This is a genomic window from Plantibacter sp. (assembly GCF_059073635.1).
Genome location: NZ_JCACOF010000008.1, coordinates 1 through 55975 on the forward strand (window position 1 = coordinate 1; position 55975 = coordinate 55975).

A 55975-nucleotide genomic window follows, 5' to 3' on the forward strand; every position below is an offset into this window, starting at 1 on the left:
TACATCCCCGGCGCCATGTCGGCGAAGCGGCGAGAAGTGGCCGTGGAAGCCGACGGTGATCGTGCGCGTCGGTCCGTTACGGTGCTTGGCGATGATGAGGTCGGCCTCGCCGGCTCGCGGGCTGTCCTTCTCGTAGGCGGACTCGCGGTGCAGGAGCACCACCATGTCGGCGTCCTGCTCGATCGAGCCCGACTCACGGAGGTCGGACAGCGCCGGCATCTTGTCGGCACGCTGCTCAGCACCACGGTTCAGCTGCGACAGCGCGATGACGGGGACCTGGAGCTCCTTCGCCATGAGCTTCAGCGCACGGGAGAACTCCGAGACCTCCTGCTGACGGCTCTCGACACGCTTACCGGACGTCAGCAGCTGCAGGTAGTCGATGACGACCATCTTCAGGCCCACGCGCTGCTTGAGTCGACGGCACTTCGCGCGGATCTCGACGAGCGTCATGTTCGGGCTGTCGTCGATGTAGAGCGGAGCGTCGTTGATGCGGCCGCGCACCTGCGCGATCTTCGTCCAGTCCTGCGAGTCGACGGTTCCCTTACGCATGAGCTGCAGCGGCACGGACGCCTCAGCGCTCATGAGACGCATCGCGATCTCGCTGCGCCCCATCTCGAGCGAGAAGAAGATCGACGGCTGGTTGTAGTGGACCGAAGCGGCACGGGCGAAGTCGAGCGCGAGCGTGGACTTACCGATAGCGGGTCGGGCGGCGACGATGATGAGCTGACCCGGGTGCAGACCGTTCGTCAGTTCGTCGAGCTCGCGGAAGCCCGTCGGCACGCCGGTCATGGAACCGTCGGTGTGCTTGGCGGCCTCGATCTCGTCGATCGCCGCGCTCACCGCGTCGGTCAGCGGGACGTAGTCCTCGACCTCCTGGTTACCGGAGACGGCGTAGATCTCGGCCTGAGCGGAGTTGACGAGCTCGACGGCCTCACCCTCGGCCGCGTACCCCATCTGCACGATGCGGGTGCCGGCCTCGACGAGACGACGCAGCAGCGCGCGCTCCGCGACGATGCGGGCGTAGTAGCCGGCGTTCGCCGCCGTCGGCACGAGGCTCGTGAGCGTGTGGAGGTAGTCCGCGCCACCGGCGCGCGACAGCTCGCCCGTCTTGACGAGCTCGTCGGTGACGGTGATGACGTCGGTGGGCTCACCGTGCGAGTACAGCGTCAGGAGGGCGTCGTAGATGACCTCGTGCTTGGGGATGTAGAAGTCCACGCCACGGAGCGTCTCGACCACGTCGGCGACCGCGTCCTTCGACAGCAGCATGCCGCCGAGTGCACTCTGCTCCGCGAGGAGGTCGTGCGGAGGGACCCGCTCGTTGCCGCGCGGCTCGTCGTACGATCCGCCGCCTTCGGAGCGGTTGAGGTGAGCGATCGACAAGTGGACATCCCTTCTCGATGTGGACTCGGGTGGTGCGGGTGGTGACGACTCAGGTGTAGCAGGAGCATGCGACACGCACGGGCCCTGCGGGGCGCTCGAGGGCTACGGACGAGGGCTGCTCAGCCTGCTCGTCCGGCTGTTCCGAGACGCCGATGACTCACGATAGGGCCACTCGTCTCCACAACCAACTCTGCCTGTGGATAACTCTGTGGAGAGATCGGGGGAAACGCCGCGTGTCGTGTGCACAAGCTGTGGGAAACCCTGTGGAGAGAGAAGTTTTTCTGCCGCGCAATACGTCGCTGACCAGGAGATTCTGATTCCACAGGCTGTGTGTGGAAAGTTCTTTCGATCCTGTGTCGAACGTTGGGGAGAACGGGGGTCACCTGTGTACAACTTGCTTGACGCAGAGGGCGAAACGGGTGTAGCACACAGGTGTCGGGGCGACGCGTCGCCCCCGTTCTGGGCACAGAAAAACGCGATGGCGGCAGACCTCTCGGTCCACCGCCATCGCGCTCATCACGACGTGCATGAGGCGCCGGACCCGAAGGCCCGACACCGCACGGCGGGTACTACTTGGCCGCGACCACCTGAAGGGTGATCGTGGCGACGATCTCGTCGCGGAGGCTGATGGTGGCCTCGTGCTCGCCGACGTACTTGATCGGGGTGTGGATCTCGATCTTGCGCTTGTCGACCTCGCCCAGCCCGGCTTCCGCCACGGCCTTCGCGATGTCGGCAGGCTTCACGGAACCGAACAGACGGCCTTCGCCACCCGTCTTGACCGTGAGCTTGACCTTGGTGGCCTGGAGGCGAGCCTTCAGGTCCTGGGCCTCTTCGATCGTGGCGTGCTCGCGCGCAGCGCGGGCCGACTTGATCTGCTCGACCTGCTTCTCGCCACCGCGGGTCCACGGGGTCGCGAAACCCTGGGGAACGAGGAAGTTGCGAGCGTAGCCGTTCTTGACGTCGACGACGTCACCAGCGGAGCCGAGGCCGGAGACCTCGTGCGTCAGAATCACTTTCGACATGTGCGGCGCCTCCTAGCGGCCAGAGCCGGCGTAGGGCAGGAGCGCCATCTCGCGTGCGTTCTTGACCGCACGTGCGATGAGTCGCTGCTCCTGGACGTTGACACCGGTGATACGACGAGCGCGGATCTTTCCCCGCTCGGAGATGAACTTGCGAAGCGTGGCGACATCCTTGTAATCGATGACACCAACGCGGATCGCCTTCGCGGGAGCGACGTTCTTGCCGCCCTTAGCACCGCGGGCAGGCTTGCGGCGGTCGCCGCTCGACTTTCCAGCCATGGTTGTTCCTTTGCGTGTGAATGGAGTGATCGGCTAGCCGGCAGAACCGGACCGATCGAATCTGTTTAGAAGGGGGTCTCGTCGCTGTAGCTGCCCGGAGTGTTCCAGGCATCTGCACCGCCGTTGCCGCCGGAAGCTGCGGGTGCGCTCTGAGCCCAGGGCTCGTTCTGCTGCACCTGCGGAGCTCCGCCGCCGCGCTGCTGACCACCGCCGCCGCCACCCGAGGGTGCACGGCTGATGGTCGCGGTCGCGTACCGGAGCGAAGGGCCGATCTCGTCGACTTCGAGTTCCATCGAAGTCCGCTTCTCGCCTTCCTTCGTCTCGTAGGAACGCTGCTTGAGACGCCCGGTCGCGATGACGCGGCTTCCCTTGGTGAGCGATCCGGCCACGTGCTCGGCGAATTCACGCCAGACGCTCGCGCGCAGGAACAGCGCTTCGCCGTCCTTCCATTCGTTCGTCGCGCGATCGAAGTTGCGCGGCGTGGAAGCGATGGTGAAGTTGGCGACAGCCAGGCCGTTCTGCGTGAAACGCAGTTCCGGATCGCTGGTCAGGTTGCCCACCACGGTGATGACGGTCTCGCCGGCCATGAGCCCTAGGCTTCCTTGGTCTCAGCCGCAGCCGGAGCCGCGTCTGCCTTGGGAGCCGCGGCGACAGCAGCAGCGGGCTTGGCGGCAGCCTTGCGGGCGGCCTTCTCTTCGCTGCGCTTCGTCTCGGTGGCGACCTGAGCGATGGCCTCTTCGGCACGCAGCACCTTGGTGCGCATGACGGCCTCGGAGAGCTTCAGCTGGCGGTCGAGCTCCTGCGTGGCAGCGCTCGATGCAGTGAAGTCCACGACGGCGTAGATGCCTTCGGTCTTCTTGTTGATCTCGTAAGCGAGACGACGACGGCCCCAGATGTCGACCTTGTCGATGGTTCCACCATCGTTGCGGATGACGTTGAGGAACTTGTCGAGGCTCGGTGCAACCGTGCGCTCGTCAATCTCGGGGTCGAGGATGACCATGAGTTCGTACTGATGCGTCACTAACCCACCTCCTTCGGACTCGAACGGCCACAGACTTTCTGTGGCAGGAGGGTGTAAGCATCGTTGCGATCGGGTGAGAACAGAGCGGACGCACCCGGGCAACCTTCACAGCGTACCGGACGGGAGCCCGTACCGCCACCGCGGGCCTGTCGCGGAGCCGCCACGCGTGGGATGCTGGACCCGATGAGCAGCCCAGCCAGCCGACAGCGCGCCGACCGACTGATCGGTCTCGACCTCGCGCGCTTCCTCGCGCTCATCGGCATGATGGCCACGCACGTCTGGGCGTTCGACATCGCGACCGGCGGACACACGCCGATCACGGAGGTGCTGTCGGGCAAGGCCGCGGCCCTGTTCGCCGTGCTGGCCGGGATCGGGATCGTGCTCACGAGCCGCCGCGACCTCGCCGCCGGTTCTCCCGCAGCAGCGCGCCTCAACCTCTTCGGACGCGGCTTCGCCCTGCTCGTCCTCGGCCTCACCCTCGGCGTCCTGCCCGGCGGCATCTACGTGATCATCGCCTACTACGGCGTGACCTTCTGGCTCGCGATCCCGGCCGTCACGTGGCGTCCGCGCACGCTGCTGATCGTCGCGGCCGTCTGGGCGGTGGTCTGGCCGATCTGCTCGCAGGCGCTCCGGGTGCCGCTCAGCGGCGTCGACTCCCCCGAGATCGGCAGTGCGTCCTGGTTCGACGTCTCGGGCGGCGGGTTCGCCCGCGGGCTGCTCCTCACCGGGGTGTACCCGGCGCTCACCTGGATCGTCTACGTCCTCGTCGGGATGGCGGTCGGTCGGCTGCTCATGGATGCTCGGGCGAACGGGACCCTGCGGCGTTTCGCACTCCGGCTCGCGGCGATCGGACTCGTCGTCGCCATCGCCGCGGATCGCCTCGCCGCCCTGCTCCTCGGTCCCGTCGGCGGCGTCCAGGGCATCGCGCGCGCCTGGACCGGCGGCCTCGAGCCCGATCCGACGACGATCACCGCCGTCGAGGACGCCCTCGCCGAAGGGATGTACGGCACGAGCCCCACGGAGTCCTTCTGGTGGCTCGTCGCCCGCGCCCCGCACTCGGGCACCACGCTCGACCTCGTCTTCACGATCGGGATCGCGGCGGTCGTCATCGGCCTGTGCCTGGCGCTCGGCACCGTCCTGAACCGCGGCTGGTCGCTCGCGCTCCTGCCGGCGACCGGGGCCGGGGCCGCTCCGCTCACCGTCTACTCGGCGCACGTCTTCATGGCGTCGGTGGGCGCCTTGATCGCCGCGATCGCCGGGACGTATGCGGACACGGCGTGGCTCATCTCGAGCCCGCAGCTCTGGCTCATCCACGTCGCCGGCGCGCTCCTCCTCGGCTGGATCATCGCCCTCACCAAGCGTCGCGGTCCGCTCGAGGCCCTCGTCCACGCGGCCGGCCGGGCACTCACGGTCGCCGCGAACCGCCCTGGCCGGACGCCCGCGACGATGACGCCCGCGCCCGTACCGCACGGAACACCGCACGTGCGATGACCGCTCCGACGACTCGAACCTCGACGCTGGACACGCGACCACTCACGGAACGGATCGACCGACGCGCACTCCGCGAGTACCGCACGGGCCTCCCGGGCGAGGTCCGTCCACCACTCATGGCGGCGATCTGGCCCGCCGTCGTGCTGGCGGTGCTGCCGATCCTCTTCCTCTCCGCCTGGTGGTTCGTGCTCGAAGACGGCTCGATGCCGGACGAGCCATGGGACTGGTCGGCCCTGATCCTCCTGCCCTACCTCGCGCTGCCCGTCGGCATGCTCGTCCTGCTGGTGCGCACGGTCCGACGACGCAGCGGCGTCCGCCAGTACCGGCTGGACCGGTTCGCGCGGGCGAACGGCCTGAGCTACCGACCGTTCGCCATACCGGTGGCGTTGCCCGGGCTGATCTTCACGATGGGTGGGACGAGCGTGGTCAGGGACCTGCTGTGGCGCGACGGCAGGTCGCCGCTGTCCGTCGGGAACCTGCGCACGACCATCGGTTCGGGACGGAACCGCAAGGAGCACCGCTGGGGGTACGTGGCCCTCCGGCTGCCGGTGGCGCTCCCCCACATCGTCCTGGACGCCGTCGGCAACAACTCGCTCCTGCACCCCCGTCTGCCCGTCACCTACGCCAAGGATCAGCGGCTGTCACTCGAAGGCGACTTCGACCGCCACTTCGAGCTGTACTGCCCGCGCGGGTACGAGACCGACGCCCTGTACCTCTTCACGCCCGACATCATGGCGAGGTTCATCGACACGGTGGCCGAGCTCGATGTCGAGATCGTCGACGACCACCTCTTCCTCTACTCGCCCAAGGACCTCTCGACCCTCGACCCCGAGGTGTGGACGTGGCTGATGTCGGTCGTCGACATCCTGACCGAGCGCATCGCGCAGTGGGAGCGCTGGCGGGATCGCCGACTGGAACCGGTCGACGCGGCGACGATGCCGGGTTCGTTCCCGCTGATCCGTCCGCCTCGGGGCGTGGCCGGGCAGGGCAGACGCCTGTCCCGGCGGACGGGATGGTGGTGGGTGATCGGGCTCGCCCTCGCCGTCTACGGGTGGTACCTCATCATCGGCGACGCGGTCCGGGCGATCACCGGCGGCTGAGCCCGTCCCAGCTCGCGAACTGTCACTTCGGAACAGTGCGGGCCGCGCACACCCGCATCAACTGACAGTTCGCGGGCTACTTGGCGTCGGCGTAGGAGGTGACGACGGCGGTGGTGACCGGGAACTCGACCGGCGCGGTGCCGAAGATCAGGCGACCGGCCTCGGCCGCCGCCTCGCGCACGAGGGCGACGACCCGCTCGGTCTGGTGCTCGGGGCAGTGGACGACGATCTCGTCGTGGAGGAAGAAGACGAGGTGGGCCGACTCGGTGAGCGCGGCCGCCGGACCGACCGTCTCTGCGGCGAGCGCCTGCAGCCGCGTCCGGAGGCCGGCCATCCAGCACAGCGCCCATTCGGCGGCGGTGCCCTGCACGACGAAGTTGCGGGTGAAGCGACCCCAGCTGCGCGCCTCCATGCGGGCGCGCTGGGTCGCGGCGGCGTTCGCGCCCTCCATCGATGCGGCCGACTGGATCTCCCGCCAGGTCTCGCCGGGCAGCGGTGACGTACGACCGAGCCGGGTGCTGACCCGCTCGCCGCGTTCACCGGCCCTGGCGGCCGTCTCGACGAACTCGATCGCCCGCGGGAACGCCCGCGTGAGCCGGGGCAGGAGGCGCCCGCTCTCCCCCGTCGTCGCGCCGTACATGGCACCGAGCATCGCGATCTTCGCGTGTGGTCTGGTGTCGACCGCGCCGACGTCGACCATGCCCTGGTAGAGGTCGACGCCGCGTCCGGCATCGGCCATCGCGCGGTCGCCGGACATCGCGGTGAGGATGCGTGGCTCGAGCTGGGCGGCGTCGGCGACGACGAAGCGCCAGCCCTCGTCCGCGAGGACGGCACCGCGGACCTGGTGCGGCAGCTGGAGGGCACCGCCACCGTCGGACGCCCAGCGCCCGGTGACGACCCCGCCGGGAACGTAGGTGGGACGGAAGCGTCCGTCCTTCACCCAGGTCTCGACCCACGTCCAACCGTTCGCGGTGAGGAGACGCGACAACTTCTTGTACCGGAGCAGCGGCTCGATGACGGGGTGCTCGATCTCCTGCAGCTCCCACTGCCGGGTGGAGGTCGCGTTGATGCCGGCACGCTGGAGCGCCTTGAGGAGTTCGCCCGGTGACTCGGGGCTGAGCTCCTGCACCCCGAGGGCGGCCTTGACCTCCTCGAGGACCGCGGCCAGCTTCGCCGGACGGACACCGGGCGGCACCTTGGGGCCGAGGGCGTCGGCGAGGATGCGGTCGTGGGCCTCGGCGTCCCACGGGAGACCGGCGAAGGTCATCTCCGTGGCGATGAGGGCACCGGCGGACTCGGCGGCGAGGAGGAGTCCGAGCTGCGAGCGTCCCTGCGGTGTCGCGCCGTCGACGGCGTCACGCTGGAGCGTGAACTCGGCGACGGGATCGCGTTCGCCGCCCGGGAGGTCGAGGTCGAAGAGGGTCCCGACCGCCTCCGCACGCTGGGCGACGCGCGGATCGAGGACCTCGTCCCACGGGCCGGCCGGAGCGGTCGCGAGGGCGGAGTCGGCGGTGAAGGCGGCGTTGCGGAGGAGGTTGTGGGAGAGCCGGAGGTCGACGCAGCGGGCGACCCGGACACCCGCGGCGAGGAGCGCCGGGTACCAGAGCGTGGTGTCGTCCCACACCCAGCGCGGCGGGTTCGGCTCGGCTTCGAGACGCCGGACGAAGGCCGCGAGGTCGGCCCGCGGGATGGTGGTCTCGGAGACCGGAGGTGGCTCGCCGGACGGAGTGGGGCGGTCCTCGAGGTGCACGACGCGCACGCGGGCGCCGTCGAGCTGCTGGAGGACGATGTGCACCACCCCAGTCTGCCGTCACCCGCCGACCTCGCCCGACGCGACCTCTCGCTGGAGACACGAGACCCGGACGGAATCGCGCGTTCAATCCGGGTCTCGTGCACTCGGCGAGGTACGGATCAGCGTCTGCAGAGCGCCGACCGCGATGGGATCGGTCCCTGAGCCTGTCGGAGGGCCATCAGTCTCATCGCTTGCACTTCGACAAGCTCAGTGACCGGGGAAAGGTCGGTGACCGCGGTAAGGCCCTGGAGACGGGACATCCCCCCTATGGGGGCGGGCGCAGCGGTGCCAGACTGCGAGCATGCTGATCTCGACGATGAACGATGTCCCCGGCCGCCAGGTCACCGAGGTGCTGGGCGAGGTGACCGGACTCACGGTCCGTGCACGCAACGCGGGCGTGCAACTCGGCGCCAACTTCAAGGCACTGCTGGGCGGTGAGCTCTCCGGGCTCACCAAGCAGCTCGCTGAGAGCCGCGAGGAGGCGAAGCAGCGACTCATCGAGGCGGCCACCGCGCTCGGTGCCGACGCGGTACTCGCGATGCGGTTCGACGCGGCCGAGGTCGGCCAGAACTACCAGGAGGTCGTCGCCTACGGCACCGCCGTCAAGCTCGGCTGAGGTCGGGGCCTGAACCGACGCGGTCCCTGAGCTCCATCCCGGTCCCTGAGCTTGTCGAAGGGCGCACTTCGACAAGCTCAGTGACCGGGGGGGTGAGGCTCAGCGACCGGGGGGTGAGGCTCAGGGACCGGGCCCTTCGACAGGCTCAGGGACCGAAGAAGGATCAGGCGCGGAGGCGCTTGAGCTCCTCGCGACGGACGGCCTGCTCGGCCGGGTCGGGCACGGGGAGCGACGCGAGGAGACGACGCGTGTAGACGTCGCTCGGCGCACCGAGCACCGCTGAGCCGGGCCCCTCCTCCACGATGTCGCCGCGGTACAGCACGACGATGCGGTCGGCGAGGATGTCGACGACGGCGAGGTCGTGGCTGATGAACAGCGACGCGAACCCGAACTCACGCTGCAGCTCGGCGAAGAGCTCCAGCACGCGGGCCTGCACCGACACGTCGAGCGCCGAGGTCGGTTCGTCGGCGACCAGCAGTGCCGGTTCGAGCGCCAACGCCCGCGCGAGCGAAGCGCGCTGCCGCTGCCCACCGGAGAGCTCGTGCGGGAACCGGTCGCCGAACGCCTTCGGCAGCTGGACCGCCTCGAGGAGCTCGTCCACCCGACGCCGGGCCGCCCGTGCGTCGCCGAAGCGGCCGTGCACGATGAGCGGCTCCGCCACGCACTCCGCGATCGTGAGCAGCGGGTTGAAGCTCGTCGCCGGGTCCTGGAACACGAACCCGATCTCGCGGCGCTTCGGGGCGAACTCGCGCTCCTTCACCCGGTTCATCTCCACACCGAGCACCGACAGCGAGCCGCCGGTCACCTTGGTGAGCCCGGCGATCGCGCGGCCGATCGTGGTCTTGCCCGACCCCGACTCCCCCACCAGGCCGAGGACCTCGCCCGCGTGGATCGTGAAGTCGACGCCCTTGACCGCCCGGAACCCGGCACGACCGAAGCGGCCGGGGTACTCGATCTCGAGCCCCTTCGCGACGACCACCGGCTCACCGAGCTGCAGCTGCTTGCCGCGCTCGACCTCGGCCGGCGCGGAGCTCTTGCCGCGGCCGACGTGCGGCACCGACGACAGGAGCTTCTTCGTGTACTCGGCCTTCGGTGAGGAGAACAGCTCCTGGACGGGAGCCTCCTCGACGATGTCGCCCTGGTACATGACCACGACGCGGTCGGCGAGGTCGGCGACGACGCCCATGTTGTGGGTGATGAGGACGATGGCCGTCCCGAACTCGTCGCGGCACCGACGCAGGAGGTCGAGGATCTCCGCCTGCACCGTGACGTCGAGCGCCGTCGTCGGCTCGTCGGCCACGATCAGTCCGGGGTCGAGCACGAGCGCCATCGCGATGACGATGCGCTGCTTCTGCCCGCCGGAGAACTGGTGCGGGAAGTAGTCGACCCGCTCCTCCGGCTCCGGGATGCCGACGCGACGCAGGATGTCGATGGCCTTGGCCCGCGCCTCGGCCTTCGTGTACGACCCGTGCGCGCGGAGACCTTCGGCGATCTGCCACCCCACCTTGTAGACGGGGTTGAGGGCCGTCGACGGCTCCTGGAACACCATCGCCGCGTCGCTGCCGCGGATGGACCGCAGCTGCTCCGCCGACGCCGTGACGACGTCCTGCTCGGTCGAACCGTCGCGCGAGCGCAGGACGACCGCGCCGGAGGCCGTGGCCGTCTCCGGGAGCAGACCGAGGATGGTCTTGGCCGTGACCGTCTTGCCCGAGCCGGACTCACCGACGATCGCGACGATCTCGCGCGGTGCGACCGACAGCGAGATGTCGTTGATCGCCTTCACCGCGCCGGCGTCGGTCGAGAACGAGACCCCGAGGTCGCGGATGCTGACGATGTCCTTGGTGCCGAGGTCGCGTGGACCGGTGGTCGGCGTCGACTGGCTCATGAGCGCTCGTCCTCTCGTCGGTTCTCCAGATCGCTGTCCGCCGCGGCGTCGCTCACGGCTCCCAGCGACTCGGCGTCCATCATCCCGGCGCCACCGGGGCTGTCGGGCGTGCCACCGGTGGTCGTGATGCTCGACGTCGCAGCGACCGATCCGCTCGACGCACCGACACGACGACGGCTGCGCAGACGCGGGTCGGACAGGTCGTTGAGGCTCTCACCGACGAGCGTGATGCCGAGCACGACGAGCACGATCGCGAGGCCGGGGAACAGCGCGGTCCACCAGATCCCGCTCGTGACGTCGGAGACGGACCGGTTGAGGTCGTAGCCCCACTCGGCGGCCGCGGTCGGCTCGATGCCGAACCCGAGGAAGCCGAGCCCCGCGAGCGTGAGGATGGCCTCGGAGGCGTTGAGGGTGATGATGAGCGGCAGGGTCCGCGTCGCGTTCCGCAGCACGTGACGGAACATGATGCGGGAGCTCGACGCACCGATGACCTTCGCCGACTCGACGAACGCCTCGCTCTTGATGCGCACGACCTCGGAGCGGATCACCCGGAAGTACTGCGGGATGAAGACCACGGTGATCGAGATCGCGGCGGCGAGGATGCCGCCCCAGAGGCTCGACTGGCCCGCGGCTGATGACGATCGACATGACGATCGCGAGCAGCAGCGACGGGAAGGCGTAGACCGCGTCGCACACGACCACGAGCACGCGGTCGAGCCAGCCACCGAAGTACCCGGCGACGAGCCCGAGCAGGACGCCGATGAAGATCGACAGGATGATCGCGGACACGATGACGAAGAGCGCGGTCTGGGCGCCCCAGAGCACCCGGGACAGGACGTCGTACCCGCCGACGGTCGTGCCGAGGAGGTTCGTCGCGTTCGGCGCCTGCTGCGTGCCGAACGAACCGTCGTCGCCGCGCAGCTGGTTGAACCGGTAGGGCGCGACGAGCGGCGCGAGGATCGCGATGAGCACGAACACGCCCGTGACGACGAGACCGATGACGAGCATCGCCCGCTGCAGCCCGACCGACTGGCGGAACTGCTTGACGACGGGCAGGCGGTCGCGCAGCGGACGCTTCGCTGGCGCGGTCTGCACGGCGGTGGTGGCTGTCGGAGCACTCATGCTCAGTACCTCACCCTCGGGTCGATGATCGCCGCGATGATGTCGACGATGAAGTTGGTCAGGGCGACGATGACGGCCAGCAGCGCGACGATCCCCTGGACGGCGACGAAGTCACGCGCCTTGAGGTACTCGCTCAGCATGAAGCCGAGGCCCTTCCATTCGAACGTCGTCTCGGTGAGGACCGCGCCCGCGAGGAGGAGCGCGATCTGCAGGCCGATGACCGTGATGATCGGGATGAGCGCCGGACGGTAGGCGTGCTTCGTCACGAGCCGGAACTCGCTGACGCCGCGCGACCGGGCCGCGTCGACGTAGCCGGAACCGAGCGTGCCGATGACGTTGGTGCGGACCAGCCGCAGGAAGACGCCGGCCGTCAACAGGCCGAGGGCGATCGCCGGGAGCACCGCGTGGGCGAGGACGTCGCTGATCGCCGTCGGGTCGCCGAGGCGGATCGCGTCGATCAGGTAGATGCCGGACGGGTTGGAGATGGTCTGGAGCGTCAGCTCGGTGCCGGTGCTCGCTCGACCGGCGACCGGGAGGATCCCGAGCCAGACGGAGAAGACCAGCTTGAGCAGCAGGCCGGCGAAGAACACCGGGGTGGCGTAGCTGAGGATCGCGAAGACGCGGAGGCCCGCGTCCTGCCAGCGGTCGCGGCGGGCGGCGGCGAGCATGCCGAGCGGGATGCCGACGATGAACGCGACGATGAGGGCGTAGATCGCGAGTTCGAGGGTCGCGGAGCCGTAGGTGAGGAGGACCTCGATGACCGGCCGGTTGTCGGAGATCGTCGTGCCGAAGTTGCCGACGGCGATCTGTCCGAGGAACTCGAAGTACTGGACGAAGAGCGGCCGGTCGTAGCCGGCGGCGCTGATGCGTTCCGCAAGTTGGTCGGCTGGGAGGCGACCGCCGAGCGCCGCGGTGATCGGGTCACCGGTCAGGCGCATCAGGAAGAAGACCATGGTGACGAGGATGAACACCGTCGGGATGATCAGCAGGAAGCGGATGACGAGGTACCGCCAGAGTCCGCCACCTCCGGAACGTCTGGCCGCCTTGGGGGGTGGGGTTGCGACAGCTGCCGTCATTGCAGTGGATCCTCCTCGATCACCGACTCGGTAGAGCCCGGACAGACGATCGGGGCGGCTCTGTGGAGCCACCCCGATCGCGACGTCCGACTCACCATAGTCGGATATCAGTTGGTCAGGCTACTCAGCCCTTGGTGATGGGGGCGTAGCGGAACTTGAACGACGCATCGAGGACGGTGCCCTCGATGTCCTTGCCGACGACCGCCACCTGAGCGCCCTGGAGCAGCGGGATGGTCGACAGGTCGGCCGCCTCCGTGTCCTGGATCTGCTCGATGAGCTTCGTCCGTGCGTCCGCGTCCGTCGTCGAGCGCTGCTCGTTGATGAGGTCGTTGACGGCCGGGTTGTCGTAGTGGTTCGCGAGGAAGTTGTCCGTGGCGAAGAACGGCGTCAGGTAGTTGTCCGCGTCGGAGTAGTCCGGGAACCAACCCAGCTGGTACGCCGGGTAGACGTCCGTCGTGCGGTCCTTCGAGTACTGCACCCACTCGGTCTGCTGCAGGTTGACGGTGAACAGGCCGTCGGCCTCGAGCTGGTCCTTGATGAGCGCGTACTCGTCGCCGGAGCCGGAACCGTAGTGGTCACCGTTGTACTGGAGGTTGAGCGCGACCGGAACGGTCACACCGGCTGCCTCGAGCGTCTCCTTCGCCTTGGCGGCATCCGGGCCGCCGTCGCCGTCGCCGTAGAGGCCCTTGAGGGACTCGGTGGCACCGGTCAGGCCGGCGGGCACGTAGGAGTAGAGCGGCGTGTAGGTGTCCTTGTAGACGTCCTTGGCGATCGCAGCGCGGTCGATCAGGTCGGCAGCGGCCTGGCGGACGGCGAGCGCCTTCGCCGGGTCGGCGTCAGCGGTGGTCGCTCCGTAGGGCATCGTGTCGAAGTTGAAGACGAAGTAGCGGATCTCGCCACCGGGGCCGTCGACGACCTTGACGTTCTTGTCCTTCTTCAGGTCTTCGATGTCGGTCGCGGAGAGGCTGCGCGATGCGACGTCGATGTTGCCCTGCTTGACGTCGAGCTTCAGGTTGGACTCGTCGGTGTAGTACTTCACGTTGACGGTGTCGTTCTTCGCCTCGCCGAGGAGGCCCTGGTAGTCGGCGTACTTCTTGTACGAGATGAGCTCGTTGAACTTGTAGCTGTCGATCGTGTACTGGCCGGCGAAGGCCTTGCCCTTGACGATGTCGTTGTCGGGCGTGACCTCGGTGGCGGAGAAGACGTCCTCGTCGACGATCGGGCCGACGGGGCTCGAGAGCACCTGTGGGAAGGTCTGGTCGTTCTCGGTCTTCAGCGTGAAGACGACGGTGAGGTCGTCGGGCGCGTCGGTCTTCTCGAGGTTGCTGAGGAGCGACGACGGGCCGTTGTCGTCGGCGATGGCCAGCTGACGGTCGAAGCTGAACTTCACGTCCGAGGAGGTGAGGTCGTTGCCGTTGGCCCACTTGAGGCCCTTCTTGAGCTTCACCGTGTACTCGGTCGGCGAGGTGAACTCGGCCGACTCGGCGATGTCGGGCTCGACGTCGGGGCTGTTGTACGGCGTGTTCAGGAGGAAGGGGAAGACCTGGTTCATGACGGCGAAGGAGCCGTTGTCGTACGATCCGGCCGGGTCGAGCGTCGTGACCTTGTCGGTCGTGCCGATGACGATCGTGCCGCTGGCACCGCTGCTGGAGCCGCTGCCACCGGCGGCGCAGCCGGCGAGGGCGAGGGCGGTGATGGACAGACCCGCGAGCGCGACGGCGCTCTTCCGGAATCCACTACGTGGGGATGACATTGATGTCGACCTCGTTTTTCTGTGTGTGAGAGACGGCACGGCTGTGTGCAGGTTCTTCGCACGTGCTTGTAGAGGATTACAGCACGCTCCGAACAAATCCCTCAAACCGAGAAGGCTTCCGGTGCAGATTCGTTACGAGCACGAAACGTGCGCGAGCGACATCTCTAGCGCAATGACCGCGCGTTTCGCCAGGTTCGGACGCCACCGAGATCCCGGGCTCGACGCCCCGATGACCGGGGTCGGTCAGTACCCGCGCTCGGCGTCGAACCGGTTCAGCAGCGGTCCGCCTGCGCGGTAGCGGGCGAGGTTCTCGATGAACAGTGCCGTGAGCGTCGCGTTCTCGCTCTCGACCGTGGACGCCGAGTGGGGCGAGATGAGCACGTTGTCGAGGTCCCAGAGCGGGGAGTCCGCGGGCAGCGGCTCCTCGCGGAAGACGTCGAGCGCCGCGCCACCGAGCTTGCCCGACCGAAGTGCCTCGATCAGCGCGTCCTCATCGACGACCTGCCCACGGGAGATGTTGACGATGGCGGCGCCGTCGGGCAGGAGCGCGATCCGGTCGGCGCTCGATGAGGTTCTCGGTCTCGGGCGTGAGCGCCGTGCAGAGGACGAGCACGTCGGTGCCCGGCAGCACCTCGTCGAGCCGGTCCACATCGCTCAGCTCGACGCCGTCGGGGAGCTCATAGGTGCCACCGACCCGACCCACCGCGGTCACCCGTGCGCCGATGGCGTCGAAGGTCCGCACCACGTTCGACCCCATGCCGCCGACGCCGACGACCGTGACCCGCATCCCGGCGAGCTGCCTGGTCGTGTACCGCTCGAACCGGCGCTCACGCTGCCGTCGCTGGAGGAACGGAACACCCTTCACCACGAAGAGCGCCCCGGTGAGGGCGAACTCGGCGAGTGGGACGGCATGCACGCCGCCCGCCGTCGTGACGGTGATGCCGCTGCGGTCGAGTCCGGTCCGGCGCATGAACGCACCGATGCCGGCGCTCGTCGCCTGGATCCATCTCAGGTTCGGGGCGCGCTCCGGCAGTGCCGCCGGGTCCTGCCAGTCGAAGTCGAACGCGACGTCGGCCCGGGCGAGCATGTCCGCCCACCGTTGCTGGTCCGCTGCGGACAGCTCGGGTGCCGGCCCACGGTGATCGGCGACGTACTGCGGGACCGCGACGAGCGTCGGGTCGTACAGCACCTCGACATCCGGGTGGGAGGCGCCGATCGCCTCGACGTACTCAGGCTCGAGGTGACTCGCGATGAGGATCCGCATGATGGTCCATCATGCCCTGCGATGCCCTGCGCCCGGACTCAGTCGTTGATGGCGGCGTTGGCCGCCTCCTGCGCCTTCTTGAGACCGTCGGCGACGGGCGTCGTGCCGGCGAAGATCTCCTTGAAGATCGGGTCGTAGGCGGCGAGTCCCTTCGCGTACCCGGCACCCGTCGGCGGCGCGATGGTCTTCGCGTCGTCGGCGATCACGTCGAAGAAGGGCTGCACGTCGACGTCCTGGCCCTTCCAGTAGTCGAAGTACTGCTTCTGGGCCGCGGTGACGGCGGGGACCGCCGAGCCGGACGAACCGACGGGAGCGTTGCCCTCGGTGCTGCCCAACCAGGCGAGCACCTTCTTCACCTGGTCGGGGTGCTTCGTGGCCGCGTTGCCCGCTGCGGCGATCCCGTTCGTGACGCTGACCTTGCCCGCAGGGCCGGCCGGGAGCTCGGCGACACCCCAGCGGAAGTCGGCACCGTCGTGCACGGCCTTCAGGCTGTAGAGCCCCGACTGGAACATCGCGACCTTGCCCTGGAGGAAGGCGTCGCGGGAGAAGTCGCCGTCGGCGTTCGTGGAGGCGGCCGGCGGGGCGACCTTGGCGCCGTTGATCGCGTTCACGAGGTAGTTGACGGACTCGCTCGTCTTCGGGTCGTTGAACGCGAAGTCGTCGCCGTCCTGGTACTTCCCGCCGTTCGAGCCGATGAACGGGAGGAGCACGGCCTGCAGGTCGTACCCGAGGCCGGTGCCGTAGGTCGCGGGCGCCGCCGGGTTGAAGCCGGGCTGGTCGGCCGAGACCCCGGCCGCGTCCTTCGTCAGCTTCTTCGCCAGGGGCAGGAACGTGTCCTTCGTCGCGTCGGGCGACCAGGTCGCGTCCTCGAGCTCGGCGGGCTTCACGCCGGCCGCGTCGAGGAGGTCGGCGTTGTAGTAGACCGCGATGCCGGCGTCGGACAGCTGCGGGACGGCCCAGAGCTTGTCGTTCCGGGTGAACTGGCTGACCACGCTCGGTGCCCAGTCCTTCGAGGCGTCCTTGCCGAGCGTCTGCCCGACGTCGAGGACGCTCCCGCTGTCCGCGTACCCGGCGAGGTAGGAGTTGTTCAACCAGAAGACGTCGGGAGCGGTGTCCGCCGCGACGTCGGTGCGGAGCTTCGTCCAGTAGTCGGCCCACTCGACGACGTCGACGCGGACGCGGATGTCGGGGTTCTCGCGCTCGAAGGCGGCGAACGAGGTCTCGTAGGCGTCGGCGACGGCGGCATCCCAGACGCGCACCGTGACCGTCGTGCGCTCCGTGGATCCGGCGGCGCAACCGCTCAGCATCAGGGCGGAGGCGGCCGCGATCGCGAGGGCGGCGTGGCGCTTGAGCATGAGAATCCTTCGTTCCGTGAACCTCAGGGAGGCTAGCAGTTCAGTCTGAACGCCCGCGAGCTGTCAGAAACGGTCAGTGTGACGCCGTCTGACTGTGCGTTTGTGACAGTTCGCGGGCAGGTGGGGCTGTCACCGGGAGGACCACCAGTCGAGGAGGCGGCGGGTGGCCTCCTCCTCGCCGAGCGGGCCCTCGTCGAGACGCAGCTCCAGCAGCCAGCGGTACGCCTCGCCGACCTCGCGACCGGGTGCGATGCCCAACACCTCCTGGATGCGGTTGCCGTCGAGGTCGGGCCGGACGGACTCGAGCTCCTCCTGCTCCTGGAGCTCGACGATGCGCTGCTCCAGGTCGTCGTAGGCGAAGCCGAGGCGGTCGGCCTTGCGCCGGTTGCGGGTCGTGACATCGGCGCGGACGAGCATGTGCAGCCGCTCGAGCAGCGGACCGGCGTCGCGGACGTAGCGCCGCACCGCGGAGTCGGCCCACACGCCCTCGGAGTACCCGAAGAACCGCATGTGCAGCTCGACGAGCCGCGCGACGCTCTTGATCGTGTCGCCGTCGTACCGGAGCGCGGTGAGGCGCTTCTTCGCCAGCTTCGCACCCACGAGGTCGTGGTGGTAGAAGGTGACGGCTGCGCCGGGGCCGGTCTTCTTCGTCGCCGGCTTGCCGATGTCGTGGAGCAGCGCGGCCCAACGCAGGACGAGGTCGGGCGCCTCGCCGGGGTGCCGCGAGTGCTCGTAGCCGATCGCCTGCTCGAGCACCGTGAGCGAGTGCTGGTAGACGTCCTTGTGGTGGTGGTGCTCGTCGGGCTCCAGCCGGAGCGCCGGCAGCTCGGGCAGCACGAGGTCGGCGATGCCGGTGTCGACGAGCAGCTCGAGGCCCGCGCGCGGGTGGTCGGTCGCGAGCAGCTTGCCGAGCTCGGCCTGGATGCGCTCCGGGCTCACGATGGAGATGGTCTCGCGACGCTCCTCCATCGCCTCGATCACGTCGTCGGTGGGCCGGAAGCCGAGCTGCGAAGCGAACCGCGCGGCCCGGAGCATGCGCAACGGGTCGTCGCCGAAGGAGACCTCGGGCGAGCTCGGCGTCCGCAGCAGGTGGGCGACGAGGTCCTCGACGCCGCCGGACGGGTCGACGAGGGTGATCTCGGGGATGCGGAGCGCCATCGAGTTGACGGTGAAGTCGCGCCGGCGCAGATCGTCTTCGAGGGTGTCGCCGAACGCGACGACCGGCTTGCGGGTCACGCCGTCGTAGGCGTCGGCCCGGTAGGTGGTGATCTCGACCGTGTCGGCGTGCTCGACGCCGTCGTCGTCGGTGACGGTGACCTTCGCGCCGATCGTCCCGAAGTCGCGGCCGACGTCCCACCAGGCGCTCGCCATCGGCTTGAGGACCGCGAGGATCTGGTCGGGCGAGGCGTTCGACGTGAAGTCGAGGTCGCTCACGGTGCGACCGAGCATCGCATCGCGAACCGGTCCGCCGACGAGGGCCAGTTCGTACCCGGCTTCGGCGAACGCCGACGCCACCCGAGCGACCACGGGCGACGAGGCCAGGTCCTGCAGGCGCACCAAGGATTCCGCCACGCTCACCATGGGGTCAATCGTACCCGGACGCCGCTCCGCGACCCCGTCGCCGTCAAGCCGCGAGCGGTCCCGGGCGACGGCCGTACAATAACGATGAACCCACTCCCCAGCAGACCAGAGGCGGACACGATCACGAACGAACTCGACGACCAGCGGCCAACCGTCGGCACTCAGGCACCGACGGCCTTCACCAGTACCGCGAAGGACCCGATTCCGCCGGAACTCCCGTTCACCACCGCCCCTGAGCTCGTCCTCGTGACCGGTGGCTCCCGATCGCAGCGCTTCGACCGCCCCGACGTCGTGCAGCGCAAGGGCGTCTACACCCTCATCAACGGTCATCTGACCCCACAGCAGTCGATGGTGGAGGACCTGCTCGCCGTCGCCGACGTGCTCGACGCGGCCGAGATCGAGTACCTCCTCATCCGGGGCGAGCACGACCGCCCCGTCATCGTCGTCGACCGCTCCCTGCGCAAGCGCCTGCAGACCGCACTCGCGGAGGCGTTCGCCGACGAGCCCTTCTACAGCGTGCCGCTCAAAGCGCGCATGTCGACGGTGAAGCCGGCCGGCGATCCGCACCTCCTCTCCGACGGCCTGCTCACCGGCGCCCGCAAGGCCGAGGTGTTCCGGCTGTACCGGCCGCGCATCGAACCGCTCGGCCGCCTCCGCTACGGCATGGAGACCGCCCTGCAGCTCGAACTCTGGCGCTTCGGCGACGAGGAGATCACCGCTCCCGTGGAGAACGTCCTCATGCGGACGTACATGCCGCGGACGGAGGCCGTCGAGACGACCGTCGAACGATACGGCCGCAGCTGGCGGACGCTCGAGCACATGTTCGGCGCGCTCGCGAGCGACGTCACCTTCGACATCGACCTCGTCTTCTCGTGGGTGGACGGCTCCTCCGAGGAGTTCCAGCGCGCCCGCGCCAAGCGGATGCAGAGCTACGTCGTCGGCGACGGCGACGACTCCGACGCCCGCTTCCGCCAGATCAACGAGCTCAAGTACGCCCTCCGCAGCGTGCACACCTTCGCCCCGTGGATCCGGCGCATCTTCATCGCGACCGACTCCCCCGCGCCCGAATGGCTGGCGGAGCACCCGAAGGTCACCATCGTTCGCAGCGAGGAGTTCTTCGGCGACCTCGACGCTCTCCCGACGCACAACTCCATGGCCGTCGAGAGCCAGCTGCATCGCATCGAGGGGCTGTCGGAGCACTTCCTCTACTCCAACGACGACATGTTCCTCGGCCGACCGATCAGTCCCGAACTGTTCTTCTCACCGGGCGGCATCAGCAAGTTCGTGGAGGCGACCACCCGCATCGGCCTCGGGGCGAACGACCCCTCGCGCAGCGGCTTCGAGAACGCGGCCCGCGTGAACCGTCGGCTCCTGCACGAGCGCTTCGGACGCGTCACCACCCGTCACCTCGAGCACTGCGCCGCGCCCCTCCGCCGGAGCATCATGGCGGAGATGGAGCAGGAGTTCGCCGAGGAGTTCCGCGCGACCTCCCACAGCGCGTTCCGTGCGGCCGACAACATCTCGGTGACGAACTCGTTCTACCACTACTACGGCCTCATGACGGGTCGCGCGGTGCAGCAGACCCAGGCGAAGGTCCGCTACATCGAGACGACGCTCAAGCAGTCGCTCGGGCAGATGGAGCGACTCCTCAAGCGACGCGACCAGGACATGTTCTGCCTGAACGACGGCAGCCGGCCGGAGATCTCGGTGGAGCAGCGCACCACCGCGGTGATCGACTTCCTCGAGCGGTACTTCCCGTTCCCGGCCCCGTGGGAGCGCGAGGCCGCCGTGCCGAACGCGCTCGAGATCGAGCCCGCCAAGCTCAGCTGACCGCCCTTCGACAGGCTCAGGGACCGAGACGGTCACCGCCCTCGACAGGCTCAGGGACCGGACGGGTGCCCAGGGGCCGGAAGGGCGCCCGGGGACCGGGGCCGGTCAGGGGACGATGCGCTCTGCGCGGAGGCGGTCGAAGATCGCGGTGAAGGCGTCCAGCGTCCGCCGGTAGCCGGTGAAGCCGGCGAGTCGGCTCTTGCTCATGTCGGTGACCACCTCGATGTCCCGGCCGAGATCGCCGTCGGTGTGCCACCACGACGCCACGCGGGAGAGGTCGGCCTCGACGAGACCGTGTTCGGCCACCAGCTCGGCCCAGGTGCCCTCGACGCCCGCCATCTGCTGCTCGAGCGGACGCGGCTCGGTGTCGAAACCCTCCGGCTCGACGCCGAGGTGCGCAGCCAGTCGCGGCCACATCCAGCGCCAGCGGAAGACGTCGCCGTTGACGATGTTGAACGCCTCGTCCGCACCGGCCGGTGAGGTCGCAGCCCAGAGCATCTGCTCGGCGAGGAGTCCGGCGTCGGTCATGTCGGTGAGGCCGTTCCACTGGGTCTCGGAACCGGGGAACACGAACGGTCGGTCGAGCCGCTTGCAGAGCGCCGCCTGCACCGCGAGCGTGGACGCCATGTTCATCGCGTTGCCGACCGCATGTCCGATCACGGTGTGGGAGCGGTGTACCGACCAGGTGAACCCCGCTCGCGCAGCCGCGGCGAAGAGCTCGTCCTCCTGCTCGTAGTAGAAGTTGGGCGTGTCGAGTCGGTCCTCGTCCTCGTGGAACGGGGTGTCGGGCATCTCGCCCGCCGCATAGGCCTCGAACGGGCCGAGGTAGTGCTTCAGGCCGGTGACCAGGGCGACGTGCTGAACGGGCTCGGCGGAGAGGGCTGCCAGCAGGTCGCGGACCATGCCGCCGTTGACCCGGATGTTCTCGGCCTCGGTGTCCTGACGTGACCAGGCGGTGAAGAACACGTGGGTGACGCCGGTGCCGCCGAGGGCGCGCGCGAGGTCGTCCGCGTCCCGGAGGTCGGCCGCGACGTGCTCGACCTGCGGGTGGGCCGCCGGCGCTCGGCGAGCGAGGGCGAGGATCCGCCAGCCACCGTCCTCGAGGAGCTGCGACACGATCGCGGAACCGGTGATGCCGCTGGCGCCGACGACGAGTGCGGTGCGGGGTGCTTCTGGGGAGGTCATCCGTCCACGATAGGCGCGTCGGACCGGGGAGGCTCCCGGAACGGCGGACCCGCCGGGCTGCGGCCCTTCGACAGGCTCAGGGAGCCGCGGGCAAGGCGAGCGCCCTTCGACAAGCTCAGGGACCGGGGGAAGTTCAGGGACCGGAGGCGAGCTCAGGGACCGGGGAGGTGCAGCCCTAGACGAGGACGCCGATCGGCATCGTCAGCGGCGGCTCCGGCTGCACCGGCACCGTGTCCGACAGGGGCAGCTCGATGCCGTCGCGAGCGAGCAGGCGCGCACTCTCCTCGGCGTCGATGTAGTGCAGCGGCGGGGTCTCACCCAGCGGCACCACCGAGTGCAGGACCGTCTTGCCGTAGACGTGGACGAGGTTGAACGCCCGCGCGCCGTCGCGACCACGCGTCCCGCCGACGGGCACGTTGAGGTCCTGCGTGTAGCACGTGGCCGAGGCGACCGACACCGGGATGCCCGCGAAGGTCGCGGTCGACGAGTAGTGCAGGTGCCCGGCGATGATGCTCCGGACGTCGGACCCCTCGAGCACTTCGGCGAGCTTCGCCTGATCGCGCAGCTCGACGCTCACGGCGAGGTCGAGCACGCTCGGGACGGGCGGGTGGTGCATCGCGAGGATCGTGCCGTGGGGCGCCTTCGTCGAGAGTTCCTCGGCGAGCCAGTCGAGCTGCTCGTCCGAGACCTCGCCGTGGTGGTGCCCGGGCACGCTCGAGTCGAGGGTGATGACGCGGAGGCCGTTGACGTCGTAGACGCGGTCGACCGGGCGGGTGGTCGGCACCTCACCGAACAGCCCGGCCCGGAACGCCTGGCGGTCGTCGTGGTTGCCCATCACCCAGATGATCTGCGATCCGAGGCGCTCGGCGACCGGCTCGACGATGGAGCGGATGCGGTCGTACGCGTCGGGTTCGCCCTTGTCGGCGAGGTCGCCCGTGAAGACGATCGCTTCGGGCCGACCGCCGGACGCCTCGAACTCGGCGAACAGGTGACGCAGATGCGTCTCGCTGTCGACGCTGTCGTAGAGGCTCCCCCCGCCGGCGAGGAGGTGCGTGTCGCTCACATGGAGCAGGAAGTGATCGGGCCTCGGGTACTCGGCCGTGCGAAGACTCACGTGACAACTCTCGTTCGAGCGATGCTCTCCGAACCGCATCGCAGCTGTTTGACCATCTGACCAGACTCGGTTGAACGGCAACGGAACGCCACGCTACGACGCGGGAAACTCGTGAGCAAGGTCACGAGCCGACATCCAGGGGACTCACACCTGACGGTGGGCTGCGGGAGGATGTCCGCATGCCCTACCTCGACGACGATGAGCAGCCGCTGCAGCGGATCGATCTGGCGCAGATCCCCCCGACCGGACGCCGGTTCCGGCTCGAACGGCGGATCGGGTTCCAGGAGCACGCCCCTGACGGTCCCGTCGTGTGGGCACCGGCGTCCGACGGCGGGCACGACGGCGGCCGCACGGAGGGATGGACCGACCTCGCGTCCGTCCCGGGCGTCCTGTGGAGCTTCATCGGCAGCTACGGCCGGCAGTCCGCGCCGGCCGTCGTGCACGACCACCGGGCGTTCCTCGCACTCGGGCTCCCGCCGGACCAGGCACTCGAGCAGCGGTTCGAGGACGATCGACAGTTCCGCGTCGGACTCCGCCAGCAGCGGGTGCCGCTCCTCCGGGCCTGGCTCATGTGGGCGGTCGTGTCGGTCGAGCGGTACGTCAGGCACGCTCCAGGCATCGCCGCCGTACTGATCGGGCAGTCGGTCCTCGGGGTCCTGGCCGTCTGGGTCGCGACGATCGGACTCGTCACGCCCGTGCTCGGCGCTCCGACGCCCGGGTGGCTCGGCCTCGCGATGGCACCCGCGGTCCTCGCCGTGTGCTGGCGGGAGGAACGGAGACTCCTCGTCTGGTTGCCGTACGCCGGTGCGCTCCTCGGGCCGCTCCTCCTCGTCCAGCTCGCGGCGGTCGGCGCGTTCCGCCTCCTCGAACTGCTCGTCCGGGAGACGATCGACCGCCCGTTCATCGACGACTCCCCCGGCCCGGTCGGCCCGCCGACCCTCCGCTGACCGGTTCCCTGACTCAGGAACGCCTCGGCGTGTCGAGCGCGGGGGACCCGACACGCCGAGACGCTCCTGAGACAGGGACGGAGCAGGGGTCCGGCTAGGCGCCGGGGAGGGTGCCGAGTCCGTCGACGACCGGGATCGCCGCGAGGAGCCGCTGCGTGTAGGCGTCCTGCGGGTCGGACCAGACGCGGTCGACCGGACCGTGCTCGACGATGCGACCGGCGCTCATGACCGCCACGTCGTCCGCGATGACCCGCACGACGGACAGGTCGTGGCTGATGAACAGGAGCGCCGCGCCGGTCTCGACCGCGAGCTTCCGCATGAGCTTCGCCACCCGTGCCTGCAGGGAGGCGTCGAGCGACGCGATCGGCTCGTCACCGATGAGCAGCTCGGGGCCCGCCGCGATGGCCCGGGCGATCGCGATGCGCTGCCGCTGGCCGCCCGAGAACTGGTGCGGGTAGCGGGTGCGGCTGGCGGCGTCGAGTTCGACGTGCTCGAGCAGCTGACCGACGTCCCACGCGTCGCGCACCGGGTTGACCCGGAGGCCGTCCTCGATCTGACTCCCGACCGTGCGGCGCGGGTTCAGCGAGGCGTACGGGTTCTGGAAGACCATCTGGATCCGCAGCAGCTCCGGTGCGCGCTTCCGGAGACCCAGCTTGCCGATCGGCGTCCCGTTGAACGTGATCGCGCCACCCGAGGTCGGTTCCAGCCCGCAGACCGCTCGCGCGAGGGTCGACTTGCCGCAGCCCGACTCCCCCACCAGGCCGAGCACCTGTCGCGGCTCGAGGTCGAAGCTCACGCCGTCGACCGCGTTCAGCGTGCCGCGACCGGGCAGCTTGTACGTCACGTGGACGTCGTCGAGGTGCAGCAGCGTCATGACGCCGCCTCCGTTCCCGTGTCGGGCAGCGCGTCGATGAGCGCCTTGGTGTACTCGTGCTGCGGATCGGTGATGACCTGGTACCGGCTGCCGTGCTCGACGATCTCGCCGAGCCGCATGACCGCGATCGTGTCGGCGAGCGCCGACATCACTCCGAGGTCGTGGGTGACGAGGATGATCGCGATCCCGAGCTCGTCGCACAGCTTCCGCAGCAGGCGGAGGATGCCGGCCTGGACCGTGACGTCGAGGGCTGTCGTCGGTTCGTCGGCGATGAGCACGGAGGGCTCGCACATGAGCGCCGAGGCGATCGCGATGCGCTGCAGCTGCCCGCCCGAGAACTGGTGCGGGTACTTGCGCAGCGCCGCCTCCGGGTTCGGGACGGCGACGAGGCCGAGCATCTCCAGCGCCCGCGCGTGGGCGGCCGCCTTCGAGGCCCCCGTGTGGTGCCGGTAGTGGTCGACGAGCTGGGCCTCGACCGTGAGCATGGGGTGCAGGCTCGCGGTCGGGTCCTGGAAGATCATCGCGATCTCCGTGCCGCGGTACCGGTTCATGGTGCGCTGCTTGAGCCCGACGAGTTCGGTGCCGTCGAAGCGGATGCTGCCGCCGAGGTCCGCGCCGGCCGGCAGGAGCCCGCAGATCGCGAGCCCGGTCATGGTCTTTCCGGACCCCGACTCACCGGCCAGCCCGGTGATGCGACCGGCGGGGACCTCGAGGTCGATGCCGCGGAGGATCTGCTTGGTGGCGGCGCCGCGACCGAAGCCGAGCGTGAGCCCCTCGATGACGATCCCGCCACCGATGCCGCCTGCTGACTGCGTCATGTCGCGTCCTTTCGGGTCGCTCGCACCGCGTGCGCCGCTCACAGCGCGCGCCCCTGCACGGCTTCCTGCGACCGGGGGTCGAGGGCGTCGCGGAGGGCGTCGCCGAGGAAGTTGAAGGCGAGCACCACCGTGAGGATGGCGAGTCCCGGGAAGACCGCGATCCACCAGGAGGAGAAGTTCTGCACCCCGTCGGACACCATCGCGCCCCAGTCCGGCGTCGGCGGGACGGCACCGAGGCCGAGGAACGAGAGCCCCGACAGCAGCAGGATGGCCGTACCGACGTCGAGTGTGGCGAGCACGACGACCGGCGACACGACGTTCGGCAGGATGTCCTTGCCGAGCGAGGTGAACGGCCCGTTGCCGAGCAGACGACCGGCGATGACGTACTCGGCACCCCTGGCTCCGATGACGAGTGAACGCGTCACTCGGGCGTAGGCCGGCCACGACACGATGAGCATCGCGATGACGGCGTTCGTGAGGCTCGGGCCGAGCGCAGCGGCGATGACCATCGCGAGGATGATCGTCGGGAACGCGAACACGAGGTCCGCGATCCGCATGATGGTCTCGTCGAGGGCCTTGCCGAAGTAGCCGGCGATCGCCCCGAGCAGCGAACCGATGAGCATCGCGAAGATCACGAGCATGAGGGCGAGCGGGATCGAGACCTGCGCGCCGCTGACGACCCGGGACAGGACGTCGCGGCCCACCTGGTCGGTGCCGAACCAGTGCGCGGCACTCGGGGCCTGCAGCCGGTCGAAGTCCTGGGCGAGCGGGTCGAACGGCCGGATCCACGGCGCGAGCACCGCGACGAGCAGCCAGAAGAGCACGATGACACCACCCGCGACGGCGAGCGGGGTGCGCAGCTGCTTCGAGATGCGGAGGCGGCCCTTGCGCTTGGTCTGGACGGCGAGGACGTCGGTCATGCCACCCTCACTCTCGGGTCGATGAAGCCGTAGAGCACGTCGACCAGGAAGTTCAGGCCGATGTACACGAAGCCGACGATGAGCCCGACGCCCATGATCGCGGGCAGGTCGAGTTTGGTCGCCGCGGAGTACGCGTACTCGCCGAGGCCGTGCCACGAGTACACCTTCTCGACGAGGACCGTCCCGGACAGCAGCGACCCGAAGGCGACGCCGAGCACGGTGATGATGGGGACGAGCGCACCGCGGAGGACGTACCGGGTCACGACGACGTGGCCGGGAAGGCCCTTCGCCCGTGCTGCGCGCACGTAGTCGAGGTCGAGCACCTCGAGGATCGCCGACCGTGCGAACCGGGTGAGCAGACCGATCGTGTAGAGCGCCAGGACCGAGGCGGGCAGGATCAGGTGGGCGATGGCGTCGCCGAAGGTCGACCACTGGCCGGCGAGCAACGCGTCGATCGTGTACATCCCGGTGACCTTCGGCGGCGGGATCGCCGCGGGCGAGAGTCGCCCGGAGCCCGGGAACCAGTGCAGCTGGGAGAAGAACACGAAGTAGACGACGAGTGCGAGCCAGAACGACGGCACCGAGATGCCGATGAGGCTCACGACCCGGATGACCTGGTCGGTGATCGTCTTGCGTCGCAGCGCGGCCCACATGCCGAGACCGACGCCGATGATGATCGAGATGACGATGGCGGTGAGCGCCAGTTCGGCCGTGGCCGGGAAGGCGCGACCGAGTTCGTCCGCGACGGCGCCGCGGGTCTGCTGCGAGGTCCCGAGGTCACCCTGGAACAGGTTCGCGACGTAGGTGACGTACTGGACGGGCAGTGGCTTGTCGAGGCCGGCGCTCTCGCGGAACTGCGCGACGATCGTCGGATCCGCTGCGGCCTGCTCACCGAGCGCCGCCTGCACGGGGTCCGCGGGGACGAGGTTGGTCAGCGTGAAGGTGACGAGCGTCACCCCGAACATCAGGAGGACCGTGAGTCCGAGCCGGATGCCGAGGTAGCGCGCGAGCGGGTGGAGACCCGCTCGCGCGCTGGACGTCGTCGGTGCGACGCTACTTGATTCCGGCAAGATCGACGGTCCACGTCGGGTTCAGCGGAACCTCGGTGATCGTGGTCGCGGTGACCACGTTCTGCGCCGGCTGCAGGAGCGGGATGAACGGTCCGCTCGCGTTCTGCGCCTTCTGGAGGTCCTGGTACGCGGCGGCACGGGCGTCCGTGTCGGTCGCGGCGAGCGCCGCGTTCGCGAGGTCGGTCACGGTCGGGTCGGCGCCTGCCGGCCAGCCCGCGCGGAGGCCGACGAGCTCACCCGGCGTGAACGCGAGGTAGTTCGACGGGTCCGGGAAGTCCGGGCCCCAGTACCAGAGACCCACGGTCTCCTTGCCGTCGCGGTAGGCGTCCAGCTCGGTGGCGACCGGAGCCGGGGCCAGCGTGATGGTGATGCCGACCGACTTCAGCTGCGCCTGGACCGACTCGGCGATGCTCTGGAGCGAGAGCCCCTGCACCGTGATGTCGTTCGGGAAGTTCAGCGTGACGGCTTCGCCGGCGTAACCGGACTCCTTGAGAGCCGCCTTCGCCGCATCGGCGTCGAACTGGTTGCCGTCGGCGGCGTCGAGCGCACCGTTGAAGATCGAGGGGATGAAGCCACCGGGACGGACGGAACCGTCGCCGGCGAGGTCGACGATCTTGTCGTAGTCGATGCCGAGCTTGACGGCCTCGAGGAACTTGGGGTTGCTCGTGATGTCGCTGATCGCGGGGTCCTGGTTGAGCATGAGGAAGATCATGTAGCGCGAGGGGTTCGCGATGATCTTCACCTTCGAGTCGTCGAGCTCGGAGACCTGGTCGGGGTTGAGGTCGAGGGCGACCTGCGAGTCACCGGCCTCGACGTTGAGCTTCTGGGTCGGGCCCTGCACGTTGCGGAGGACGACGCGCTCGTACGCGGGCTTGGTCCCCGTGTACTCGGGGTTCGCCGTGAAGACGACCTGCGAGGCGGCGTCGAAGGACTCGAGCTTGTACGGGCCGGAGCCAGCGGAGGTGGTGTTGAGGAACGACTCGGCCGCGTCGTCGGCGGTCGCGCTGCCACCGTTCTCCTCGACGACCTTCTTGTTCACGACGCCGAGGGCCGGGTTCGGCAGGATGAACGGGAGGGCCGGGTTCGGCGTCGCCGAGGTGAGCGTGAGGGTCGTGTCCGAGGTCTTCTCGATCGTGACGCCGTCGAGCAGGAAGGACGGGTTGCCCTTCACGCCCTGGACGCGCTGCAGCGAGAACACCGCGTCGTCGACGGTCACGTCGGAGCCGTCGGAGAACTTCTTGCCGTCCTTCATCGTGAGGGTCATCACCGTGTTGTCGGCGTTCATCTCGTAGCTCGCGAGGCCGTCGACGGGGGCGGTGACGTCGTCGCCCTTGAACGTGAGGAGGGTCTCGTAGAGCGCCTTCGCGACGATCGAGCCGGTGGTCTCGTACTCGCGGTTCGGGTCGGCGGTCTTGAGGTCGAAGGACGCGTCGACGACGAGCGACTTGCCCGCACTGTCATCGGAGCCACCTGAGGGGGAGCAGGCGCTGAGCGCGAGGCCGGCGGCGAGGGCGAGGCCGAGGGCCGCCATGCCGCGCCGGCTCGTGCGGCTGAAGGATCGTGACAAGGTGGAGCTCCTTATCTGGTTGGAGGGATGAGCTGAAAGTAGTGCGATACGCGATCATTCGTCAATCCACAAGCCGTTACCAAAGAAGAATTGTCTCGATTTCGCGGCGAATCTGCCATATCCTCTCAATCGACCGCCAGGACCACCGCTGAATCTGGACGTTTGGAGCAATCGATGCAACTCGACGACACCCACATCCGCATGTTGGAGCTGCTCCGGGAGGACGGGCGGGCTTCGGTCGCCGCACTCGCGGAGGAGCTCGGGATCTCCCGCTCGAACGCCTACTCGCGCTACGAGGCGATGCTCCGCGCCGGCGTCCTGAAGGGGGTCCACGCGGAGATCGAGCCGGCCACGGTCGGGCTCGGTGTCGCGGCGATGGTCTTCATCACGCTGCGCCAGAGCCAGTGGGCGGACTTCCGCGCGCGGCTGTCCTCGGTCCCGGAGCTCGAGTACTTCGCCGTCACGACCGGCGAGCACGACGCGATGATGCTGATCCGGGCCCCAGATGTGGCGGCGATCCACGAACTGGTCGCCACCCGGCTCGCACAGTGGCCGTCCATCAAGGCGACGACGACCGTCTTCCTCATGGACGAGGAGCGGTCGAACGTGTCGCTCCGCATGACGAGGTCCGAACGCACGAGCGTCGAGGACTCCGGCGAGCGCTTCGGCATGACCCGGTTCGTCCGGACGAGCGACGAGCGCGCCCAGCGGGTGCCGGAGCGACGCGGACGCTGACCCGGCGGCGGTGGCGTGCCCGATCCTGACCGGTTCAGGCGGCGGCGATCTCCCGACAGACGCTGACGTGGGCCTGCCCGTCCGGGCCGATGAAGTCCTCGGTGAGGATGAACGAGCCGTCCTCGGCGCGGGAGATGATCGAGCTCGCTTCGCCGCGCGTCGTCAGGTCGCCGGCACGGTTGCGGTGCACGAACGAGATGTCGATGCGTTCGCCGGTGCGCACCCCGCAGAACCGTCCGACGGAGACGGTGTCGCCGACGTATTCGCCCCACAGCACGCCGTGCGTCTCGTGGTAGACGAATCGCGTGGGTGCGTCGGCGTCGACGACGCTCGCGGACGACGACACCATGTCGAACACCTTCGCATCGAGGTTGAAATCGAGCGTGGCGCTGGTGCCGGTGTCGGCGGTTCCTGTCATGCCGTCATTCTGCGGAGGCGTCCGAACAGGTGTCAACCTGCCGACGATCCGTCCATCCCGTCCATCACCTGAGCCGGTCGGACAGGACGAAACGCCGGATCCGACGACACCGACGAGATGTTCCGCTGGCTCCAGGCGTCGCAGCTTGACGGCGTCCACCGCGGGTGGCTTACTGATCTCCATGTGTCCAGACAGCCTGCAGTTCCGCGACCCCCGCACCCAGCCGCTCCCCCGGGACGACGCGTTCCGCGAGTACCTCGCGACGGGCTGGGGTGCGGTGGACCGCTCCGTCGACCTCGCCGAGGGTGCCGGCGCAGCCGCCGGGCGTCACCGCGACGTCGTCAGCGCGCAGTTCCCCGGCCGGTGGCTCGTGGTCACCGCGGGACGCGCCGTGACGCGCGCGAACGACACCGAGTTCCCGTTCCGGCCCGACAGCGACTTCGTGTGGCTCACCTCCTGTCAGGCGGAGGGCGCCGTCCTCGTCATGCGGCCGACCGCCGGTGGGCACGACGCGACGCTGTACCTCGCCGAGCCCGTCGGTCCCGGTGAGGAGGCGTTCTACGCCGACGCCATGCGCGGCGAGCTCTGGATCGGCCCGTCCGCCGGACTCCCCCAGTGGGCGGAGGCGCTCGGCATCGAGGTCCGCTCGCTCGAGGTGCTGGACGAGTCCCTCGCCCTCGTACCCGCCGACGCGCTCCGCGCAGGCGCCCCGGAGCCCAGGGTCGACGGTCGATTCGCGGCGTCGCGAGCGCTCCTCATCGCCCTGTCCGCCGCGAAGCTCGTCAAGGACGACTGGGAGATCGCGCAGCTCCGCGCCGCCGTGGACGCCACGGTCGGCGGGTTCCGCTCGGTCGTGCGCGAACTGCCCGCCGCCATCGAGTTCGGCGGAGAACGCTGGTTGCAGTCGACCTTCGAGCGCCACGCCCGCACCTTCGGCAACGGTGTCGGGTACTCGACGATCATCGGCAGCGGACCGCACGCTCCCACGCTGCACTGGACGCGCTGCGACGGTCCGGTCCTCCCCGAGCACCTCATCCTCATGGACGCCGGCGTCGAAGCCCGCTCGTTGTACACCGCCGACGTCACGAGGACCTTCCCCGCGAGCGGGTCCTACACCGCGGCCCAGCGCGAGGTCCACGACCACGTCGAGCGGGCCCACCGCGCCGCGATGTCGGAGGTGGGCCCCGGCCGGTCGTTCATCGACATGCGGAACACGGCCTACGAGCAGATCGCCACGAGCCTCCGCGACCTCGGCATCCTGCAGGTGTCGGTCGACGAGGCGATGTCGCCGAACGGCCAGCAGCACCGCCGCTACCTGCCGAGCGGCACCGGCCACCATCTCGGACTCGACGTGCACGACTGCGCCCGCATCGGCGACGAGCGGTACCTCGACGAGCCGTTGCAGCCGGGCGCCGTCCTGACGGTCGAACCGGGCCTCTACTTCCACGCGAACGACCTCACCGTGCCGCCGGAGCTGCGCGGTATCGGCGTCCGCATCGAGGACGACCTGCTCGTGACCGCCACCGGCCACGAGGTCCTCTCCGCAGCACTCCCGATCAGCGCGGACGGTCTCGAGGCCTGGTTGCGGAGCTGACCGACGGTTCACAACTCAGGACGGTCGCCGCGTGTCGCGACGCGCCCCTGCGGCACCAGCAGCGACTCGCCCGGTGCGTCCTGCGTTGCGAACGAGCCTAGGCTTGCACGGTGAGTCAGCCCGACGCCCCCATGCGCACCGCCGTCCGCCCGAGCCCGGGCGTCCTCGCGACCCTGCGGAACCCCAGGGCCTTCAGTGTCGAGATCCTCGCCGGGATCGTGACGACGCTGGCGCTCATCCCCGAGGTCATCTCCTTCTCGATCATCGCCGGCGTCGACCCGAAGGTCAGCCTCATCGCCTCCGTCGTGCTCGCCATCTCGATGTCGATCCTCGGCGGGCGTCCGGCGATGATCACGGCCGCCGCGGGAGCCGTCGCCCTCGTCGTCGCGCCGCTCGTCAAGGAACACGGCGTGGAGTACCTGCTCCCCGCCGTCATCCTCGCGGGCCTCATCCAGATCGTGTTCGGCGTCACCGGTCTCTCCCGGCTCATGCGGTTCATCCCCCGCTCGGTGATGATCGGGTTCGTCAACGCGCTCGGCATCCTCATCTTCGTCGCCCAGGTCCCCCACCTGCTCGGCGTCCCGTGGCTCGTCTACCCGCTGTTCGTCATCACGGTGCTGATCGTCCTGCTGCTCCCCAAGCTCACGACCGCGGTGCCGGCGCCACTCGTCGCCATCGTCGTCGTCACCGCGATCACGATGATCGCGCACGCCGCCGTGCCGACCGTCGGCGACCAGGGCGACGTCTCCGGCGGCCTCCCCGGCCTGACCGCGCTGCTCGTGCCGCTGAACCTCGAGACGCTCGGCATCATCTGGCCGACCGCGCTGAGCGTCGCGTTCGTGGGGCTCATGGAGACCCTCCTCACGGCGAAACTCGTCGACGACATCACCGACACGACCTCGTCGAAGGGGCGTGAGTCGTGGGCCCTCGGCGTCGCCAACATCCTGGCCGGTTGGTACGGCGGGATCGCCGGCTGCGCGATGATCGGTCAGACGGTCGTGAACGTCAAACTGGGCCGAGCTCGGACGAGGATCTCCACCTTCGTCGCCGGCGTCTTCCTCCTGCTGCTCGTGACCGCGCTCAGCCCGGTGATGGCGCAGATCCCGATGGTCGCGCTGGCCGCCGTGATGATGATCGTCGCCATCAAGACCGTCGACTGGCACAGCGTGCGCCCGGCGACCCTGCGACGGATGCCGATCCCCGAGACGGTCGTGATGGTGGTGACCGTCGCGGTGGTCGTCATCACCCACAACCTCGCGATCGGCGTCGCTGCAGGAGCCGTCCTCGCGATGGTGCTCTTCGCGCGGCGCGTGGCCCACGTGATCCGCGTCCGCCGGGTCCTCGCGGACGACGCCGCCTCCGTCCGCTACAGCGTCATCGGCCCCCTGTTCTTCGGCAGCAGCAACGACCTGGTCGAACAGTTCGACTACGCGGCCGATCCCGCGGACGTCGTCGTCGACTTCACCGCCTCGCAGATCTGGGACGCCTCGAGCGTCGCCGTCCTCGACGCCGTGCAGGAGAAGTACGCCGCACACGGCAAGCAGGTCGTGTTCACCGGACTCGACGAACGCAGCTCGGCGTTCCACGGAAAGCTCACCGGCCACCTCTGAGCCGATCGCTCCGGCACCACCTCAGAGGTGCAGCACTCGCCGGAGCCCCGCGTCCAGATCCAGTGACAGGGTGACGGGAACCCTTCCGGCGGCCGGACCGAGGTCGTCCTCATCGAGGGTGAGCAGCTGCGTGGTGTTCACGACCGAGTCCTTCGGCAGGCCGGAAGCCGTCGCAGGGAGGAACACGTTGCCCGGGAGCTCGGCGAGCGCCGTGTTCGACGTGACGACCGCGACGATCACGGTCCGGAGTGCGCTCCGCGTGTAGGCGTCATGTTGGACGACGACGACCGGGCGCCGACCGGCGGGCGCACTCCCCCGTTCGCGAGGGCCGAGATCGACCCACCGGATGTCACCGCGGCGGATCACCAATCGTCTCCGGCAGTGAGTTCGGCAAGGCGGTCGCGTCCGGCCGCGGCGACGCCCCGTGCTTCCTCCGCTGAAGCGACTCCCGCACGCCGCAGCGCGGTGTCCACTGCGTCAGTGAGACCGGCGGCATCGGTCTCGTCGAGATACCGACTCGCCGCCGCCGCGAAGAACTCGGACCGGTTGACACCGAGCTCGGCGGCGCGAGCCTCGACGCGGGTGAACAGTTCATCAGGCAACGAGATGGCGGTCTTCACAGGTGAGAGTATAACCGGGTATAACTTGGGTTGCGACCCTGGGCTGAAGATGTCGACGGCGTGACTGGGCATGCGACCACGGTACGCAGCCCAGGTCGGTCACGGCCTGGCCGGCGCAGCAGCGGTGGAGAGGAGCCCCGCAAGCCGGGCTGTGGAGGACTGAAGTCGCCGATTCGCGGGCCACCAGAGGATGATGGAGTCATGGCAGAAACCGGAACGCCCAGAGTCGCGGTCTACATCGACTTCGACAACATCGTCATCTCGCGCTACAACCAGCTCTACGGGAAGGCGGCGTTCAGCCGGGATCGCGCGCGGTCCCACGTGCCCTCCGCCGCACCCGAAGGCGACGAGATCTCCGAGCGCCTGCAGGCCGCTCGCGTCGACGTGGGCGCCATCCTCGACTACACCTCGTCGTTCGGGAACATCGTCATCAGCCGTTCCTACGCCGACTGGTCCGAGCCGGTCAACTCCGCGTATCAGAAGGACCTCGTGGACCGCGCGGTCGACCTGACGCAGATGTTCCCCACGACGAAGGCGATGAAGAACGGTGCCGACATCCGCCTCGCCGTCGACGTCGTCGAGGACCTCTTCCGCCTCCCCGACCTCACGCACATCGTGATCGTCGCAGGCGACTCGGACTACATCTCCCTCGCGCAGCGCTGCCGACGCCTCGGACGCCACGTGATCGGGATCGGTGTCGCCGGTGCGACGAGTCGTGCGCTCATGGCGGCGTGTGACGAGTTCTCCGACTACGACGACATCCCCGGGATCGTCCGGCCGGTCGTCACGCGCACGCCCCGGACCCCTGCCGCCGTCGAGAGCACGGCGGAGGTCTCCCCGGAGGAGGCGCCGAAGTCCGCGCCCAAGTCCGGCGGGCGTCGTCGCGCCTCGTCCGGGTCCACGCCGACGGCCGAAGCGCCGGTCGCCCAGACACCTCCCCGCATCGGCGGCCTCTTCACTGAACCGGTCTTCAGCCACCGCGACGCCGACGACCTGGACGACACCGACGAGGAGACCGCGGACCCCTCCGGCCCCGACGCACAGCGTGCGGCGACCGAGCTCCTCGTGCGGGCGCTCCGCCTCGTGCACGCCAAGAACGACGACGAGGACTGGCTGCTGAACGCCGAGGTGAAGAACCAGATGATCCGCATGGATCCGGCGTTCAAGGAGAAGCCGCTCGGCTACCGCTCGTTCAGCGACTTCATCAACTCGCGCTCCGACCTCGTCGAGGTGAACCCGGACGCGAGCCCCGACGGACGTCGTCTGCGACTGCGCGAACTGGGCTGAGCCCGGCCCGGTAGCAGGAGATCAGCGCCGCAGCAGGACCGTCCGCCTTCGCGGCGTCCTGCTCCCGCGCGGATCTCCTGCTGCGGCGCGGCTCAGGCGCCCCGGAAGAACGCCTGGACCGCTGCGCTCAGAGCGGTCGGATCGTCGATGTGGCACAGCTCGCGGGCGGAGTGCATCGACAGCAGCGGCGTCCCGACGTCGACCGTCCGGATGCCGAGCCGCGTCGCGGTGAGCGGGCCGATGGTCGAGCCGCACGGCACCGTGTTGTTCGACACGAAGTCCTGTGAGGCCACACCTGCGGCGGCGCAGCTCCGGGCCCACAGTGCGGCCCCGAGGGCGTCGGTGGCGTAACGCTGGTTCGCGTTGATCTTGAGCAGTGGCCCGCCACCGGCGATCGGACGGTTGGCCGGGTCGTGGCGCTCCGGGTAGTTCGGGTGGATCGCGTGGCCGGCGTCAGCTGACAGGCACCAGGAGGCCGCATAGGCCTGGAGCCGTTCGGACGTCGTCGCGCCCAGCGATGCGCCGATGCGGGTGAGGACGTCGTCGAGGAACGGACCGCTGGCACCGGACGTCGAGGCCGAACCGAGCTCCTCGTGGTCGAAGGCGGCGAAGACCGTGATGTGTCCGGCGTCGTCCGTCGCTCCCCCGTCGCTCGCGGCCAGCAACGCCGCGAGTCCCGCGTGGACCGAGGTCAGGTTGTCCATGCGTCCGGCGGCGAACAGCTGACCGTCGAGACCGAATCGCCGAGGCTCCTGGGTGTCGGCGACGAGCACGTCGTACCCGGCGATCGCGGTGGGGTCGACACCTGCGATCGTCGCCAGGTGCGCGAGCACGTCGGCGTGGGCGAGGTCGCCGACCCCGTACACCGGCTGCAGGTGGCGCTGGCGATCGAGGACGAGGCCGTCGTTGACACCTCGATCGAGGTGCACGGCGAGCTGCGGGATGCGCAGGAACGGGCCGGTCCGGACGAGGTGCACGGTGCCGTCGAGCGTCACCAGGCGTCCGGCGAGTTCGAGCTCGCGGTCGAGCCAGGAGTTGAGGAGCGGTCCCCCGTAGACCTCCACGCCGGCCTGCAGCCACCCGTGAGCGCCGGTCGTCGGCTTCGGCTTGAGTTTGAAGCTCGGCGAGTCGGTGTGCGAGCCGAGGATGCGGAACGGCGTCGTGGCGTGGGCCTGCTCGGGCTGCACCCAGGCGATCACCGCGCCCTCGCGTTCGACGAAGAACCGGCCGGCGCCCCCGTCCCAGGACTCGGTCTCGAGCCGCCGGGTGAAGCCGGCCGCCGTGAGGCGCCGAGCACTCTCCGCGACCGCGTGATACGAGGTGGGCGAGGCGACGATGAAGTCGGCGAGGTCGGTGATGTGGGCGACGGAGTCCATCCCACCATCCTCCCACCACCCACGCACCCGGCACGTGGATGCACCAGGCCCTACCCTGGACGGGTGACGAAGACCCGCAGCGACCTCATCGGGCCCGCAAGCGGCCTGTCCGAGGATCGTCGCGGACGGATCGCACGCATCGTCGACGGTTGGTTCTTCGCCTTCGGCACGGCTGCGGCCGTCTTCCTGGCGTACGTGCTGCTCACCGAGGCGTTCGCGCGCGGGTGGGCCCAAGCCTGGTTCATCCTCGTCATCTACCTCGTCATCGCCTACCTGATCCTCCCCCGCCTGCACACCGTGCTGTCGCGCGTCTACCTGCCCGACTACTTCATCGGACGCACTCGCACGCGCGAGGGCATCCTCGGTGATCCCGTGAACCTCGGCCTCCGTGGTCGGGAGGAGCAGATCCACATGGCGATGCTCTCGGCGGGCTGGACGCTCGCCGACGACCTCGGCCTGCGCGCGAACCTGCGGATCGTGACCTCGACGCTGACCAGGCGCAGCTACTCCGAGGCACCCGTCTCGTCGCTCTACCTGTTCGGTCGTCCCCAGGCGTTCTGCTACCAGCAGGAGGTCGACGGCAGTCCGGGGAAGCGGCACCACGTCCGGTTCTGGCCGACCCCCGAGGGCTGGCTGCTCCCGGGCGGCTACCAGGCGGATTGGCTGGCCGCCGGGACGTACGACCGATCGGTCGGCATCAGCGTCTTCACCCTGCAGGTGACCCATCGGATCGCCGACGACGTCGACGACGAACGCGATCACATCGTCGCGTCGATCGCGGCCGCAGACCTCGGGGCGTCGACGTCCGTGATCGACAACTTCTCCACCGGCTACCACTCGCGGAACGGCGGAGGCGACGCGATCGTCACCGACGGCGACCTGCCGATCATCGATCTCAGCGCCGTGGTCGTGCCGCCGGCGGCGACCCTGCCGGCCGCCGACGCTCCCCCGACGCGCTCCCTCATCCGGGCCGGCGACCCGCGGCCCTTGGACACCACCGTCGGCGTGGTCCTCATGGTCGTCGCGGCGCTGTCCACCGTGCTCTCCGGCGCCCTCCTGGTCTCCGATTGGAAGCAGGTCATCTCGGAGGCCCGCGCGACAGCCGCGACGGCTGACGACGTCGTCCTCATCCCGTGGGTCGTCGGGGCCGTGCTGGCCCTGTCGGCCGTGGTGACGCTCTGCTACCTCGTCCTCGCCTGGCGGGTCCATCGGGGAGGCAATCTCGCGCGCCTGCTCGCCATGACCTTCAGCTCGACGTCCATCGCCACCCTCGCCGCGAGCTATGTCGCCGGCGCCGGCGGATTGACCCTGCAGACCAACCTGATCGGCTTCGCGGTCGACTGTTCCATCATCCTCGCCCTCTCCGGAACCGAGGCCCGTGACTGGGCCCGTGGGCGACAACGACGCACCCGGAGGACGAAAGCATGACCGACGCACCCGACCAGACGGACGAGGGGCCACGCCCCGCCACCTCGCTCAAGCGCGCGCTGCTCCTCGGCGCAGCCATCATCACGATCGTCGCCGGGCTGACGGTGCACTGGTCGGTGGCGGCAGCCTGGGCGAACCCCGTGACCAACGCGCTGTACACGGTCCTCGTCGCGCTCCTCCTGGCCTTCGCCGCCCCACGGCGTCCGCTGTGGCAGATCGCCCTCGGCGCGTTCGGCTTCTCGGCGGCGATCGAGTGCTTCCAGGCCACGGGCGTGCCGGCCGCACTCGCCGACCAGTGGCCGCCCTCGGCGCTCGTGCTCGGCACGACGTTCATCCCCACGGACTTCATCTCCTACGCCCTGGGCGCGGCGGCGTTCCTGTTCCTGTCGCTCGCCATGTCGCTGCTGATCCGCTGGGTTCGCAACGACATCCTCGAGCGACGCGCACGCGCGGACCGGGAGACACGGCGCCGATCGGGCTCAGGACCCGCCTGACGGGTGCCCTCAGCCGCGAGTCGTCTCCCCGTACTGGACGTGCTCGAGGTCGAAGACGGCCTCCGCCAACGCCGACCTCGCCGCTTCGAACTCGACGTCGTCGGGGTGGCCCACCACCCGGGCATGCTCGAGGTGCCAGGTGGCACTGCGCAGGAGTTCGACGGTCGTCGGAGCGGGGGAGGGCGCTCGCGTCGAGGCCGCGGGTGACGCGTCGGCGTTCGCCGCTCCGCCGGGGACGAACTCGATCGTGTTCGATTCCTCCGGAGCGTCGGGCTGAGCGTATTCCTTCTTCTTCATATGTCCTTCATCGAGATCGTGGTCCGTTGTGGTTTGCCGGGAGATCGGCTCCACTGGCAGCGAAGATGCCTGTTGTGGAGCCGAAGTGATATATGCCGATGATGGGAATGTCCGGTTTCGAGCGCTGTTCGGGTCGCGCCATGGCGAGGAGCGTCGGGACGCGCCCACGGTCGTCCGGAGCATCCGAGGCGCCGAGGACCTGGAACCGTTCGAGCCCCCAACGGGACCAGGCGGATGCCGTCCACGCGCAGATGGCCGCATCGATGAGGTCCTCGCGGTGCTTGTGCGCCGATTCCTTCAGCGGCGACGGTTCCGCGACGAGGAGCGCCGTCACCGGGTGGGTGTCGAGGTCGAGTGGCGGAGTCGCCGAGGTCAGCGCCTGCAGGCGCGAGACGAGGTCGTCGCAGACCTCCGCGCGGCGTCGCCGTCGCTCGGCGACAGGGAGACCGGGGTCGAGGCGTTTGTAGCGGGGCCGCGCATCCGGGTACCCGAACTCCTCGGCACCCACCAACGTGGTGTGGGGATAGGCCTCGAAGAACACGACGGCATCCGCCGCGGGCGTGCTCAGTCCGTCGAAGTACTGGAACCCCGCCGCCTCCAGCGCAGAGAAGAGCGCGACACCACCGAGCGCGGGCAGGCCGAGGTTCGACGGGTAGGCCGAGACCTGCCAGCGCCCGTACCGCTGCCCGACCTCACGTTCACAGAGACGCATGCCGGTCTCGTTCTGGACGAGCAGCGGGGCGTCGACCGCGATCACGGAGCCCGGTGAGGCGGTGGCGACGATCCAGGCGACGACGGCGTCGATCCCCACGGCCCACCCGGCCTCGATGACCGTCCCGGTCTCGTCGATGCACACCAGTCCCGACTCGTTCGCCGCGCGGGAGCCGGTCCCCTCGCCCCAGGCGAGGTCGACTCCGAGGAAGCGGGTCACGAGCGGTTCCTTCCGGTGGACGCGGCGAGGCACCGCCTCCCGAGCCTACTGGGCAGACGTCGACGACTCCTCGGATCCGGCGGCGGGCCGGAGGTGAGGAGTCGTCGAGCGTCCCGAGCGCGCGATCAGCCGACCGGGCCCTCGATCAGCGTCACGTCCGCGGTCTGGGAGGTCCCACTCGCCGTGGTCCAGGTGACGGAGACCGTCTGACCGGGCTCGAGCGTGGCCATGGTCGCCGTCAGGGTCTGAGCGGAATCGATGGCGACACCGTTGAGGCCGGTGATGACATCGCCGGCTGCGAGGCCGATCGACGCCGCCGGCGTGTTCTCGATCACCGAACCGACCACGGCACCCGGCACGGTCTGGGCTGCGCCGGACGCGGCCAGACCGATCCCGATGAAGGCCGGGTAGCCGATCGAGACGGTGTCGGTCTCGACGCCGGTACGGATCTGGTCGACGATGGACAACGCGTCGTCGATCGGGATGGCGAATCCGTCGATGTCGGTCCCACCGGAGGAGGCAGCGGTGTCGACGCCGACGACCTCGCCCTCCGAGTCGTAGAGCGGCCCGCCGGAGTCGCCCGACTGGATGTCCGCGTCCGTCTGGATCAGTCCGGTCAGCTGCTTGCCCGCCCCGGTCGTCTCATCCTGGACCGTGATGTCCTGGTCGAGGGCGGTGACGGACCCGTCCGCCGCGCTGGGTGTCCCACCCGTGCCCCCGGCGTTCCCGACCCCGGTGACGGCGTCACCGACGGCCGCGCCGCCGTCATCGTCGATCGCCACGGTGTCCAGTCCCGAGGCGCCGTCGAGCTGCAGGAGCGCGACGTCGTTCGTGGCATCCGTCCCGACGACGCGTGCGTCGTACTTCTCCCCGGTCGCCACGACGGTGACGACGATGCTCGTCGCTCCCGCGACGACGTGGTTGTTGGTCAGGATCTGGCCGTCCGCGGTGAGGATCATCCCGGTTCCCGCGGCGGCGGCCCCCTGGTAGGCCAGCTCGGTGTCGATGTCGACGACACCCACGGACTCCGCGGCGGTGGCACTCCGGGTGTTCGCCGTCGCGGCATCCGGCGTCGCCTGCTGCGGGCCAGGCTGGCCACCGGGAGCGCGGAAGCTCTGACCGCCCTCGTCCGGCACCGTCTCCGTCACCTGTGAGGAGGCGGCGACGCTCTGGAACGCTCCGGCCGCCAGCGAGGCGAGGCCGAGGCCACCGGTCACGAGGGACACGACCGTGGCGGCCGTCGCGGCGGCGATGATCCACCCGATGGGCTGCTTCTTTGCCGTGGTCGACGGCGGCTGGGGGATCGTCTGCTGTCCGTACGGCTGGGGCTGCCAGGTGCCGGAGGGCGCGTACTGGCCCTGGCCGGCGGCGTACGGTCCGTACTGACCCTGCGGGCCCTGGTGATGACCGGGCCACACGTGACCGCTCGTCGCGTGGGGAGCCGTCGCGTAACCGAACGGCGTCGTGGGCTCGCGTCGTGGACCGCCGCCGGTCGTGTTGCCGGGGTAGCCGGCCGGGGGAGTGACGTCCACCCCGGGCTGGGGCTGATACGAGCCGGTGGGCGGCTGGTACGGGTCGGGTGCGGGCGACGGCTGCTGCGCTTGCGTGCCGTCCGCTGGTCGCGACTCAGGGCGTTCTGGATCTGGGGTGGTGTTCACGGGGATTCCTCTCGGCGGGGGTGCTGAGATCATCTGACTCCCGCAATCCGAGTGAATCGTCTGGTTCGACCATGAACGGCCTCTGAGCTTCCCGACCGTTTCCCGGATGATGATCGTGCAAACGCTCCATGCGGGACGCCACCTCAGGGTCGCGTGAGCAACGCCTCCAGCGCGGGTCGGGCCGCCGCCTCGGAGATGTGTCCGGCGACGACGAGTTCCGCGAGCCCGTGGACCGCGGCCCAGACCGCCGTGGTCAGAGCGGCGATGACCTGCGGCTCGGCGCCGGGCGCCAGCGACGCCGTCGTCTCGGCGAGCAGCGCTTCGACGCCACCGATGAGTGGCGCCATCGCCTCGCTGGGCGAACCGGGGACACAGACTTCGGGGTCGTAGATCAGGCGGAACCGCTCCGGATGCTGCGCCGCGTAGTGCACATACGTCGAACCGATCCGGACGGCCGCCTCCCGTGGGTCTCGACCCGCCGTCGCCTGCCGCTCCTCGCGCATGGCGTCCAGGAGCTCGGCCATGCCGCGTTCGCTCAACCGTTTCAGGAGCGCGGTGCGGTCGCCGAAATGGTGGTACGGCGCGTTGTGACTGACCCCGGCACGGCGTGCGACCTCTCGCAGGCTCAGCGTGGCATGGCCCTGCGTCCGCATGAGTTCGAGCGCAGCGTCCTCGAGCGCCGGCCCGAGGTTGCCGTGGTGGTACGCCGTCGTCGATCTTGACACAAGCAACATCGTACCCGTAGAGTCGGTTCCGGCCGGAAGTGGACAGTGTCCAGATTCTTGGCACTGTCCAGACCTACAACTGTTGGAGAACTCATGCCCGCCCTCGTCATCGACGGACACCCGAACCCCGGGTCCCTCTGCGCCGCCCTCGCCACGAGCTACGCGGAGGCGCACGGCGACGCGACCGTCCTCGCCGTCCGCGACCTCGCGTTCGACCCGAACCTCCGCCTCGGTTACACCCGCCGTCAAGACCTGGAGCCCGACCTCGAACGGGCGTGGGAGCAGATCCTCGCCGCGGACCACATCGTGATCGTGGCTCCGGTCTGGTGGGGATCGGTGCCCGCGCTGCTCAAGGGCTTCTTCGATCGCCTACTGCTGCCCCGTCGCGCCTACCGGATGAAGTCGAACGGCCTCCCTGAGGGGCTGCTGGCGGGCCGTACCGGTCGGGTGATCGTCACGTCGGACTCGCCCTCGTGGTACCTGCCGCTCGTCGGCGACACGACGGTGAAGCAACTCCGTACCACCACCCTCCGGTTCTGCGGGATCAAGCCCGTCGCCGTGAACCGGTTCGGTCGGGTGAAGGATTCGACCGTGGAGCAGCGTCAGCGGTGGCTCGCGAAGGCGGCGCAGAACGGTCGCACGGACGCAGCGCGACGGAATCCTCGCCCCTCCACAGCCCCGGCGGAGCTGGTCAGTGGCCGTCGACCAATCGGATGAAGGCGCTGAGCTCGGCGACACCCTCCGGCGTGACCGGCAGGTACTCGGTGAGCGCGGGGGAGTGCACGAGGTACGCCGCCCACTGGGCGCGGGAGATCCCGACGTTCAGTCGGTTCTTCATCAACAGGAACGACATGCCCCGCGGGACGTCGGCGGGGGAGGACGCGGCCAGCGACACGATCGCGATGACGGCCTCCTGACCCTGGAACTTGTCGACGGTCCCGACGCGCACCGCGTCGAACCCGGCCGCGTCGAGCGTCGCACGGACGACGGCGACGTGGGCGTTGTAGGGACAGACGACGATGATGTCGGCCTCGCTCACCGGGTCGTCGATGCGGCCGGCATCCGGATCGGTCCAGCGGAGCCCGATGCTCGACCGGACGAGTTCGGCGACGCGGTCGGCCTCCTCCTGCGAACTCGTCGCATTTCCGACGTGGTGGACCGGGACGACGTGCAGTCCCGGCGCACGACCCTCCAGACGCCGCTTCGTCGTGGCCGCTGCTGAGCGCAGCTCGCCACCGTACGACAAGCGCGAGACCGGCTCGGTGACCGCGGCGTCCATCCGCCAGGTCTCGTGGAGGAAGTAGCCGAGTTCCGGAGGGAGGACGTCGCGACCGTCGGCCACGAATCCGAGGGCCGAGGTGTCGATCGGTTCGGGATGCGTCCCCTGGCTCACCTGCGGCAGCTGCTGCGGGTCGCCCAGGAGCAGGAGGTTCCGCGCGGCGACGCTCGCCGCGATCGTGTACGCGAGCGAGAACTGGCCGGCTTCGTCGACGACGAGCAGGTCGAGCGACCTCCGGTCGAACCGGTTGGGGTTGCTGAAGTCCCAGGCCGTCCCGCCGATGACGAAGCCGCCGGCCTGCTCGGCCATGAACGCGCCATGACCATTGGCCGGAAGGACCGTGTAGCCGCGCTCCGCATCCGGGTCGGCACCGGATCGCAGGGTCTTCGCCACGAGCGCTGGGAGAGAGCCCCGCCTTCACGACGCGCTCGAGGAGGTTCTCGACGACGTCGTGCGACTGCGCCACGACCCCGATCCGCCAGCCGTGCTGCTGCACGAGGGCCGTGATGACGTGCGAGGCGACGTAGGTCTTGCCGGTTCCGGGCGGCCCCTGGACGGCGAGCGCCGAGTCGTCGAGGTCGAGCAACGCGGCGGTCACGTCTTCGATCGTCCGCCCGTCTCCACGGTGGGGGAGCGGCTCACCCGAGCTCGTGCGGGGCGGCCGTCGCCGCAGGATGTCGACGACGCCGTCGTCCGGCCACTCTGGAGCGGCGTCGAGGACCGCTTGCCCCCACTCGGCGATCGCGTCGACCTGTGTTCCGGGTCGCGGGGGAGGAGACGGCGTGAGCGCGACCGGCAGCTCCGTGTAGGGCTCACGATCCGTCTTGAGCGTCTCCTGGATGAGCAGGGAGTCGTCGTCGACCTCGAGGACCGTGATCTGCCCCGCCGGTCGCGAGCCGGGCTCGGCGCGGGGGAGCGTGTACGGTCCCGGGTGGTCGTAGACCGCGAACGGGTCGGCGCCGACCTTCACACTGCTGCCGGGAGCCCATCGGCCGCGGAGTCGGACGTGACGGCGGTCGCTGCGCTGCCGCCCCTCGCGGAACCAGTCGCGCTCGACGACTCCCGAGGTGACGGTGAAGACGTTCCGGGTGTCCTCCCATTCGTCGCGCGCGGCGATGAGTCGGGAGAAGTGCTCCTGCCAGAACGACTTGTGCTCGCGCCGGTGGTAGTCGATGGCGGCGGCCGCGAGCGCATACGCGGTGGCGTCGGCGGTGCGTTCCGGGTCGAGGGGGTCTCCGGCCAACGCCGTCAGCGCGTCGTGGAGCGGCGTCGGTTCGTCCACGAGGGGCTCGGGTGCGTCGGTGACGAAGGTGCCGGGAAGCACGCCCCGTTCCGCACCGAGGTCGAGCAACCAGTTCCGCAGTCGACGGGTCGACTCGCAGTCGTACGCGTTGTACTCGGCGATCTCCGCGAGCTTCCGTTCGCCTTCGGCGACGAGCTCCGGGTCGTCGCTCCGACTCAGCTCCCGCGCCTCCGCGTAGGCGGTGATGGATGCAGCGGCGTCGGTGACGTCGCTGTCGCGGTGGTCCTCGCCCATGTAGAGCGGCTCGAGCTTCTTGATCGAGTACGACCGAGAGCCGACGCGCACCGTCTTCCGGACGAAGGGGTAGAGGTCGAAGAGCACGGCCTCGCGGAGGAGGTCGTCGATCGTGTCCTCCCCGACGCCGTGCCGAGCGGCCAGCGAGAGCAGGTGCGTCCGCTCGTACGCGGCGTAGTGGTACACGTGCATGCCCGGGAACTCGGCACGACGGGCGGTGAGGTAGGCGAGGAAGTCGATCAGGGCCGTGCGCTCCTCATGGAAGTCGTGCGCCCACCAGGATCGGAACCGGCCGTCGGTGTCGACGAGACCGAACAGGTAGTCGATGCCCCACCTCGTGCGGTCGCCCCGGCGGGCGTCGCCCGGCTCGCCCTCGGTGTACAGCGGGTCGCCCTCGAAGTCGAAGAAGACGTCGCCCGGATCGGGTTGCGGCAGGAGTCCGAGCGCCGTGGCGTCGTGCACGCGGAACGCCGGCACGCCGGCGGCAAGTGACGGCTCGAGCTGCAGGTGCGCCTGCTCTCGCAGCGCGGCGAGCGTGCTCTCGGCGATGCCGTCGACCGTCCCGCCGGCGCCACCCGACGGCCCGTGCTGCCCCGGTCGTTCGGTCGATCCGGTGAGCGTGAGCGACGCCAGATCGTCGATCGTGGCGATGCCGGCCGCCAGCAGGCGGTCGCGCTGCGTCAACCGGAGGCCGGCCACCAGCAGGACGTCGCGTGAGGCCGTGATCTCGGCGTCGCACCACGCGCATCGTCCGCAGACGCTGTAGCGCTGGTCGCCCCAGGCCACCGGCCCGTCGGCCTCGAGCCGTTCGGCGACGATCCGCAGCAGGCGCGCACGACGGCGACGGTACACCGGCAGGATGTCGGCCACCGCGTGGGTGCTGACGGTGCCGTCTCCCAGAATGAGGTCGACGTCGTCGTCGACCGGGATCCCGGCCGTCTCCAGCTGCTCCACGTAGGCGGCGAGCTGGAGGAGGGCGGTCACCTTCGGTGAGCGCGCGAGTTTGGTGTCCTGCACGCGATACCGGCCGTCGGGCCGGCGCACGATGAAGTCGGCGAAGCCGATGAACGATCCGTCGAAGAACGCGGCCTGGAAGACGACCGGGGCTCCGTCGCGGAACGCCGTGATCGTCGACTGGACGGCTGCGGCGAGCGCCACCGCGTCTCGGACGTCGGGGCGGTCGAGCTCGACGACGCCGGTACCGAACTCGGCGCGGTAGGACTCGAGGACGCGCAGCTCGTGCTGGTCGCCGAGCTTGGAGGTCCGCATGAGCATCTCGTCCTCGGGCTCGACGATCGGTTCGATCCGACCGAGCTTCGCGTCGACCGTGCGCAGGAAGGCGAACTCGCAGTAGGAGGCGTTGGAGAGGTCGCTGGCGCTCGTGATGGCGGAACCGTCGAGGAGGAACATCGGTGCGGTGGGTGCCTTTCGAGACGACTGCTGCGGGGGCTGGTCCGCCTCCGATCGCTGTCAGTCTGGCACGCACCACCGACCACAGCACCGCCGCGGGACGCAGGCTGTCGTCAGCCGAGGGGGAGCTGTCTGTGGAGCGGCGTCGGGCGTCCTCGATCCCGCGTCCCCTAGCCTGGACAGCGACCACGACGCCACGGGACGGGAGCGCATGATGACCACCACGATCCAGGTCGTCGCGGGTGTCGCCTCACAGGACGACACCGTGCTCGCATGTCGGCGGGCACCCGGGCGGGCGTCCGGAGGACTGTGGGAGTTCCCCGGCGGCAAGGTCGAGGCCGATGAGCAGCCGCAGGACGCGCTGGCTCGCGAGCTGCTCGAGGAGCTCCACGCCGACGTCGCTGTGGGCGCACTGCTGGACCGCTCCACGGTCGCCGTGGGCGAGCTCGTCATCGACCTCGCCTGCTACGAGGTCGTCTTCCGCGGTGCGCCCCCGACCCACAGCACCGATCACGACGAACTGCGCTGGGTCACGCGCGAGCAGCTCGGCGAACTCGACTGGGCGACCCCCGACCTCCCGATGGTCAGGAGACTCACCGCGAGTTGACCCCGGAGACGCGGCGTGTCAGTCGGCCGCGTGGAGCGGAATGCGCGCGAGCGTGCGTCCGCTCAGCACGAGATCGTCGTTGGTCGAGGTGATCGCCAGCTCGGTGACCGTCCACTCGAACAGGGTCACGTCGCGCCAACGCTCGAGGAATGCGGCGAGCGCCGCGGTCTCGGCAGCGTCGAGCTCATCGCGGAAGTGGTGCAGGCCCACCCCGACGAGCGGTGCTGGACGCCCGCCGACGGCCCGCTGGATGGGGGCGAAGGCGTCCGCGACGGCGGGGAGGTAACAGCGTCCGCGGTTGAAGCCGCCGATGACGGGGCCCGCCAGCCTGACCCGGAAGGGCGTGAACGCGCCGACGCTCGTCCGCAGCCCGTCGAGGAACCCGGAGTCCGCGTCGATGGACGAGAGCGTCGCGTGCAAGCGGTGGGCGCGTCGGAGCTCGATGCCTCGGGCGAGTTTGGGGGCGAAGGGTGCCGAGGCGAGATCGGCCTCGTAGCTCAGGAAGATCGGATCGACGAACAGTCGTTCGATCGGGACGGGGACGACGACCGCCAGGCGCGCCTCGGCGTACCGCCCGCCACGGTAGACGCCGTCAGGGCTTGCGTCGAGCGCGAGCGGGTGGTCGGCGTCGATCAGGGGGAGCTGGGCGTACCGGTAGCGCTCGTCGAAGGTCAGGGCCTCACCTGGTCGGAAGGTGGAGCGGACGACGTCCCAGCTGCGGAGGGCGTCGTGCGAGTGCGACGACGTGTCCGCAGCCCTCGTGGCCGTTTCGGGGACATCGACCTCGAACGCCCGGTCGGCGGATCCGCCGGTCACCGTCCGGACCAGACCCGTCGCGACGCCGGTCGGCAGCGCACCGATCGTGTTTCCGGACGCACCGGCGGGAGAGGGCATGTCGTGAGGTTAGTGGAGCCGTCAGCCCAGCGCGTCGGGGACACCCCGAATTCGGGTGATCGACCCAATTCACCGCACGGTCGACGCGAACGCCGACACCGTCGGCCGATCAGTGCGCCTTGCCGGCCTTCCAGTAGCCGCAGAACATGACGCGGTCCTTCGGCATGCCACCACGGACCCAGAGCCGACGCACGTTCGCGGCCAGGGACTGCTCTCCGACGACCCACCCGTAGCACGGGGCGGACGGCACGCCGAGGGCCGTCGCGGCGGCCAGCGCCGCTCGTCCAGGGACGTCGTGCGGATCCTCTCGGACCACCCATCGCAGCTCGACCCCGTCCGGGACACGCACGTCCTGCGCGTCGGCCGCGGACGGGATCTCGACGATCGCCGTCCCGACGGTCGACGCCGGAAGCGAGGTCAGGATGCCTGCGACGGCGGGGAGTCCGGTCTCGTCCGCGACCAGCAGCACCCGGTCGAGGTCCGCCGGGAGGTTGAACATGCGCCCCTCGTCCAGCAGCGCCACGGCATCGCCCACCTCGCATGACTGGGCCCAGCTCGCCGCGGGCCCCGCAGTCCCCTCGGCGGCCGACCCGTGGATGACGAAGTCGATGTCCAGCTCCGGCCCGTCGGGGCCGTCGCGCCGGTAATCCCGCACCGTGTAGTTCCGGAGCACCGGTCGCACCGACTTGGAGATCGCGAGGTACTTGGCGTAGGCCAGCATGTCGAGCTTGGTCGGCAGCCGCTCGAGCCCGCCCTCGGAGACCGGGATGAAGAACCGGAACCACTGGTCGTAACCGAGGAACGTGAAGTCGGTTATGTCACCGCCACCGAGGGTGACCCTGGCGATGTTCGGCGAGATACGCGAGCGGCGGACGACCCGCAGCGTGAGGAGTGTCGCCGCCTCGGGTTTGATGCGCGCCGTCTCGGCATTCGTGCGAGCCACTCGAGCCCCTTCCTCCGGCGGCTCCGACGGCCGCGACTGAGGCTACCCTAACTCAGGTCACCCTTACTTGGAGGATCCGGGTGCGTCGGCGGCGACCTTCCGCGAACGGGTGTCGAGCAGCGCGAAGACGAGCGCCACGACCACGAAGCCGATCGTGACGAGGGTGCTGTTGCGATACGCGTCGTGATAGACGTCGAGCGAGGCGCCCGACGCATCGCCGCCGTTCTCCGAGTACACGGTCGCGTAGAAGGTGGCCGTCGCGGCGGCGAGTCCGACCGCGGTGCCGATGCGCTGGCCGAGTTGACCGATCGATCCGGCGACACCACCGGAGGCCACGGGGATGTCCGCGAGCATCAGCGTCTGGTTCGGAGAGATGACCGCGCCGCCGCCGATGCCGGCGAGCAGCATCGCGGCACCCATCGCGTACGGCGTGATCTCCGGGGGCGTGATGAAGGCGAGGAGCGAGTTGAGACTGAACCCCACCACGACCAGCACGAGCCCACCGACGACCAGGGGACGTCCGAGTCGGTCGACGACCCGACCGCTCAACCACGAGCTGACGGCCGAGGCGAGGGCGAAGGGGATCGTGATCATGCCCGCGAAGACCGGCTCGAGCCCGAGCCCCTGCTGCACGAACAGCGTGAGCGTGAGGAAGGTGGCCGGCATCGCCGCGAAGTACGTCGTGGAGATCAGGACGCCGTTGCGGTAGCTGCCGAGCTTGAACAGGGAGAAGTCGACGACGGGTGTCTTCCCGGCGCGTTGATAGCGACCCTCCCACCAGGCGAAGAGGCCGGCGAAGACGGCGAACGCGACCAGCAACCACCAGCGCGCCGGGTCGTCGCCCGGAGAACCGGTCGTCAGGACGAACGGCAGCATGAGCGACAGCACGGCGAGACCGAGGAACACGATGCCCACCGGGTCGAGCGATCCGGCACCCGCCTCGTGCGGCTGCTGCTTGGGCAGCAGTCGGGCGGCGATCGGCAACAGGATGATCGCGAGCGGGACGTTCATCCAGAAGAGCAGGCGCCAGCCGTCCTCCGGGCCGCCGATGGCGATGAGCAGACCGCCGAGCGTCGGTCCGAACGCCGTCGAGAGGCCGATGATGGCTCCGAAGAGACCGAAAGCGCGGCCGCGCTCCTTCCCCACGAACAACTGCTGGATGAGCCCGATGACCTGCGGCATCAGCAGACCCGCGGCGATGCCCTGGAGGATCCGCCCGCCGATGAGGATGCCGACGCTCGGTGCGACGGCGCAGGCGAGACTGGCCGCCCCGAACACGCTCAGGCCGATCATGAACATGCGACGCCGCGAGTGCAGGTCGCCGTAGCGCCCGGCGGGCACGAGGATCAGACCGAAGGCCAGGGCGTACCCGGCGACGATCAGCTGCAGGGCGGTCGGGCCGGCGTCGAGCGCCTCCTCGATCGACGGCAGTCCGACGTTGACCTTCGAGAGGTCGAGGATCGTGAGGGCGGCGACCGACACGCAGATGGCGAACGCGCGCCACTTCGTCCGGTCGTCGGGGGCGGTTCGCTCGTCAGTCATCCTGGCCAGCCTAGGCCCGCGTCAACCCGGTCCACCCCGGCTTGACGGGCGCGGATCCGCCGTCCTGTGCAGCATCTTCACCCTCAGAACCGGCTCAGACGATGACGGGGCAGCCGTCACGGGCTACGCTCGGAAGATGCATATGGATGCCCCTCGCGGGCTGCAAGACCCCGACGAACTGGCCGAACGACACCGCATGCTGGCCGAGTCGCCGGCACTCGCGCCGCTGCGCGACTGGTCGGACGCGATGATGACCCGCCGAGGACGGCGGCAGGCGGACCTCGTCCTCCCGCTCGTCGACCCGGCCGATGCGGCCGTCAACGCGAAGACACTGATCCTCCTCGACGCCCCGGGGACCCTGGCCCCCGACAGCCTCGACGCCCCGGGATCCGGCTTCGCCTCGGTCGACAACGACGACCCGATCGCCGAGAGCCTCTGGAATCTGCGGAACGACATCGGCTTCGACGACGTCATGGTGTGGAACATCGTCCCGTGGTACCTGAGCGCCGGGCGGAAGAAGCCGAACGCGCCCGAGGTCGCTCAGGGAGCGATGGAACTGCGTGCCCTCCTGCCCCTCCTCAAGAACCTGCGCGTCGTCGTCCTCTGCGGACCCCACGCCCAGGACGGTTGGTGGAAGCACGTCGAGCCCCTGCTCGGCAACACCTACAGCGCCTTCAACGCTCCGCACCCCTCGCCGTTGTCCCTGAAGCAGCCGGGTCGTCGTGAGGAGATCGAGAAGGTCTTCGCCCGCGCCAAACAGGTCGCCGGCTGATCACACACCCCCGTTCCGCAACCCCCTCGCCCGTCGGGCGAGGGGGTTGCGTGCATCCGAGGCCTCGTTAGGGTCGATGGACGAGGAGAGGAGCATCACATGGACATCGGCACCATCGTCATCCTCGCCGCGCTCGTCCTCCTGGCGATCGCGGCCGTCTGGTACGTGTCACGGCGAGACCGCGCCGCGCGCTCGGCCGACGAACACCATTCGCACGACAACGACGCGGAGGTCGAGCGCGAACGCGCGAGAGGCCTGGCCGAAGGCACCGGCGGCGTTCCGCGCCGTGGTGGCGGCCCGATGGGCGTCTGAGCCCACGAGATCGCAGAAACGGTCGCCATCCGCGAAGGATGGCGACCGTTTCCGCGTGTTCGGCGGTGAGCTCTAGACGAGCGGCGGGAGGCCGGCTGCGACGCGCGCGCCCAGCGTGCCGTCGACGGCGGTCCAGTAGGCGATGACCCGCGCACGGAGCTCGGGGCGCGTCACCTTCGAGACGTGGCCGATGATGTTGCCGACGAGACGGTCGCGGGCGGCGTCGTCGAGCACCTCGCGCACGAGGGTCCCGGCCTGGCCGAAGTCGTCGTCCTCGGCGTGCAGCGTCGCGGCTGCCCGCACGAGCTCGCCGTCGGACTGCCAGCCGTTGGATTCAGCGGCACGCGCAGGGTCGGCGTGGGCGCCACCGACCGAGTTGGGTGCGTAGACCGGCGCGTCCGCGTCGTTGAAGGTGTAGCGCATGGCGCCTTCCTTCGAGTACGTGTGCACCGGCGCGTGCGGCGCGTTGACCGGCAGCTGTGCGTGGTTGGTGCCCACGCGGTAGCGGTGTGCGTCCGCGTAGCTGAAGATGCGGGCCAGGAGCATCTTGTCGGGGCTCGCAGCGATTCCGGGGACGAAGTTCGACGGCGCGAAGGTCGCCTGCTCGATCTGCGCGAAGTAGTTCTCCGGGTTGCGGTCGAGGGTCATCTTGCCGACCTCGATGAGCGGGTAGTCGCTGTGCGGCCAGACCTTGGTGAGGTCGAACGGGTTGAAGCGGTAGCCCGCGGCGTCGGCGTAGGGCATGACCTGCACGGAGAGCGTCCAGCTCGGGTGCTCCCCTCGCGTGATGGCCTCGGAGAGGTCGCGGATGTGGAAGTCGGCGTCCTCGCCGGCGATCTGGTCGGCCTGGTCCTGCGTGAGGATCTCGATGCCCTGGTCGGTCTTGAAGTGGTACTTCACCCAGAACCGCTCGCCTGCGGCGTTGACCCACTGGTAGGTGTGCGACCCGAAGCCGTCCATGTGGCGCCAGGAGCCCGGCAGACCGCGGTCGCCCATGAGCCAGGTGACCTGGTGCGCGCTCTCGGGGGAGAGCGTCCAGAAGTCCCACTGCATGTCGTGGTCGCGCAGGTGCGAGCCCGGGAGACGCTTCTGCGAGCGGATGAAGTCGGGGAACTTGATGCCGTCGCGGATGAAGAACACCGGCGTGTTGTTGCCGACGAGGTCGTAGTTGCCCTCGCTCGTGTAGAACTTCAGCGCGAAGCCACGGGGGTCGCGCCAGGTGTCGGGGCTGCCCTGCTCACCGGCGACGGTGGAGAAGCGTGCGAGCATCTCGGTCTCGACGCCCGGCTGGAACAGCGCGGCGCGCGTGAACTGGGAGACATCACCGGTCGTGACGAACCGTCCGAACGCACCGCCGCCCTTGGCGTGGACGACGCGCTCCGGCACCCGTTCGCGGTTGAACTGCGCGAGCTTCTCGACCAGGTAGTGGTCGTGGAGCGCGATCGCTCCGTCTGCGCCGACGCTCTGCGAATGCTCGTCGCTCGCGACGGGTGCTCCGCTGTTGGTGGTGGTGTAGCTGGTCTCGGACATGTCTCTCCTCGAGGGTGGGGCTGGTCGGACGGTCGGATGGATTCAGCACTGCCACCTTGGCGGTGTCAGCTGACGATCGGCATGGAGGTGCCGTCGAGTGGTCTGTGGAACGGCGTCAGGCGGCATCCGCCTGGCACGCGGGGCATACTCCCCAGAACGTGATCTCGGCCGTGTCGATGACGTACCCAGCCGTGTCGTCGGGGTGCATGCATGGCGCCGCACCCTGCGTGCAGTCGACGTCGACCACGGCGCCGCACGAGCTGCACACCAGGTGATGGTGGTTGTCGTCGACGCGCAGCTCGTACCGGCCGGGATGGCCGTCCGGTTCGATCCTGCGCACGAGACCGGCTGCGACGAAGGCGTTGAGCACGCTGTACACGGCCTGTGGGGAGGTTTGCGGGGCTCGCGGCTTCAAGGACGCGACCACCTGCTCCACGTCGGCGTGCGGTGTCCGGGCGAGGATCTCGAGGACGGCGAGGCGTCCCGTGGTCACCCGCAGCCCGGCTGCCCGGATCTTCGTGTTGAAGTCGAACGCCGCCGACTCCACCTCCGATCCGTTCATGCAGCCACCGTACCGAGTTGTTTTGAATTAGTCAAAATAAGGACTTCCCCTCCGCGTTGTCCCGCAGCCACTCCAACTCTAATATCAGATATGAGTGATGGACCGGTGGACACCGCCGGATGTGGAGAGATCCCGATCACGGCCGGGGGAGTGCCGTGCTACAGCTCGACGGTCAACAGCGGCCGCAGCGAACGTCGGGTCTCCTCGGCCATGTCCACCGAATCACGATCGAGCAGCCACTGCAGCTGGAGACCGTCCATCATCGCGATGAGCATGCGTGCCGCGCTCGCGGGCTCGACGCCGGCCACCAGCTGGCCCTCGCGCGCCATCACCTCGAAGGAGACGGTCATCCCGTCGATCAACCAGCTGTACCGCCGGACGAAGTGCTCGTGCGCCGGGTGGTCCGGTGAGGTCGCCTCGGCGGACAGCACGCAGTGGAGCTCGACGAGACCGGGGACGCGCATGTTGTGCTCGACGAGGCGGAGGAGCCCGCGGATGCCTTCGATGCCGCTCCCGATCTCGATGCCGGACTCCTCGCGATCCCGGTCGTCCCGGAAGTCGAGGATCGCGGCGAGCAGGTCGTTCTTGGTCGAGAAGTGGTGGAGGAGGCCGGCCTGGCTCATGCCCACGCGCTCCGCGACCTCACGGAGCGATCCACTGCGGAACCCCTGCTCGGCGAAGACGTCCATCCCCGCCTCGAGGATCTCCCGACGTCTTGCCGCCGTCTTGGCGTAGCTGCCGCGGGAGCGGCCCGTCTGCGTCACCGTCATCCTGCGATCGTATCGGGCGTGAGGACCGCCGGAGAAGGGTTCCCGAGGCGCCCCTAGCCCGCTCCTTCCTCAGGTGTCCACCCCGGCACTTCCCCAGGTCGCTGTCGTACGGTGTCGCCATGAGACGCCGCATCGAGCCCGTGTACGACGCCGCTGTCGGTGTCGGTCGCTCCCTCTTCGGCTTCTGGCGCCTGCGCCGTCACACCACCGGCATCGAACACCTGCCCGACGAGGGTGGCGCGGTGATCGCGATGACCCACTTCGGGTACCTCGAGTTCGCACTCGTCGAGTGGGCGACCGTGCTCCACAACCGCCGCCGTATCCGCTTCATGGCCAAGCAGGGCGCCTTCGACCAGCCCGTCGTGGGCCGCCTCCTGCGGAGCATGCGGCACATCGCGGTCGACATGCGCGCCGGCGCGGCCGCCTACGCCGACGCCGTCGCAGCGCTCCGCAGCGGCGAGCTCGTCGGGGTCTTCCCCGAGGCCGGCGTCAGCGCCTCGTTCACCGTCCGCGACCTCAAGTCGGGCGCAGTCCGCCTCGCGCAGGAGGCCGGCGTGCCGATCATCCCCGTCGCGGTCTGGGGCGGTCATCGCCTCCTGACGAAGAACCACCGGGTCGGCTTCCGCGAGCGGTTCGGGGTCCCCGTGCACTTCTCGTTCGGCGAGCCGATCATCGTCGCGCCCGGCGACGACGTCGGAACGAGCACCGAGCAGCTCCGCGACCGCCTGCAGGGCATGGTCGACGAACTGCAACGCGACTATCCCGTCGACGGGACCGGGGCGTGGTGGCAACCTCGCGCCCTGGGCGGAACGGCGCCGACGCCCGCCGAGGCTGCAGCCGCCGACCTCGAACGCGAGCGCCGACGCGAGGCGCGTCGACAGACGGCGAGCTGAGCGCACGTCCGCCGCGGTCTATCCTGTGGAGGTGCCACCTCTGACCTCGACGACCCACCCAGCAGGGCATCGTCGCTCTGCCAGCCCGCGTCCCGAGCGGAGCGTGGCACCGTGAGTCGCGGGTGGAACGGCTTCGTCGCGAAGTCGACATGGCTTCCGAAGGCGTGGCGCGAACGCGCTGAACGTGCGCTCGCGGAGGACCCCTCGACGCCGGCCGCACCGGACACGGACGACGCCGAGTCCTCAGCGGACCACTCGCCGCGGCGCACGCCGGATCCCGCGCCGCGGACGACGCCGACGCCCCCTGCGCAGCAATCCACCGGCTCGGAGCCGCTGGACGACCGCGAGGCGAACGCACCCCGGACACCCGTCGCCGGCCCGGACGTCCACGGGGCAGGCGCCGGCCGACGAGCACTCCGCGACCCGCCTGGTGGACCCGGTCGCCCTCCCCGTCACCGCGTCGGCCCCGGTCGTCCCCCTGAGCGTCGCCATCACCGATTTCGAGCTCGCCGACGACTCCGTCATCGGCCCGGCGTCCGTCCTCGACAACCTCGAGCTGACGAAGGCCGCCGTGACCCGCGTCGCGTCGGCGATCCTCACGACCGAGGGCCCGATCGCCGTCCCGCGACTCGTGACCATCGTGGCCCGGCGCTTCGGCGTCGACCGACCGTCCGAGGAGTCGCGCACCGAGC

At 69.5% G+C, this 55975-nt stretch carries 51 protein-coding genes and 4 pseudogenes (1 of these 55 cut by a window edge); 17 read left to right on the forward strand and 38 right to left on the reverse strand.

Annotated features, from left to right (window positions below):
* The 5 genes and pseudogenes from dnaB to rpsF form a co-directional block, all read right to left on the reverse strand.
* Positions 1–1374, reverse strand: a pseudogene (gene dnaB, locus AC5JOC_RS07200) (replicative DNA helicase); the annotation flags it as partial.
* A gap of 575 nt (positions 1375–1949) precedes the next feature.
* Positions 1950–2402: a 50S ribosomal protein L9 gene (rplI, locus tag AC5JOC_RS07205; protein WP_056010352.1), complete on the reverse strand. Its 453-nt coding sequence runs from the start codon at positions 2400–2402 to the stop codon at positions 1950–1952.
* A 12-nt stretch (positions 2403–2414) separates the two neighbouring features.
* Entirely contained in the window at positions 2415–2678 is a 264-nt protein-coding gene (gene rpsR / locus AC5JOC_RS07210) for a 30S ribosomal protein S18 (protein ID WP_056010351.1), read from the reverse strand.
* 65 nt (positions 2679–2743) lie between these two features.
* Positions 2744–3265 carry a single-stranded DNA-binding protein gene (locus tag AC5JOC_RS07215; RefSeq protein WP_064295656.1) on the reverse strand — a complete coding sequence of 174 codons (522 nt, stop codon included), beginning with the start codon at positions 3263–3265 and terminating at the stop codon, positions 2744–2746.
* 5 nt (positions 3266–3270) lie between these two features.
* Positions 3271–3678 (reverse strand): 30S ribosomal protein S6, encoded by a 408-nt coding sequence (gene rpsF / locus AC5JOC_RS07220; RefSeq protein WP_194718777.1) that lies wholly within the window; start codon positions 3676–3678, stop codon positions 3271–3273.
* Positions 3679–3882: 204 nt separating this feature from the next.
* Between rpsF and AC5JOC_RS07225 the strand changes: the two genes are divergently transcribed.
* Both AC5JOC_RS07225 and AC5JOC_RS07230 read left to right on the forward strand, forming a co-directional pair.
* On the forward strand, positions 3883–5190 hold the full coding sequence (locus AC5JOC_RS07225) for a heparan-alpha-glucosaminide N-acetyltransferase domain-containing protein (protein WP_494245944.1): 1308 nt from the start codon (positions 3883–3885) through the stop codon (positions 5188–5190).
* A complete protein-coding gene (locus tag AC5JOC_RS07230) occupies positions 5187–6290 on the forward strand; it encodes a hypothetical protein (RefSeq protein WP_494245946.1) in 1104 nt (367 codons plus the stop codon). The genes AC5JOC_RS07225 and AC5JOC_RS07230 overlap by 4 nt, the downstream gene beginning before the upstream one ends.
* 76 nt (positions 6291–6366) lie before the next feature.
* On the opposite strand, the gene AC5JOC_RS07235 is transcribed toward AC5JOC_RS07230, so the two are convergent.
* Positions 6367–8085 (reverse strand): bifunctional 3'-5' exonuclease/DNA polymerase, encoded by a 1719-nt coding sequence (locus tag AC5JOC_RS07235; protein ID WP_494245948.1) that lies wholly within the window; start codon positions 8083–8085, stop codon positions 6367–6369.
* Positions 8086–8383: 298 nt separating this feature from the next.
* On the opposite strand from AC5JOC_RS07235, the gene AC5JOC_RS07240 reads away from it, so the two are divergent.
* Positions 8384–8698 carry a YbjQ family protein gene (locus AC5JOC_RS07240; RefSeq protein WP_064294105.1) on the forward strand — a complete coding sequence of 105 codons (315 nt, stop codon included), beginning with the start codon at positions 8384–8386 and terminating at the stop codon, positions 8696–8698.
* A 163-nt stretch (positions 8699–8861) separates the two neighbouring features.
* On the opposite strand, the gene AC5JOC_RS07245 is transcribed toward AC5JOC_RS07240, so the two are convergent.
* The 9 genes and pseudogenes from AC5JOC_RS07245 to AC5JOC_RS07285 form a co-directional block, all read right to left on the reverse strand.
* Positions 8862–10583 carry a dipeptide ABC transporter ATP-binding protein gene (locus AC5JOC_RS07245; RefSeq protein WP_079704269.1) on the reverse strand — a complete coding sequence of 574 codons (1722 nt, stop codon included), beginning with the start codon at positions 10581–10583 and terminating at the stop codon, positions 8862–8864.
* Positions 10580–11705, reverse strand: a pseudogene (locus AC5JOC_RS07250) (ABC transporter permease). The gene AC5JOC_RS07245 and the pseudogene AC5JOC_RS07250 overlap by 4 nt, the downstream one beginning before the upstream one ends.
* Positions 11706–11707: 2 nt before the next feature.
* Positions 11708–12781 (reverse strand): ABC transporter permease, encoded by a 1074-nt coding sequence (locus AC5JOC_RS07255; RefSeq protein WP_124767788.1) that lies wholly within the window; start codon positions 12779–12781, stop codon positions 11708–11710.
* 124 nt (positions 12782–12905) lie between these two features.
* Complete coding sequence (locus AC5JOC_RS07260) at positions 12906–14534, reverse strand: ABC transporter substrate-binding protein (protein ID WP_079704272.1); 1629 nt, start codon at positions 14532–14534, stop codon at positions 12906–12908.
* A 243-nt stretch (positions 14535–14777) separates the two neighbouring features.
* The gene (locus AC5JOC_RS07265; RefSeq protein WP_494246371.1) at positions 14778–14915 is read right to left on the reverse strand and encodes a hypothetical protein; all 138 of its coding nucleotides are present in this window, start codon (positions 14913–14915) and stop codon (positions 14778–14780) included.
* 36 nt (positions 14916–14951) lie between these two features.
* Positions 14952–15086: pseudogene (locus AC5JOC_RS07270) on the reverse strand (NAD(P)-dependent oxidoreductase); the annotation flags it as partial.
* Positions 15025–15798 carry an NAD(P)-dependent oxidoreductase gene (locus AC5JOC_RS07275; protein WP_494245951.1) on the reverse strand — a complete coding sequence of 258 codons (774 nt, stop codon included), beginning with the start codon at positions 15796–15798 and terminating at the stop codon, positions 15025–15027. The pseudogene AC5JOC_RS07270 and the gene AC5JOC_RS07275, both read right to left, overlap by 62 nt.
* Before the next feature lie 38 nt (positions 15799–15836).
* Positions 15837–17153: an ABC transporter substrate-binding protein gene (locus AC5JOC_RS07280; protein WP_192019601.1), complete on the reverse strand. Its 1317-nt coding sequence runs from the start codon at positions 17151–17153 to the stop codon at positions 15837–15839.
* 129 nt (positions 17154–17282) lie between these two features.
* Positions 17283–18734: a CCA tRNA nucleotidyltransferase gene (locus AC5JOC_RS07285; protein WP_079704275.1), complete on the reverse strand. Its 1452-nt coding sequence runs from the start codon at positions 18732–18734 to the stop codon at positions 17283–17285.
* An 84-nt stretch (positions 18735–18818) separates the two neighbouring features.
* Here AC5JOC_RS07285 and AC5JOC_RS07290 point away from each other — a divergent pair, with 84 nt between their 5' ends.
* A complete protein-coding gene (locus tag AC5JOC_RS07290; RefSeq protein WP_426739053.1) occupies positions 18819–20564 on the forward strand; it encodes a stealth family protein in 1746 nt (581 codons plus the stop codon).
* A 105-nt stretch (positions 20565–20669) separates the two neighbouring features.
* Here the strand turns inward: AC5JOC_RS07290 and AC5JOC_RS07295 are convergent, their stop codons facing one another.
* On the reverse strand, positions 20670–21749 hold the full coding sequence (locus tag AC5JOC_RS07295) for an SDR family oxidoreductase (RefSeq protein WP_124767794.1): 1080 nt from the start codon (positions 21747–21749) through the stop codon (positions 20670–20672).
* Between the two features lie 175 nt (positions 21750–21924).
* On the reverse strand, positions 21925–22863 hold the full coding sequence (locus AC5JOC_RS07300) for a phosphodiesterase (protein WP_494245955.1): 939 nt from the start codon (positions 22861–22863) through the stop codon (positions 21925–21927).
* A gap of 179 nt (positions 22864–23042) precedes the next feature.
* Here AC5JOC_RS07300 and AC5JOC_RS07305 point away from each other — a divergent pair, with 179 nt between their 5' ends.
* A complete protein-coding gene (locus tag AC5JOC_RS07305) occupies positions 23043–23810 on the forward strand; it encodes a DUF1353 domain-containing protein (protein ID WP_494245957.1) in 768 nt (255 codons plus the stop codon).
* A gap of 94 nt (positions 23811–23904) precedes the next feature.
* Here AC5JOC_RS07305 and AC5JOC_RS07310 read toward each other — a convergent pair whose 3' ends face one another.
* The 5 genes from AC5JOC_RS07310 to AC5JOC_RS07330 are packed head-to-tail and all read right to left on the reverse strand — an operon-like array spanning position 23905 to position 29059.
* Positions 23905–24684 (reverse strand): ABC transporter ATP-binding protein, encoded by a 780-nt coding sequence (locus AC5JOC_RS07310; RefSeq protein ID WP_079003721.1) that lies wholly within the window; start codon positions 24682–24684, stop codon positions 23905–23907.
* Positions 24681–25502 (reverse strand): ABC transporter ATP-binding protein, encoded by an 822-nt coding sequence (locus tag AC5JOC_RS07315; RefSeq protein WP_079704281.1) that lies wholly within the window; start codon positions 25500–25502, stop codon positions 24681–24683. The genes AC5JOC_RS07310 and AC5JOC_RS07315 overlap by 4 nt, the downstream gene beginning before the upstream one ends.
* A gap of 38 nt (positions 25503–25540) precedes the next feature.
* Positions 25541–26422, reverse strand: coding sequence for an ABC transporter permease (locus AC5JOC_RS07320; RefSeq protein WP_079704282.1), 882 nt, complete (start codon positions 26420–26422; stop codon positions 25541–25543).
* Entirely contained in the window at positions 26419–27492 is a 1074-nt protein-coding gene (locus tag AC5JOC_RS07325; RefSeq protein ID WP_228501403.1) for an ABC transporter permease, read from the reverse strand. Before AC5JOC_RS07325 ends, AC5JOC_RS07320 begins: the two co-directional genes overlap by 4 nt.
* Positions 27476–29059, reverse strand: a complete 1584-nt coding sequence (locus AC5JOC_RS07330; protein ID WP_197977346.1) for an ABC transporter substrate-binding protein — start codon at positions 29057–29059, stop codon at positions 27476–27478. Before AC5JOC_RS07330 ends, AC5JOC_RS07325 begins: the two co-directional genes overlap by 17 nt.
* 174 nt (positions 29060–29233) lie before the next feature.
* On the opposite strand from AC5JOC_RS07330, the gene AC5JOC_RS07335 reads away from it, so the two are divergent.
* The gene (locus tag AC5JOC_RS07335; RefSeq protein WP_079003723.1) at positions 29234–29794 is read left to right on the forward strand and encodes an Lrp/AsnC family transcriptional regulator; all 561 of its coding nucleotides are present in this window, start codon (positions 29234–29236) and stop codon (positions 29792–29794) included.
* Between the two features lie 34 nt (positions 29795–29828).
* On the opposite strand, the gene AC5JOC_RS07340 is transcribed toward AC5JOC_RS07335, so the two are convergent.
* On the reverse strand, positions 29829–30212 hold the full coding sequence (locus tag AC5JOC_RS07340) for an avidin-fold protein (RefSeq protein WP_494245961.1): 384 nt from the start codon (positions 30210–30212) through the stop codon (positions 29829–29831).
* Positions 30213–30393: 181 nt separating this feature from the next.
* Between AC5JOC_RS07340 and AC5JOC_RS07345 the strand changes: the two genes are divergently transcribed.
* Positions 30394–31806: an aminopeptidase P family protein gene (locus AC5JOC_RS07345; RefSeq protein ID WP_494245963.1), complete on the forward strand. Its 1413-nt coding sequence runs from the start codon at positions 30394–30396 to the stop codon at positions 31804–31806.
* Positions 31807–31937: 131 nt separating this feature from the next.
* Positions 31938–33416 carry a SulP family inorganic anion transporter gene (locus AC5JOC_RS07350; protein ID WP_494246354.1) on the forward strand — a complete coding sequence of 493 codons (1479 nt, stop codon included), beginning with the start codon at positions 31938–31940 and terminating at the stop codon, positions 33414–33416.
* A 21-nt stretch (positions 33417–33437) separates the two neighbouring features.
* Here AC5JOC_RS07350 and AC5JOC_RS07355 read toward each other — a convergent pair whose 3' ends face one another.
* The gene (locus AC5JOC_RS07355; protein ID WP_274498837.1) at positions 33438–33782 is read right to left on the reverse strand and encodes a type II toxin-antitoxin system PemK/MazF family toxin; all 345 of its coding nucleotides are present in this window, start codon (positions 33780–33782) and stop codon (positions 33438–33440) included.
* The gene (locus tag AC5JOC_RS07360) at positions 33779–34036 is read right to left on the reverse strand and encodes a CopG family ribbon-helix-helix protein (protein WP_159876470.1); all 258 of its coding nucleotides are present in this window, start codon (positions 34034–34036) and stop codon (positions 33779–33781) included. Before AC5JOC_RS07360 ends, AC5JOC_RS07355 begins: the two co-directional genes overlap by 4 nt.
* 201 nt (positions 34037–34237) lie before the next feature.
* On the opposite strand from AC5JOC_RS07360, the gene AC5JOC_RS07365 reads away from it, so the two are divergent.
* Complete coding sequence (locus AC5JOC_RS07365; protein ID WP_079704288.1) at positions 34238–35323, forward strand: NYN domain-containing protein; 1086 nt, start codon at positions 34238–34240, stop codon at positions 35321–35323.
* Between the two features lie 92 nt (positions 35324–35415).
* Here AC5JOC_RS07365 and AC5JOC_RS07370 read toward each other — a convergent pair whose 3' ends face one another.
* On the reverse strand, positions 35416–36699 hold the full coding sequence (locus AC5JOC_RS07370) for a M18 family aminopeptidase (protein ID WP_159876473.1): 1284 nt from the start codon (positions 36697–36699) through the stop codon (positions 35416–35418).
* A 63-nt stretch (positions 36700–36762) separates the two neighbouring features.
* Here AC5JOC_RS07370 and AC5JOC_RS07375 point away from each other — a divergent pair, with 63 nt between their 5' ends.
* A complete protein-coding gene (locus AC5JOC_RS07375; protein ID WP_236555309.1) occupies positions 36763–38127 on the forward strand; it encodes an LssY C-terminal domain-containing protein in 1365 nt (454 codons plus the stop codon).
* Positions 38124–38621 carry a ribosomal maturation YjgA family protein gene (locus AC5JOC_RS07380; protein ID WP_274498841.1) on the forward strand — a complete coding sequence of 166 codons (498 nt, stop codon included), beginning with the start codon at positions 38124–38126 and terminating at the stop codon, positions 38619–38621. The genes AC5JOC_RS07375 and AC5JOC_RS07380 overlap by 4 nt, the downstream gene beginning before the upstream one ends.
* Positions 38622–38630: 9 nt before the next feature.
* On the opposite strand, the gene AC5JOC_RS07385 is transcribed toward AC5JOC_RS07380, so the two are convergent.
* From AC5JOC_RS07385 to AC5JOC_RS07400, 4 genes are all read right to left on the reverse strand, one after another.
* Positions 38631–38918: a hypothetical protein gene (locus AC5JOC_RS07385; RefSeq protein ID WP_494245967.1), complete on the reverse strand. Its 288-nt coding sequence runs from the start codon at positions 38916–38918 to the stop codon at positions 38631–38633.
* 7 nt (positions 38919–38925) lie between these two features.
* The gene (locus AC5JOC_RS07390; protein WP_494245969.1) at positions 38926–39849 is read right to left on the reverse strand and encodes a DUF429 domain-containing protein; all 924 of its coding nucleotides are present in this window, start codon (positions 39847–39849) and stop codon (positions 38926–38928) included.
* A 125-nt stretch (positions 39850–39974) separates the two neighbouring features.
* Positions 39975–41507, reverse strand: coding sequence for a S1C family serine protease (locus tag AC5JOC_RS07395; protein WP_274498843.1), 1533 nt, complete (start codon positions 41505–41507; stop codon positions 39975–39977).
* A gap of 143 nt (positions 41508–41650) precedes the next feature.
* The gene (locus AC5JOC_RS07400) at positions 41651–42232 is read right to left on the reverse strand and encodes a TetR/AcrR family transcriptional regulator (RefSeq protein ID WP_494245971.1); all 582 of its coding nucleotides are present in this window, start codon (positions 42230–42232) and stop codon (positions 41651–41653) included.
* A 93-nt stretch (positions 42233–42325) separates the two neighbouring features.
* Between AC5JOC_RS07400 and AC5JOC_RS07405 the strand changes: the two genes are divergently transcribed.
* Positions 42326–42949: an NAD(P)H-dependent oxidoreductase gene (locus AC5JOC_RS07405; RefSeq protein ID WP_079704293.1), complete on the forward strand. Its 624-nt coding sequence runs from the start codon at positions 42326–42328 to the stop codon at positions 42947–42949.
* On the opposite strand, the gene AC5JOC_RS07410 is transcribed toward AC5JOC_RS07405, so the two are convergent.
* Both AC5JOC_RS07410 and AC5JOC_RS07415 read right to left on the reverse strand, forming a co-directional pair.
* Positions 42924–43820 (reverse strand): DEAD/DEAH box helicase, encoded by an 897-nt coding sequence (locus AC5JOC_RS07410; protein WP_494246355.1) that lies wholly within the window; start codon positions 43818–43820, stop codon positions 42924–42926. The two genes, AC5JOC_RS07405 and AC5JOC_RS07410, sit on opposite strands and share 26 nt — an antisense overlap.
* Before the next feature lie 151 nt (positions 43821–43971).
* Positions 43972–46458, reverse strand: a pseudogene (locus AC5JOC_RS07415) (TM0106 family RecB-like putative nuclease); the annotation flags it as partial.
* A gap of 214 nt (positions 46459–46672) precedes the next feature.
* Between AC5JOC_RS07415 and AC5JOC_RS07420 the strand changes: the two are divergent.
* A complete protein-coding gene (locus AC5JOC_RS07420) occupies positions 46673–47065 on the forward strand; it encodes a (deoxy)nucleoside triphosphate pyrophosphohydrolase (protein WP_192003979.1) in 393 nt (130 codons plus the stop codon).
* Positions 47066–47083: 18 nt separating this feature from the next.
* Here AC5JOC_RS07420 and AC5JOC_RS07425 read toward each other — a convergent pair whose 3' ends face one another.
* The 3 genes from AC5JOC_RS07425 to AC5JOC_RS07435 all read right to left on the reverse strand — a co-directional run bounded on the left by AC5JOC_RS07425 (position 47084) and on the right by AC5JOC_RS07435 (position 50444).
* Positions 47084–47959 carry a hypothetical protein gene (locus AC5JOC_RS07425; protein WP_494245974.1) on the reverse strand — a complete coding sequence of 292 codons (876 nt, stop codon included), beginning with the start codon at positions 47957–47959 and terminating at the stop codon, positions 47084–47086.
* 109 nt (positions 47960–48068) lie between these two features.
* Positions 48069–48902: a siderophore-interacting protein gene (locus AC5JOC_RS07430; protein ID WP_494245976.1), complete on the reverse strand. Its 834-nt coding sequence runs from the start codon at positions 48900–48902 to the stop codon at positions 48069–48071.
* 63 nt (positions 48903–48965) lie between these two features.
* The gene (locus AC5JOC_RS07435) at positions 48966–50444 is read right to left on the reverse strand and encodes an MFS transporter (RefSeq protein WP_159876487.1); all 1479 of its coding nucleotides are present in this window, start codon (positions 50442–50444) and stop codon (positions 48966–48968) included.
* Positions 50445–50580: 136 nt separating this feature from the next.
* Between AC5JOC_RS07435 and AC5JOC_RS07440 the strand changes: the two genes are divergently transcribed.
* Both AC5JOC_RS07440 and AC5JOC_RS07445 read left to right on the forward strand, forming a co-directional pair.
* The gene (locus AC5JOC_RS07440) at positions 50581–51216 is read left to right on the forward strand and encodes a uracil-DNA glycosylase (RefSeq protein WP_158596626.1); all 636 of its coding nucleotides are present in this window, start codon (positions 50581–50583) and stop codon (positions 51214–51216) included.
* A 99-nt stretch (positions 51217–51315) separates the two neighbouring features.
* Positions 51316–51528, forward strand: coding sequence for a hypothetical protein (locus AC5JOC_RS07445; protein WP_079704298.1), 213 nt, complete (start codon positions 51316–51318; stop codon positions 51526–51528).
* Positions 51529–51600: 72 nt separating this feature from the next.
* On the opposite strand, the gene AC5JOC_RS07450 is transcribed toward AC5JOC_RS07445, so the two are convergent.
* The 3 genes from AC5JOC_RS07450 to AC5JOC_RS07460 form a co-directional block, all read right to left on the reverse strand.
* Positions 51601–53058 carry a catalase gene (locus AC5JOC_RS07450; RefSeq protein ID WP_079704299.1) on the reverse strand — a complete coding sequence of 486 codons (1458 nt, stop codon included), beginning with the start codon at positions 53056–53058 and terminating at the stop codon, positions 51601–51603.
* 115 nt (positions 53059–53173) lie between these two features.
* Positions 53174–53620 carry a Fur family transcriptional regulator gene (locus AC5JOC_RS07455; protein ID WP_208612301.1) on the reverse strand — a complete coding sequence of 149 codons (447 nt, stop codon included), beginning with the start codon at positions 53618–53620 and terminating at the stop codon, positions 53174–53176.
* A gap of 158 nt (positions 53621–53778) precedes the next feature.
* Positions 53779–54390, reverse strand: a complete 612-nt coding sequence (locus AC5JOC_RS07460) for a TetR/AcrR family transcriptional regulator (protein ID WP_064294065.1) — start codon at positions 54388–54390, stop codon at positions 53779–53781.
* Positions 54391–54509: 119 nt separating this feature from the next.
* On the opposite strand from AC5JOC_RS07460, the gene AC5JOC_RS07465 reads away from it, so the two are divergent.
* Both AC5JOC_RS07465 and AC5JOC_RS07470 read left to right on the forward strand, forming a co-directional pair.
* Positions 54510–55283 carry a lysophospholipid acyltransferase family protein gene (locus AC5JOC_RS07465; protein WP_192003985.1) on the forward strand — a complete coding sequence of 258 codons (774 nt, stop codon included), beginning with the start codon at positions 54510–54512 and terminating at the stop codon, positions 55281–55283.
* 430 nt (positions 55284–55713) lie between these two features.
* On the forward strand, positions 55714–55975 hold the start of the coding sequence (locus AC5JOC_RS07470; RefSeq protein WP_494245981.1) for a hypothetical protein. 341 nt of this gene lie beyond the right edge of the window; the window shows 262 of its 603 coding nt (coding positions 1–262); it begins with the start codon at positions 55714–55716; the stop codon falls past the right edge of the window.

Coding starts and splice junctions, on each gene's coding strand:
- AC5JOC_RS07335 (WP_079003723.1), top strand. CDS start 29,234: ATGCAACTCGACGACACCCACATCCGCATGTTGGAGCTGCTCCGGGAG.
- AC5JOC_RS07295 (WP_124767794.1), bottom strand. CDS start 21,749: ATGACCTCCCCAGAAGCACCCCGCACCGCACTCGTCGTCGGCGCCAGC.
- AC5JOC_RS07260 (WP_079704272.1), bottom strand. CDS start 14,534: ATGTCATCCCCACGTAGTGGATTCCGGAAGAGCGCCGTCGCGCTCGCG.
- AC5JOC_RS07285 (WP_079704275.1), bottom strand. CDS start 18,734: ATGGTGAGCGTGGCGGAATCCTTGGTGCGCCTGCAGGACCTGGCCTCG.
- rpsF (WP_194718777.1), bottom strand. CDS start 3,678: ATGGTCATCCTCGACCCCGAGATTGACGAGCGCACGGTTGCACCGAGC.
- AC5JOC_RS07245 (WP_079704269.1), bottom strand. CDS start 10,583: ATGAGCCAGTCGACGCCGACCACCGGTCCACGCGACCTCGGCACCAAG.
- AC5JOC_RS07445 (WP_079704298.1), top strand. CDS start 51,316: ATGGACATCGGCACCATCGTCATCCTCGCCGCGCTCGTCCTCCTGGCG.
- AC5JOC_RS07405 (WP_079704293.1), top strand. CDS start 42,326: ATGCCCGCCCTCGTCATCGACGGACACCCGAACCCCGGGTCCCTCTGC.
- AC5JOC_RS07225 (WP_494245944.1), top strand. CDS start 3,883: ATGAGCAGCCCAGCCAGCCGACAGCGCGCCGACCGACTGATCGGTCTC.
- AC5JOC_RS07240 (WP_064294105.1), top strand. CDS start 8,384: ATGCTGATCTCGACGATGAACGATGTCCCCGGCCGCCAGGTCACCGAG.
- AC5JOC_RS07435 (WP_159876487.1), bottom strand. CDS start 50,444: ATGACTGACGAGCGAACCGCCCCCGACGACCGGACGAAGTGGCGCGCG.
- AC5JOC_RS07365 (WP_079704288.1), top strand. CDS start 34,238: ATGGCAGAAACCGGAACGCCCAGAGTCGCGGTCTACATCGACTTCGAC.
- AC5JOC_RS07440 (WP_158596626.1), top strand. CDS start 50,581: ATGCATATGGATGCCCCTCGCGGGCTGCAAGACCCCGACGAACTGGCC.
- AC5JOC_RS07450 (WP_079704299.1), bottom strand. CDS start 53,058: ATGTCCGAGACCAGCTACACCACCACCAACAGCGGAGCACCCGTCGCG.
- AC5JOC_RS07350 (WP_494246354.1), top strand. CDS start 31,938: ATGCGCACCGCCGTCCGCCCGAGCCCGGGCGTCCTCGCGACCCTGCGG.
- AC5JOC_RS07420 (WP_192003979.1), top strand. CDS start 46,673: ATGACCACCACGATCCAGGTCGTCGCGGGTGTCGCCTCACAGGACGAC.
- AC5JOC_RS07280 (WP_192019601.1), bottom strand. CDS start 17,153: ATGCTCAAGCGCCACGCCGCCCTCGCGATCGCGGCCGCCTCCGCCCTG.
- AC5JOC_RS07385 (WP_494245967.1), bottom strand. CDS start 38,918: ATGAAGAAGAAGGAATACGCTCAGCCCGACGCTCCGGAGGAATCGAAC.
- rpsR (WP_056010351.1), bottom strand. CDS start 2,678: ATGGCTGGAAAGTCGAGCGGCGACCGCCGCAAGCCTGCCCGCGGTGCT.
- AC5JOC_RS07455 (WP_208612301.1), bottom strand. CDS start 53,620: ATGAACGGATCGGAGGTGGAGTCGGCGGCGTTCGACTTCAACACGAAG.
- AC5JOC_RS07305 (WP_494245957.1), top strand. CDS start 23,043: ATGCCCTACCTCGACGACGATGAGCAGCCGCTGCAGCGGATCGATCTG.
- AC5JOC_RS07345 (WP_494245963.1), top strand. CDS start 30,394: ATGTGTCCAGACAGCCTGCAGTTCCGCGACCCCCGCACCCAGCCGCTC.
- AC5JOC_RS07320 (WP_079704282.1), bottom strand. CDS start 26,422: ATGACCGACGTCCTCGCCGTCCAGACCAAGCGCAAGGGCCGCCTCCGC.
- AC5JOC_RS07410 (WP_494246355.1), bottom strand. CDS start 43,820: ATGGCCGAGCAGGCCGGCGGCTTCGTCATCGGCGGGACGGCCTGGGAC.
- AC5JOC_RS07465 (WP_192003985.1), top strand. CDS start 54,510: ATGAGACGCCGCATCGAGCCCGTGTACGACGCCGCTGTCGGTGTCGGT.
- AC5JOC_RS07340 (WP_494245961.1), bottom strand. CDS start 30,212: ATGACAGGAACCGCCGACACCGGCACCAGCGCCACGCTCGATTTCAAC.
- AC5JOC_RS07425 (WP_494245974.1), bottom strand. CDS start 47,959: ATGCCCTCTCCCGCCGGTGCGTCCGGAAACACGATCGGTGCGCTGCCG.
- AC5JOC_RS07290 (WP_426739053.1), top strand. CDS start 18,819: ATGAACCCACTCCCCAGCAGACCAGAGGCGGACACGATCACGAACGAA.
- AC5JOC_RS07370 (WP_159876473.1), bottom strand. CDS start 36,699: ATGGACTCCGTCGCCCACATCACCGACCTCGCCGACTTCATCGTCGCC.
- AC5JOC_RS07255 (WP_124767788.1), bottom strand. CDS start 12,781: ATGACGGCAGCTGTCGCAACCCCACCCCCCAAGGCGGCCAGACGTTCC.
- AC5JOC_RS07310 (WP_079003721.1), bottom strand. CDS start 24,684: ATGACGCTGCTGCACCTCGACGACGTCCACGTGACGTACAAGCTGCCC.
- AC5JOC_RS07215 (WP_064295656.1), bottom strand. CDS start 3,265: ATGGCCGGCGAGACCGTCATCACCGTGGTGGGCAACCTGACCAGCGAT.
- AC5JOC_RS07315 (WP_079704281.1), bottom strand. CDS start 25,502: ATGACGCAGTCAGCAGGCGGCATCGGTGGCGGGATCGTCATCGAGGGG.
- AC5JOC_RS07275 (WP_494245951.1), bottom strand. CDS start 15,798: ATGCGGATCCTCATCGCGAGTCACCTCGAGCCTGAGTACGTCGAGGCG.
- AC5JOC_RS07460 (WP_064294065.1), bottom strand. CDS start 54,390: ATGACGGTGACGCAGACGGGCCGCTCCCGCGGCAGCTACGCCAAGACG.
- AC5JOC_RS07380 (WP_274498841.1), top strand. CDS start 38,124: ATGACCGACGCACCCGACCAGACGGACGAGGGGCCACGCCCCGCCACC.
- rplI (WP_056010352.1), bottom strand. CDS start 2,402: ATGTCGAAAGTGATTCTGACGCACGAGGTCTCCGGCCTCGGCTCCGCT.
- AC5JOC_RS07230 (WP_494245946.1), top strand. CDS start 5,187: ATGACCGCTCCGACGACTCGAACCTCGACGCTGGACACGCGACCACTC.